This window comes from Pseudoalteromonas sp. D15MCD-2 (assembly GCF_038562745.1).
In the GTDB taxonomy this organism is placed as follows: Bacteria; Pseudomonadota; Gammaproteobacteria; order Enterobacterales; family Alteromonadaceae; genus Pseudoalteromonas.
The window spans coordinates 498,582-556,252 of the sequence record NZ_JBCFQE010000001.1; the positions used below are offsets into that span (position 1 = coordinate 498,582).

At 42.5% G+C, this 57,671-nt stretch carries 53 protein-coding genes and 1 other RNA gene (1 of these 54 only partly in view); 36 read left to right on the forward strand and 18 right to left on the reverse strand.

Annotated elements, in window-relative coordinates; translation table 11 throughout:
* From rsmI to AADY36_RS02300, 3 genes are all read left to right on the forward strand, one after another.
* Positions 1 to 642, forward strand: the 3' portion of a protein-coding gene (rsmI, locus tag AADY36_RS02290; protein ID WP_269407340.1) for a 16S rRNA (cytidine(1402)-2'-O)-methyltransferase. The gene continues 216 nt to the left of window position 1, outside the view; the window shows 642 of its 858 coding nt (coding positions 217–858); the start codon falls outside the window, past its left edge; the stop codon is at positions 640 to 642.
* 42 nt (positions 643 to 684) lie between these two features.
* Positions 685 to 1,036, forward strand: an RNA gene (gene rnpB, locus AADY36_RS02295) — RNase P RNA component class A.
* A gap of 356 nt (positions 1,037 to 1,392) precedes the next feature.
* Positions 1,393 to 1,914 carry a hypothetical protein gene (locus AADY36_RS02300; protein WP_054561081.1) on the forward strand — a complete coding sequence of 174 codons (522 nt, stop codon included), beginning with the start codon at positions 1,393 to 1,395 and terminating at the stop codon, positions 1,912 to 1,914.
* A 10-nt stretch (positions 1,915 to 1,924) separates the two neighbouring features.
* On the opposite strand, the gene AADY36_RS02305 is transcribed toward AADY36_RS02300, so the two are convergent.
* Entirely contained in the window at positions 1,925 to 3,490 is a 1,566-nt protein-coding gene (locus tag AADY36_RS02305) for an MASE1 domain-containing protein (protein WP_054561080.1), read from the reverse strand.
* Positions 3,477 to 4,106 (reverse strand): response regulator transcription factor, encoded by a 630-nt coding sequence (locus tag AADY36_RS02310; RefSeq protein WP_054561079.1) that lies wholly within the window; start codon positions 4,104 to 4,106, stop codon positions 3,477 to 3,479. The genes AADY36_RS02305 and AADY36_RS02310 overlap by 14 nt, the downstream gene beginning before the upstream one ends.
* 250 nt (positions 4,107 to 4,356) lie before the next feature.
* Here AADY36_RS02310 and AADY36_RS02315 point away from each other — a divergent pair, with 250 nt between their 5' ends.
* The 3 genes from AADY36_RS02315 (at position 4,357) to AADY36_RS02325 (ending at position 9,836) form a co-directional block, all read left to right on the forward strand.
* Complete coding sequence (locus AADY36_RS02315) at positions 4,357 to 4,599, forward strand: YdcH family protein (protein WP_054561078.1); 243 nt, start codon at positions 4,357 to 4,359, stop codon at positions 4,597 to 4,599.
* 172 nt (positions 4,600 to 4,771) lie between these two features.
* Entirely contained in the window at positions 4,772 to 7,018 is a 2,247-nt protein-coding gene (locus tag AADY36_RS02320; protein ID WP_342408445.1) for a S46 family peptidase, read from the forward strand.
* Between the two features lie 139 nt (positions 7,019 to 7,157).
* Complete coding sequence (locus AADY36_RS02325) at positions 7,158 to 9,836, forward strand: M14 family metallopeptidase (RefSeq protein WP_342408446.1); 2,679 nt, start codon at positions 7,158 to 7,160, stop codon at positions 9,834 to 9,836.
* 145 nt (positions 9,837 to 9,981) lie between these two features.
* Here AADY36_RS02325 and AADY36_RS02330 read toward each other — a convergent pair whose 3' ends face one another.
* Entirely contained in the window at positions 9,982 to 11,442 is a 1,461-nt protein-coding gene (locus AADY36_RS02330) for a Gfo/Idh/MocA family protein (RefSeq protein WP_054561075.1), read from the reverse strand.
* A 274-nt stretch (positions 11,443 to 11,716) separates the two neighbouring features.
* Here AADY36_RS02330 and AADY36_RS02335 point away from each other — a divergent pair, with 274 nt between their 5' ends.
* Genes AADY36_RS02335 through AADY36_RS02360 form a run of 6 tightly spaced genes read left to right on the forward strand, consistent with a single transcriptional unit; the run spans position 11,717 to position 18,419 of the window.
* On the forward strand, positions 11,717 to 12,982 hold the full coding sequence (locus AADY36_RS02335) for a D-tagatose-bisphosphate aldolase, class II, non-catalytic subunit (RefSeq protein ID WP_342408447.1): 1,266 nt from the start codon (positions 11,717 to 11,719) through the stop codon (positions 12,980 to 12,982).
* A gap of 23 nt (positions 12,983 to 13,005) precedes the next feature.
* The gene (locus AADY36_RS02340) at positions 13,006 to 14,124 is read left to right on the forward strand and encodes an SIS domain-containing protein (protein WP_055020785.1); all 1,119 of its coding nucleotides are present in this window, start codon (positions 13,006 to 13,008) and stop codon (positions 14,122 to 14,124) included.
* A 17-nt stretch (positions 14,125 to 14,141) separates the two neighbouring features.
* On the forward strand, positions 14,142 to 15,065 hold the full coding sequence (locus AADY36_RS02345; RefSeq protein WP_342408448.1) for an ROK family protein: 924 nt from the start codon (positions 14,142 to 14,144) through the stop codon (positions 15,063 to 15,065).
* A complete protein-coding gene (gene nagA, locus AADY36_RS02350; RefSeq protein WP_342408449.1) occupies positions 15,043 to 16,206 on the forward strand; it encodes an N-acetylglucosamine-6-phosphate deacetylase in 1,164 nt (387 codons plus the stop codon). Before AADY36_RS02345 ends, nagA begins: the two co-directional genes overlap by 23 nt.
* Positions 16,207 to 16,219: 13 nt before the next feature.
* Entirely contained in the window at positions 16,220 to 17,914 is a 1,695-nt protein-coding gene (locus AADY36_RS02355) for a GMC family oxidoreductase (protein ID WP_342408450.1), read from the forward strand.
* Entirely contained in the window at positions 17,907 to 18,419 is a 513-nt protein-coding gene (locus AADY36_RS02360) for a hypothetical protein (protein WP_342408451.1), read from the forward strand. Before AADY36_RS02355 ends, AADY36_RS02360 begins: the two co-directional genes overlap by 8 nt.
* Before the next feature lie 30 nt (positions 18,420 to 18,449).
* On the opposite strand, the gene AADY36_RS02365 is transcribed toward AADY36_RS02360, so the two are convergent.
* Complete coding sequence (locus AADY36_RS02365) at positions 18,450 to 19,781, reverse strand: sugar MFS transporter (protein WP_055020781.1); 1,332 nt, start codon at positions 19,779 to 19,781, stop codon at positions 18,450 to 18,452.
* Positions 19,782 to 19,941: 160 nt separating this feature from the next.
* Between AADY36_RS02365 and agaR the strand changes: the two genes are divergently transcribed.
* The 3 genes from agaR to tatA all read left to right on the forward strand — a co-directional run bounded on the left by agaR (position 19,942) and on the right by tatA (position 24,275).
* The gene (agaR, locus tag AADY36_RS02370) at positions 19,942 to 20,706 is read left to right on the forward strand and encodes a transcriptional repressor AgaR (RefSeq protein WP_054561067.1); all 765 of its coding nucleotides are present in this window, start codon (positions 19,942 to 19,944) and stop codon (positions 20,704 to 20,706) included.
* A gap of 316 nt (positions 20,707 to 21,022) precedes the next feature.
* Positions 21,023 to 23,839: a TonB-dependent receptor gene (locus tag AADY36_RS02375; protein WP_342408452.1), complete on the forward strand. Its 2,817-nt coding sequence runs from the start codon at positions 21,023 to 21,025 to the stop codon at positions 23,837 to 23,839.
* A 280-nt stretch (positions 23,840 to 24,119) separates the two neighbouring features.
* Positions 24,120 to 24,275, forward strand: a complete 156-nt coding sequence (gene tatA, locus AADY36_RS02380; RefSeq protein WP_082401550.1) for a twin-arginine translocase TatA/TatE family subunit — start codon at positions 24,120 to 24,122, stop codon at positions 24,273 to 24,275.
* A 12-nt stretch (positions 24,276 to 24,287) separates the two neighbouring features.
* Here the strand turns inward: tatA and AADY36_RS02385 are convergent, their stop codons facing one another.
* Positions 24,288 to 25,367, reverse strand: a complete 1,080-nt coding sequence (locus tag AADY36_RS02385; RefSeq protein ID WP_342408453.1) for a mechanosensitive ion channel family protein — start codon at positions 25,365 to 25,367, stop codon at positions 24,288 to 24,290.
* A 122-nt stretch (positions 25,368 to 25,489) separates the two neighbouring features.
* Between AADY36_RS02385 and AADY36_RS02390 the strand changes: the two genes are divergently transcribed.
* The 3 genes from AADY36_RS02390 to AADY36_RS02400 all read left to right on the forward strand — a co-directional run bounded on the left by AADY36_RS02390 (position 25,490) and on the right by AADY36_RS02400 (position 28,364).
* Positions 25,490 to 26,452 carry a YihY/virulence factor BrkB family protein gene (locus AADY36_RS02390; protein ID WP_054561064.1) on the forward strand — a complete coding sequence of 321 codons (963 nt, stop codon included), beginning with the start codon at positions 25,490 to 25,492 and terminating at the stop codon, positions 26,450 to 26,452.
* Between the two features lie 88 nt (positions 26,453 to 26,540).
* A complete protein-coding gene (locus AADY36_RS02395) occupies positions 26,541 to 27,383 on the forward strand; it encodes a pirin family protein (RefSeq protein ID WP_054561063.1) in 843 nt (280 codons plus the stop codon).
* 9 nt (positions 27,384 to 27,392) lie between these two features.
* On the forward strand, positions 27,393 to 28,364 hold the full coding sequence (locus AADY36_RS02400; RefSeq protein WP_055020776.1) for a glutathione S-transferase family protein: 972 nt from the start codon (positions 27,393 to 27,395) through the stop codon (positions 28,362 to 28,364).
* Between the two features lie 40 nt (positions 28,365 to 28,404).
* On the opposite strand, the gene AADY36_RS02405 is transcribed toward AADY36_RS02400, so the two are convergent.
* From AADY36_RS02405 to AADY36_RS02420, 4 genes are all read right to left on the reverse strand, one after another.
* Entirely contained in the window at positions 28,405 to 28,980 is a 576-nt protein-coding gene (locus AADY36_RS02405) for an AAA family ATPase (RefSeq protein WP_054561061.1), read from the reverse strand.
* An 89-nt stretch (positions 28,981 to 29,069) separates the two neighbouring features.
* Positions 29,070 to 29,327: a hypothetical protein gene (locus AADY36_RS02410; protein ID WP_054561060.1), complete on the reverse strand. Its 258-nt coding sequence runs from the start codon at positions 29,325 to 29,327 to the stop codon at positions 29,070 to 29,072.
* Positions 29,327 to 29,773: a hypothetical protein gene (locus AADY36_RS02415; RefSeq protein ID WP_054561059.1), complete on the reverse strand. Its 447-nt coding sequence runs from the start codon at positions 29,771 to 29,773 to the stop codon at positions 29,327 to 29,329. Before AADY36_RS02415 ends, AADY36_RS02410 begins: the two co-directional genes overlap by 1 nt.
* Before the next feature lie 5 nt (positions 29,774 to 29,778).
* The gene (locus tag AADY36_RS02420; RefSeq protein WP_054561058.1) at positions 29,779 to 30,120 is read right to left on the reverse strand and encodes a hypothetical protein; all 342 of its coding nucleotides are present in this window, start codon (positions 30,118 to 30,120) and stop codon (positions 29,779 to 29,781) included.
* Positions 30,121 to 30,580: 460 nt separating this feature from the next.
* On the opposite strand from AADY36_RS02420, the gene mraZ reads away from it, so the two are divergent.
* From mraZ to lpxC, 16 genes are all read left to right on the forward strand, one after another.
* Entirely contained in the window at positions 30,581 to 31,039 is a 459-nt protein-coding gene (gene mraZ / locus AADY36_RS02425; RefSeq protein WP_342408454.1) for a division/cell wall cluster transcriptional repressor MraZ, read from the forward strand.
* A 30-nt stretch (positions 31,040 to 31,069) separates the two neighbouring features.
* Positions 31,070 to 32,005, forward strand: coding sequence for a 16S rRNA (cytosine(1402)-N(4))-methyltransferase RsmH (gene rsmH, locus AADY36_RS02430; protein WP_239962020.1), 936 nt, complete (start codon positions 31,070 to 31,072; stop codon positions 32,003 to 32,005).
* Positions 32,005 to 32,331, forward strand: coding sequence for a cell division protein FtsL (gene ftsL, locus AADY36_RS02435; RefSeq protein WP_054561056.1), 327 nt, complete (start codon positions 32,005 to 32,007; stop codon positions 32,329 to 32,331). The genes rsmH and ftsL overlap by 1 nt, the downstream gene beginning before the upstream one ends.
* On the forward strand, positions 32,328 to 34,145 hold the full coding sequence (locus AADY36_RS02440; RefSeq protein ID WP_054561055.1) for a penicillin-binding transpeptidase domain-containing protein: 1,818 nt from the start codon (positions 32,328 to 32,330) through the stop codon (positions 34,143 to 34,145). The genes ftsL and AADY36_RS02440 overlap by 4 nt, the downstream gene beginning before the upstream one ends.
* The gene (gene murE, locus AADY36_RS02445) at positions 34,138 to 35,616 is read left to right on the forward strand and encodes a UDP-N-acetylmuramoyl-L-alanyl-D-glutamate--2,6-diaminopimelate ligase (RefSeq protein WP_054561054.1); all 1,479 of its coding nucleotides are present in this window, start codon (positions 34,138 to 34,140) and stop codon (positions 35,614 to 35,616) included. The genes AADY36_RS02440 and murE overlap by 8 nt, the downstream gene beginning before the upstream one ends.
* Positions 35,613 to 37,001, forward strand: coding sequence for a UDP-N-acetylmuramoyl-tripeptide--D-alanyl-D-alanine ligase (locus tag AADY36_RS02450; RefSeq protein ID WP_054561053.1), 1,389 nt, complete (start codon positions 35,613 to 35,615; stop codon positions 36,999 to 37,001). The genes murE and AADY36_RS02450 overlap by 4 nt, the downstream gene beginning before the upstream one ends.
* A complete protein-coding gene (mraY, locus tag AADY36_RS02455) occupies positions 36,995 to 38,077 on the forward strand; it encodes a phospho-N-acetylmuramoyl-pentapeptide-transferase (protein ID WP_054561052.1) in 1,083 nt (360 codons plus the stop codon). Before AADY36_RS02450 ends, mraY begins: the two co-directional genes overlap by 7 nt.
* Complete coding sequence (murD, locus tag AADY36_RS02460) at positions 38,078 to 39,403, forward strand: UDP-N-acetylmuramoyl-L-alanine--D-glutamate ligase (RefSeq protein ID WP_055020774.1); 1,326 nt, start codon at positions 38,078 to 38,080, stop codon at positions 39,401 to 39,403.
* The gene (gene ftsW / locus AADY36_RS02465) at positions 39,400 to 40,575 is read left to right on the forward strand and encodes a cell division protein FtsW (protein ID WP_054561050.1); all 1,176 of its coding nucleotides are present in this window, start codon (positions 39,400 to 39,402) and stop codon (positions 40,573 to 40,575) included. Before murD ends, ftsW begins: the two co-directional genes overlap by 4 nt.
* Positions 40,572 to 41,645, forward strand: a complete 1,074-nt coding sequence (gene murG / locus AADY36_RS02470; protein ID WP_054561049.1) for an undecaprenyldiphospho-muramoylpentapeptide beta-N-acetylglucosaminyltransferase — start codon at positions 40,572 to 40,574, stop codon at positions 41,643 to 41,645. Before ftsW ends, murG begins: the two co-directional genes overlap by 4 nt.
* Before the next feature lie 44 nt (positions 41,646 to 41,689).
* Complete coding sequence (gene murC / locus AADY36_RS02475) at positions 41,690 to 43,099, forward strand: UDP-N-acetylmuramate--L-alanine ligase (RefSeq protein WP_181447754.1); 1,410 nt, start codon at positions 41,690 to 41,692, stop codon at positions 43,097 to 43,099.
* Complete coding sequence (locus tag AADY36_RS02480; RefSeq protein ID WP_054561047.1) at positions 43,096 to 44,016, forward strand: D-alanine--D-alanine ligase; 921 nt, start codon at positions 43,096 to 43,098, stop codon at positions 44,014 to 44,016. The genes murC and AADY36_RS02480 overlap by 4 nt, the downstream gene beginning before the upstream one ends.
* A 1-nt stretch (position 44,017) precedes the next feature.
* The gene (locus AADY36_RS02485; RefSeq protein WP_054561046.1) at positions 44,018 to 44,797 is read left to right on the forward strand and encodes a cell division protein FtsQ/DivIB; all 780 of its coding nucleotides are present in this window, start codon (positions 44,018 to 44,020) and stop codon (positions 44,795 to 44,797) included.
* Positions 44,794 to 46,026 carry a cell division protein FtsA gene (gene ftsA / locus AADY36_RS02490; protein ID WP_054552726.1) on the forward strand — a complete coding sequence of 411 codons (1,233 nt, stop codon included), beginning with the start codon at positions 44,794 to 44,796 and terminating at the stop codon, positions 46,024 to 46,026. The genes AADY36_RS02485 and ftsA overlap by 4 nt, the downstream gene beginning before the upstream one ends.
* 21 nt (positions 46,027 to 46,047) lie before the next feature.
* Positions 46,048 to 47,295, forward strand: coding sequence for a cell division protein FtsZ (ftsZ, locus tag AADY36_RS02495; protein ID WP_054561045.1), 1,248 nt, complete (start codon positions 46,048 to 46,050; stop codon positions 47,293 to 47,295).
* Between the two features lie 104 nt (positions 47,296 to 47,399).
* Positions 47,400 to 48,311, forward strand: coding sequence for a UDP-3-O-acyl-N-acetylglucosamine deacetylase (gene lpxC / locus AADY36_RS02500; protein WP_036971181.1), 912 nt, complete (start codon positions 47,400 to 47,402; stop codon positions 48,309 to 48,311).
* A 71-nt stretch (positions 48,312 to 48,382) separates the two neighbouring features.
* On the opposite strand, the gene yjjG is transcribed toward lpxC, so the two are convergent.
* The 3 genes from yjjG to AADY36_RS02515 are packed head-to-tail and all read right to left on the reverse strand — an operon-like array spanning position 48,383 to position 50,557.
* A complete protein-coding gene (yjjG, locus tag AADY36_RS02505; RefSeq protein ID WP_054561044.1) occupies positions 48,383 to 49,057 on the reverse strand; it encodes a pyrimidine 5'-nucleotidase in 675 nt (224 codons plus the stop codon).
* Between the two features lie 11 nt (positions 49,058 to 49,068).
* Positions 49,069 to 49,608, reverse strand: a complete 540-nt coding sequence (yjjX, locus tag AADY36_RS02510) for an inosine/xanthosine triphosphatase (RefSeq protein ID WP_054561043.1) — start codon at positions 49,606 to 49,608, stop codon at positions 49,069 to 49,071.
* A gap of 49 nt (positions 49,609 to 49,657) precedes the next feature.
* Entirely contained in the window at positions 49,658 to 50,557 is a 900-nt protein-coding gene (locus AADY36_RS02515; RefSeq protein WP_054561042.1) for a phosphoribulokinase, read from the reverse strand.
* A gap of 230 nt (positions 50,558 to 50,787) precedes the next feature.
* Between AADY36_RS02515 and AADY36_RS02520 the strand changes: the two genes are divergently transcribed.
* Together AADY36_RS02520 and AADY36_RS02525 are read left to right on the forward strand one after the other, a co-directional pair.
* Positions 50,788 to 51,657: a hypothetical protein gene (locus AADY36_RS02520; protein ID WP_342408456.1), complete on the forward strand. Its 870-nt coding sequence runs from the start codon at positions 50,788 to 50,790 to the stop codon at positions 51,655 to 51,657.
* 64 nt (positions 51,658 to 51,721) lie between these two features.
* Complete coding sequence (locus AADY36_RS02525) at positions 51,722 to 52,087, forward strand: hypothetical protein (protein WP_054561040.1); 366 nt, start codon at positions 51,722 to 51,724, stop codon at positions 52,085 to 52,087.
* A 39-nt stretch (positions 52,088 to 52,126) separates the two neighbouring features.
* Here the strand turns inward: AADY36_RS02525 and AADY36_RS02530 are convergent, their stop codons facing one another.
* The 6 genes from AADY36_RS02530 to AADY36_RS02555 all read right to left on the reverse strand — a co-directional run bounded on the left by AADY36_RS02530 (position 52,127) and on the right by AADY36_RS02555 (position 57,641).
* Entirely contained in the window at positions 52,127 to 54,697 is a 2,571-nt protein-coding gene (locus tag AADY36_RS02530) for a M1 family metallopeptidase (protein ID WP_055020773.1), read from the reverse strand.
* A 112-nt stretch (positions 54,698 to 54,809) separates the two neighbouring features.
* The gene (locus AADY36_RS02535) at positions 54,810 to 55,487 is read right to left on the reverse strand and encodes a hypothetical protein (protein WP_342408457.1); all 678 of its coding nucleotides are present in this window, start codon (positions 55,485 to 55,487) and stop codon (positions 54,810 to 54,812) included.
* A gap of 217 nt (positions 55,488 to 55,704) precedes the next feature.
* Positions 55,705 to 56,055 carry a DUF2750 domain-containing protein gene (locus AADY36_RS02540; protein ID WP_054552718.1) on the reverse strand — a complete coding sequence of 117 codons (351 nt, stop codon included), beginning with the start codon at positions 56,053 to 56,055 and terminating at the stop codon, positions 55,705 to 55,707.
* Between the two features lie 17 nt (positions 56,056 to 56,072).
* Complete coding sequence (locus tag AADY36_RS02545) at positions 56,073 to 56,651, reverse strand: glutathione S-transferase family protein (RefSeq protein WP_054561037.1); 579 nt, start codon at positions 56,649 to 56,651, stop codon at positions 56,073 to 56,075.
* Positions 56,652 to 56,711: 60 nt separating this feature from the next.
* The gene (locus tag AADY36_RS02550; protein WP_054552716.1) at positions 56,712 to 56,993 is read right to left on the reverse strand and encodes a peptidylprolyl isomerase; all 282 of its coding nucleotides are present in this window, start codon (positions 56,991 to 56,993) and stop codon (positions 56,712 to 56,714) included.
* A gap of 72 nt (positions 56,994 to 57,065) precedes the next feature.
* The gene (locus tag AADY36_RS02555) at positions 57,066 to 57,641 is read right to left on the reverse strand and encodes a glutathione peroxidase (RefSeq protein ID WP_054561036.1); all 576 of its coding nucleotides are present in this window, start codon (positions 57,639 to 57,641) and stop codon (positions 57,066 to 57,068) included.
* Positions 57,642 to 57,671: the final 30 nt, after the last annotated feature.

Here is a 57,671-nt window from a genome sequence, read left to right on the forward strand (position 1 = left end):
GCGCAACAAATTGTAGATTGGTTAGAGCAAGGAATGAACATTGCGCTGGTATCTGACGCCGGCACGCCACTTATTAGCGACCCTGGTTATGCGGTGGTCAATTTATGCCGTGAACAAGGCGCGCACGTCGCGCCAGTGCCGGGAGCATGTGCTGCAATTACCGCTGTATGTTGTTCTGGTTTACCAACAGATCGTTTTCAGTTTATTGGTTTTACACCAGCAAAGAGTAAAGCAAGGCAGACCTTTTTCATTGAAGCGGTAAACTCAGGTATTACTAGCATCATGTATGAAAGTACCCACCGTATTATGGCGAGCCTTGATGATTTAGAAGCAGCACTCGGTGCAGAGCAGCCAGTAGTGTTTGCCAAAGAACTTACCAAAACTTTCGAAACCTTTTTCAATGGCACAGTTGCCGAGCTAAAACAGTTCTTAACGGATGATCCCACTAAGCAGCGTGGTGAAATCGTACTTATGCTACCGGGTAAAGCAAAGCAAAGTGACGATATTCCAGAAGATGCGCGCCGCATGCTAGGTTTACTCGAAGCCGAAATGCCACTGAAAAAAGCCTGTGGTGTTGTGGCTGAGTATTTTGGTTTGAAGAAAAACGCACTTTATAAAGCAATTATTGACGAAAAAGGCTAATTCTTTACTGCATAGACGTGCGCGCTCAGGTATACTGCGCGCCGAGTCAGCCGAGATAATCGCTGCCTGCAACGAAAATGCGCAGGGGGAGGAAAGTCCGGGCTCCACAGGGCAGGGTGCCAGCTAACGGCTGGGGGGCGCGAGCCTACGACAAGTGCAGCAGAGAGGAGACCGCCAACTTCGGTTGGTAAGGGTGAAAGGGTGCGGTAAGAGCGCACCGGGCCACTGGTAACAGTTGGTTGCAAGGTAAACTCCACCCGGAGCAAGACCAAATAGGGTTCCTTATGGCGTGGCCCACGTTGGAACCGGGTAGGTTGCTTGAGCCATAGAGCAATTTATGGCCTAGACGAATGATTATCCACGACAGAACCCGGCTTATTGGCTGACTCACTAAATTACATAAAAAGCCTCGCAGCAATGCGGGGCTTTTTGCTATCTACATGGACACAAAATTAAGAAAATCCACTCCGCGCATACAAAACAGCGGCTTATTGGCTGATTCACCAACTTATACAAGAGCCTTGGTATTTACCGAGGCTTTTTGTTTTCTAAAAGAGCCATGTTTTCGAAAGCCTCAAACCAAATCGAAATTGTTTGCTCTTTATTATCAAGAGGGCACTCTTCAGTTGTTTAACCATTCTCTGCAAACTAGGAATTTTTCTTAGCCACACTAAGAAAGTCACTCATTATCATAACGGCTTGTTCTGTATATCCTTTAAATCTAATTTACTTATGCTTAATGGATTGAAAATGAGTGTTATTGAGGGAAGTACTAAGGAGTTTGGCAATACGACTATTCTTCTTCATAGCTTAGGCTCTTCTTGTTACAGAATTGAATGGTATAGCAGGATGACGGGGGCGTCTACGAGTTTAGCTAGGCTCAAGCAAGGCAAGTACGTTGTTATTCGTAAGTGGGCACAAGTGAAAAATATGTCTGATGTTTCGAGCGAATTTAGTAGTCGAAATAGCGCTTTGATACACTTTCTAAATAACGTTGATATTGTTAAATCCCATGATGACTGGATCAGTGCCGCTAAGCAGCATTGTCTAAATTTGTTTGTTGAAAACGAGGGGCTTAAACCCGTTACTAAAGCGAGTTTTCCTAAACCGAGGTTGCAAGGTGCAATTGGTAAAGAAGTTGTTGTTAAATCGAAGTTGGGCGAAAGGGAAATAGCGCATGGCTTGTTGTTACAGCTTATAGGTAATCAAGCAGAAATACAGCTTGCGAATATTAAGAAAAAATATCTTACCAAGCAGGTTTATTTAAGGTAACTAGTTGTATTCAAATATCAAAGTATACTTCAATTTTAAATCCATCTATTTCAGTAACCGTACATGTACCGCCAAGGGCAATAACCCGCTCTTCAATAAATGATAACCCGTAGCCACCAGACTCTTGCAGTGTGGTCTTGGTTTTTCCATTATCCATAATAGTAAGGCATATATACTGTTCGTGAGCCAACAAGCTGAGCCTTAGCTCTGTGGCTGTACTGTGCTTGATGCAGTTTGTGACTGCTTCTTGGCAAATTCTGTAAATAGCTGTTTGATGTTCATCTGATATTGCTGAACTTAAGTTTATTTCAGCTACGTATTTGATTGATGCTTTACTTAGCAGAGAGTTAAAGCGTCCTTCTTTAAGAGCTTGCTCTAGCCCAAGCTCATCAAGCTCTCTAGGTCTTAAGTGATGCATAATTTGATAAACAGAGTCATACATCGCCTTTGCATTTTCTTTTAGGCCTTCAACGAGGGTATTTTCATTATTTCGTTGTGCTATCGAAAGTACCGTCAGGTCAGTTTTAAGTGCTGTTAGATTTTGGCCTAATTCGTCATGAAGTTCTTGAGACAAATACTTTCGCTCATTTTCTTGCACAGTTACCATGCGTTTAGCGAGCTGTTTATTTTTCTCAAGCAGCGCAGTGAGTTTTTCGTTACTGGCTTGTAGTTGATTATTTTTGATCTTTAACTCGTTAGTGGCGGTCCCTACCAGTAACCCTGTTACTGAATTGGCCAGGATAAATAATTGGCTAATGTAAGTATTGGTCGCATCTTGGGTGAGGCCTGCTTGTGCAACGATCAGCGTATTACTTACCAAGGCGCTTGCTATTGCTCCTTTAATACCAAATTTATAAGAGAACCAAATTACCGGTAGAAGTGAGCAAAGGCGTAGCAAAGGGTAAAGATCTGAGTGGCCTAGGTAACTAACAATGTAAATAGATGCCAGTGCTAATAAGCTTAGTAAAATAACAGCATGATGACGAGAGGGCACAAGGCTGTAGCTTTGGCTAATTAACAATAATGCTGGGGCCACTAATAATGTTCCCGTCAAGTCGCCTAATGTCATATTAAGTTGATATTGTAATACTTGCTTACCTTCTAACCAGGTTGTGAATTCAAAGGCGCTCGAAAACAAAAACCATTTAAAAGAAGCTGAAAAAACGGCTAGTAGAATTAACGACAAAGCCCCGGAATTAGAGGTGATTTTTGGTGGCCAGCGGCTTTTCTTAAAGCTGTAGACGATAGCCATATAGGTTAATTCTTGAAAGAAACCGTGAAATAAATCAAAGCTCCATTCACCATTGTAATAGACACCTAAATACGACGCATAAAGTCGAGAAGCAATCCAAAGCATTAGCCAAAATCGCACTGGAAAAATAACAAAAAATGCGAGCTTCACCCCTGCTGGCAGGTATATAGCACTACTTTGGGCAACGGTTTCTAAATGATTACTCACCCAAGAGGATAAATATAAGGCTAAAAAGTAAAGCGCAAACACCAATAACTGGTTAAATGCTTCAGTTATTAAGCTAAGTGAAGAACACTTTGTTGAAACGAGCTTATGCCAGTTCATCAAGTGTGATCATCCCGGAATCTATAGCAACTTTTAATAATTCAAATGAATTAGTGACTTCAAGTTTGTTGTATATATTCGTTTTATGTACGTGGGCTGTTTTGGGCATCATATCGAGTTGTTGCGCAACTTGTTTAGCATTTAGCCCTTTGGCAAATAAGGGAAGTGCCTCTTTCTCTCTTGGTGTTAAAAAAGAAAGTTTGCTTGCAGGGGAAGTAGTATTAAATTTCACATCTTCACTGATATAGCGCCCTCCTTTAATAACTGAATTGACTGCATCAATTAAAGCTTCTGATGCTGAGCGTTTAGAAACATAACCTTGAGCGCCGAGCTTTAAGGCGTTGCTAACGTATGGCTCGTAGTCATACATAGAAGCAACAATGGTTTTTATGTCGGGAAAGTGAGTGTTTAGATAGGTAAGAAATGCGAGTCCGTTTTCACCGTCATGCATTGATATATCAACAATAAATACATTAGGTTGCTCTAAGTTAACAGCAAGTTTTGCCTCAGTGACTGAGCAGGCTTCTATGATAACTTGCCACCCGTTTTGTAGCTCTAATAATTTTTTAAAGCTATCTCTAACCAGTTGATGATCTTCAATGATTCCAATTCGCATAATCCCTCCATAGATTTTTATTATATCCCTAATTCAATAAGTTATGTCTAGGAATTATTCTTATATTAATTAAATACGCGTTCATGTGTCCTGATTTTAATGGGACTAAAGCTTAGGAACATTTCTAGTTTAAACGCTATATTTTCTGAATCGTTGTGATAATTGATCTCGGACAAGGTTACTGCGTTGACTCTGTATGTTGCAGTGGTACAGTGAAATTGAACTTAAATTCTAGCTAAAGGAGTTGCCCATGCTAGGCGAAAAACACTCGTTATTGAATGAATTCCCTGAGTTTAATGAATTAATCCATAGCCTCGCGAAACACGATGCTCACTTCAAGAAAACCATGCAACGTTACGATGATATGGATAAAGAAATTCGCTCTCTTGAGTTGCAAGACTCTCCAATAGAAGATGCGGACATGCATGAAAAGAAGCATCAACGCGCCGTGCTAAAAGATGAACTTTATGACTTTTTAAAAGCTAATGCTTAATAAATGAATCGAATAATGCTCCTGCTAACGGTAGGAGCTTTTTCTCTCCTCTATTTTTACTCTCCAATCGTATTTAATCGCAATATCCCTTTACTCAATCAAGGTTATGGTAGTCTTAGCGCGATTTTTTAAGGCAACAATGGAATAGTGCTTTGCACTGACTGGGATTAACATGATTAAAAAAAATATTATTACTACTTCATTAGCACTCATGGGGGTTGTCGCTGTAGGTAGCGCACACGCTGATGAAGGGCAGTGGCAACCGCATCAATTAAAACAATTACAAAGCGAGTTTGACCGCGTCGGTATCGAATTACCGGCTTCACAAGTGGCAGATCTTAACCAATATCCACTCAATGCAGTGGTTGGTTTAGGCTATTGCTCTGCGTCATTTGTGTCACCAAAAGGCTTAGCTGTAACTAATCATCACTGTGCTTATGGCGCGATTCAAAATAACAGCACACCAGAAAATAACTTAATTGAAAAAGGCTTTTTAGCAGCTGACTTGTCAAAAGAATTACCAGCAGGCCCGCAAGAGCGTTTGTACGTAACTGAACAAGTGGATGATGTAACAGATCGCGTACTGGGTAACTTACCAGCAGATCTACACGGCAAAGCGCGTTTTGAGGCGATTCAAGCAAACCGCAAAGCCTTGATCAGTGAGTGTGAATCAGATCCTAACTACCGTTGTACAGTCCGTGATTTCCATCATGGCTTAGAGTACTTCATGATCAAACAACTGATGATCAAAGATGTGCGCTTAGTGTATGCTCCGGCAGAAGCGCTAGGTAACTTTGGTGGTGACATCGATAACTTTGAATACCCACGTCACACGGCGGATTTTACTTTCGTACGTGGTTATGTTGGTAAAGATGGCAAGCCTGCAGATTACAGCGAAGATAACGTACCTTATGAGCCAAAGTCGTTCTTAAAAGTGAATGCGAGCGGCGTAAGCTTAGGTGATGGTGTGCTGGTGGCAGGTTACCCTGGCCGCACTAGCCGCTATAAACTAGCAGATGAAGTAAATTATTCAGCGAGTTGGTATTATCCTACATTGCTTAATACTTACAACATGACCCTTGATGTGATTGCCAAGCAGAGCAAAGGCGATGAGCAAGCACAAGTTAAATATGCCTCTCGTGTAAAAAGCACTAACAACCGTTTAAAGAAACTGGAAGGCTTACAGGATGGTTTTAAAGTAACGGATATTCCGGGAATTAAAGCTACGCAAGAGCAAGAATACTTAGCTTGGTTTGCACAAAGTGCTGAGCGTAAAGCGTACGCAGATTCATATCACGCATTACAGTCATTATTAGTAGAAGCGCACGCACAGCAACAAAGCCATTTTTACTTTGATTACGCAAAACGCGCAGACTTATTAAGTACGGCAATTCGTTTATACCGCTTAGCTAAAGAAAGCGAAAAGCCTAATGCAGAGCGCGAAATGGGTTATCAAGAGCGCGATCTTCCTATGCTTAAAGCGCGTTTAGAGCGTTTACAAAAACAGTTTACGCCTGAAGTCGATAAAGCCTTATGGTTAAGCTACTTAGGTAACTATTTAGCGCAAGATAAAGCAGCGCAAGTTGCGGCATTAAACGACGGCTTAGGTATTACAGATACCACTACACAGGCTGAGCTTGATGCGATTATTGCTTCTTTTTATGCTAATACAGAGCTTACAGATGTAGAAGCACGTGTTAACTGGATTGGTAAATCTGTCGCAGAGTTTGAAGCATCAAACGATCCATTCATAAAGTTAGCTGTTGCTCTATACGATACCAACATGGCACAAGAAGCTGATAAAAAAGAAATGGCGGGTCGCTTAGCTGAAATTCGTCCGCAATATATGCAAGCCGTGATCGCCTTTAATACAGCCAAAGGTAAGCCAGTTTACCCAGATGCAAATGGCACATTACGCGTAAGCTATGCACAAGTTGATGGTTACCCAGCAGCAGATGCTGTGTATAAAACGCCATTTACATCACTACGTGGTTTAGTGGCTAAACACACAGGTGAAAAACCATTTGTTGTTACCGATAAAGTACTTGAAGCATACAAAAAGCAAGCATTTGGCGCGTATTACCGTGGTGACTTAGGTCTACCAGGCGTAAGTTGTAGCTTATTCAGCTTTGGTTGTGAGCCTCAGGCGGCTAAACCTCTTGAAGTTAACTCAGTACCAGTCAACTTTTTAAGTAGCGCTGATACCACAGGGGGTAACTCAGGTTCGCCAGTCATGAATGGTAAAGGTGAATTAGTGGGTCTTAATTTTGACTCGACTTATGAATCAATCACCAAAGATTGGTACTTTAACGCCAAGATCACCCGTGCTATTCACGTTGATATTCGATACATGCTTTGGTTAATGGAAGAAGTTGATAACGCAGGTTACCTACTTGATGAAATGACCCTAGTTAAATAGCTCCGCTATGTTAATAATAACCGCAGCAATCGCTGCGGTTTTTTTATGTCTTTAATTTTTGCCAATCTAACGTTTTTAATTTGTTTATTTTCAATACTTTTGTAATGTACAAATCAGATACTTTTACTTGGGAAAAATAATGAGCGCCAAACAAATAATAAAAGCCATTTCAGTGAGTGTTGTGGCAATAACGGCAAGCTTTAATGCCAGTGCAGCGAATACCGAAACAATGTGGCCGGGCACGGCTTATAATCAGCAAATACCAACATTTAAACAAGTACTTGGGTACGATGTAGGTGAGCGCATTACCAATTACAACGATATGCGTCGTTATTTAAGCGCCCTTGAACAAGCTGCGCCTGATCGTATTAAAGTGTTTAAGTACGCAAACAGCTGGGAAGGTCGTGAGCTTGTTTATGCGGTGGTTGGCACCGCGGATCATATTCGCTCATTAGAAACCCTCGCCAATAACACCCAAGCCTTGGCTGATCCGCGTATTACCTCTGAAAAAGAAGCTAAGTCGCTAATTAAAAATTTACCGACGTCTGTGTGGCTTCAGTATGCCGTGCACGGTAATGAAATTAGCTCAACCGATGCTGCACTATTCACTGCATATCACTTATTAGCAGCCCCGAATGATGCCGTTAACAGTAAAATTTTAGACAACACAGTGGTGTTTATCGACCCACTACAAAACCCTGATGGTCGTGAGCGTTTTGTTACTCGTTATTATGCGACCGTGGGTCTTGAGCACAGTGCAGATAGGTTAAGTGCGGAGCATAATGAGCCATGGCCAAGAGGCCGAACAAATCATTATTTGTTTGATATGAACCGTGATTGGTTAGCGCTTACTCAGCCTGAAAGTAAAGGTAGAGTGGCTGCAATCAATAAATATCAACCACAAGTGGTGGTTGATATTCATGAAATGGGCGGCGACCAATCTTACTACTTTGCACCGGCTGCTCAGCCATTTAACCCGCATATGACGAAAACCCAAATCGCCAACATGGATGCGATTGGGCAAAATCATGCGAAGTATTTTGATGAGTTTGGCTTTGATTACTTTACCCGTGAAATCTTTGATGCCTTTTATCCAGGTTACGGTGATAGCTGGCCAGTATTTTATGGTGCATCAGCATCAACTTACGAAGTCGGCTCTGCACGTGGCCACGTGTTTGAGAAAAATACCGGTGAACTACTCACCTATTTTAATACTGTAAAGCGTCAATTTGTGGCCTCAATTTCGACCGCCGAAGGGGCTGCCAACCAACGTGAAAAACTACTAGGTGACTTTTATCAATATCAAGTTGATGCAATTGACTCGGGTAAAGATAGCAAAGAGCGTGTTTATATTTTACCTAAGCAAAGTAACCGTGAAGGCGCTCATAGACTCGCAACCTTAATGGCTGAGCATGGTGTTGAAGTTAAACAAGCAACTGAAGACTTCAAAGCCTGTGGCGTTAAGTATAAAGCGGGTAGCTATTTTATTGATACCGCGCAGCCACGCGGGGTATTTGTGCGTACCACGTTTACAGATCAAGTAGATATGGCTGAAGCATTTGTGAAAGAGCAAGAAAGACGTCGTGCTCGTAACCTAGGTGATGAAATTTACGATGTCACAGGTTGGTCGCTGCCGATGATGTTTAATGTTGATAGCGATAGTTGTGGTCGCGCAGTTAGCGCAGATAGTAAAGCGGTTCAGGCCGACGACACATTGCTTGGTAAAGTGAATAATCCAGAAGCCTCAGTGGCTTATATTGTTGCTTGGGGTGATACGGCCGCAGCACGCTTTTTAACAGCAGCACTGCAAGCTGGCATTAAACTGAAAAGTGCTGATCAAGCATTTGTATTGGGTGATAAAACTAACTACCCAGCGGGTAGCTTAGTAATCGAAAAACGCCTAAACGATAAAGACTTACTCACCAAAATTAGCCAAATTGCTGAGCAAACTGGTGCAATAGTTGATGGTGTGGATTCAAGTTGGGTGATTGAAGGCCCAAGCTTTGGTAGTAACAAAACAGTGCCTATGGTAGCACCAAAAGTGGCGATTGCATGGGATGCAGCCACTCGTGAGCTAAGCGCCGGTAACACTCGTTTTGTTATCGAAAGACAGCTTGGCTACCCGGTGACAGCTATTCGCACACCCATGCTTGCTTGGGCTGATTTAAGTGATTACCAAGTGCTTATTTTACCAGAAGGTAATTACGAGCAAGCACTAGGTAAATCGGGTGCAGCTAATTTAAAAAGCTGGGTTAAAGCGGGTGGCGTGTTGATTGCCCTAGGTAATGCTAACCGCTTTACCACTAATGCTGATTACGGTTTGTTAGATGTTCAACGCGAGCAAGCTTACCGAGAAGATAAAGCAAGTAGCAGTGATGATAAAAGTAGTAAAGTGGCAGGGCAGTTATTTGCTTCTCGCGATGATTTAAAAGCAGCTAGCATTGAGCCACATACATCGCCAGACTATGTAGCCGGTGTACTTGCAAATGTTGAAGTAGACCAAGAGCATTGGTTAACCGCTGGGGTTGATAAAGACCTTGTTGCGGTAGCTTACGGTAATGATATTTACACGCCAATAAAACTGAACTCAGGTAAAAACTTAGCTTGGTTTACAGGTAAAGATGATGTGCTAGCAAGTGGTTATCTATGGCAGCAAAATAAAGCACAGCTTGCGTATAAGCCATTGCTTGTTCATCAACCGCAAGGCAAAGGCATGGTGATAGGCTTTACACAGTCACCAACCTACCGTGCCTACCTTGAAGGCATGAATGTACTGTTAACTAACACGATTTTCCGTGCTGCAGCACATGCTCAGTAAGGTTTTAGTCTAATCAAAAAGCCCGCCGATGTTGCGGGCTTTTTTGTGTTTAGATATCTATAAAACACAATTCCAAAAAGAGTGGGCAATAAAAAAGCCCGCAGGGCAAAGGGCGGGCTTTTTAGTATTCCAAGGAGAGAAAGTGCTAAGACACAATCCCTAGTGGCTTACCTGTTTGCCAAGCGCCACGGGTAAAGTCTGGAATCGTTTTGCTGTTACTTCTATCTGCAACTGATGCCATACTTTGCGGGAAGATTGATGACCATGCTGCGGCATCGTATACATCTTGATCGAGTGGCTCATTATTGCGTAAGCAGTAGATCATGCGCCAAAGCATAATGAAGTCCATACCGCCGTGGCCACCGTTCTTGACCGCTTCTTCACCCATGCGTTTCCATAGTGGGTGATCAAACTCAGCACGCCACTTTTCCATATCTTGATCCCAGCTATGAAAGTTTTGCATATGTGGCTTACGACCCTGCGAACCTGCTTTTTCCCAGGCAGCGAGCTCAGCTTCATATTGCTGTTGGTAAATTTTCGCGATGGCTGGTGGCACATCTTCAAGAGCAATACGGTTAGGGAATCCAGCAAATGTGCCATTAGTACCTTGAATTAAGTTATGGCGGCTGTACGGACGAGGGCTTGTGGTGTCGTGCTGAACCATAATGCTACGACCTTTCACTGTTTTAATAATGCTGGTGTTCATGTCGCCAGCAGTAAATTTCAGTGAGCGACGTTCGTGGCCCGCAGGAAATTCACGCTCTGCGTAAGCTGCGCGGCCAAGTGCAGGTGAGCTGACTGATGTAACAAAATCAAAGCGGTCACCACGGTTGATGTTCATATACTGAGAAACTGGGCCTAAACCATGGGTTGGGTATAAGTTACCGTTTACCTTGGTATGCCAGTAAGTACGCCAAGAACCTGTGCTGCGGTCAATTTCTTTCATTTGCCAACGCAGGTCATGAATATAAGCAGCTTCACCATGCAGTAACTCACCAAATACGCCTTTACGAACCATGTTTAAAACCATTAACTCGTCACGGCCGTAGTTAACGTTTTCCATCATCATGCAGTTCTTTTGCGTGCGCTCAGCAGTGTTTACTAGTTGCCAACACTCTTCCATCGTGGTTGCTGCAGGTACTTCAACAAAGGCGTGCTTACCACTTTCCATGGTCTCAACACTCATAGGTGTGTGCCATTTCCAAGGGGTTGAAATGATCACAATGTCGATGTCATCGCGAGCAAGCATGTCTAAATAGGCTTTATCAGAACCCGTATAAGCAGTTGGTTTAGGTAAGCCTTTTTCAACAACATAATTAACAGACTTATCTAGCATTAGCTGATCTGTATCGCAAATAGCTTTAATTTCAACACCTTCAATATGGCAAAGATGTTTAACATGGCCGCTACCACGTTGACCAACCCCAATAAAACCAACACGTACCACATCCATTGCTGGCACAGCTAAGCCCATTACACTTTTACCTTGAGCTGCAAGCGGTGTGCTTTGATTATCACCTTGTTGGCTTTTTGCACAGCCAGTCACGACTGTCGCGGCGGTAATGGCTGCGGCAGATTTTAAAAAACTACGTCTATCTATTGTCATAACGATACCTAAATCACTGAGATTATTTTAATAGTGGGTTTCAGTTGTTTCTGTTATATCGCAACTCAAAGTCAATTACAATTAAATGCTTTCAAATTCTTTCGTAACTTTGGATTTTATCATTTTAATCCTTATGTAATAGTGTGTTTAGCGTGTTTTAAACTTATTTTGCATCTTTCACTATCTTTCGTTTTGTTGCGCAGCGTTTCGCGCTGTGCTACTGTAATTTCAAATCACGTATCTAACCATAGGCGTAAGCTGCTTGGAGAAAACCATGAATGCATTAAAAACGATTATAAATAACAATCGAGTAGGGCAAGCGCAGGGTATTTATTCTGTGTGTTGTGCACACCCGCTCGTTATCGAAGCAGCAATGTTGCAAGCTCTCAATGATGACACCGAAATTTTAATTGAAGCTACGGCGAATCAAGTTAATCAGTTTGGTGGTTACACAGGGATGAAGCCCCATGACTTCGTTGAGTTTGTTCATACAATAGCCGAAAAAGTAGGGTTAGATACCCAGCGCGTTATTTTGGGGGGTGATCATTTAGGGCCAGTGTGTTGGGTAAATGAGCCTGCAGAGGTTGCAATGGTAAAAGCTGTTGACTTAGTAAAAGCCTATGCAAGCGCTGGTTTTAAGAAAATTCATTTAGATGCCAGTATGCCATGCGCTGACGATGGAGAACGTTTAGCTGATGCCGAAATTGCCAAGCGTGCCGCATTGATGTGCCAAGCCGCTGAGTCGGTAGCAAAAGATAACGATATTCTTTATGTGGTGGGTACTGAGGTTCCTCCTCCGGGTGGCGCTACAGAAGAACATGAAATTATTGAGGTATCTCATGTTGAGGGAGTGCAGCAAACAATCGAATTACATCAGGCTGCATTTGCGAACTTAAATATAAGCGATGTCTGGTCACGCGTTATTGCTGTTGTTGTGCAGCCAGGAGTTGAGTTTGATAACCATCAAATTTTTGATTATCAACGTAATGAAGCTCAAAAACTAAAAGAGTTTATCACCACTGTCGATAACCTTGTTTATGAGGCTCACTCTACCGACTATCAGCCAGATCATTGCTACCACGAACTGGTACAAGATCACTTTGCCATATTAAAAGTGGGTCCTCAGCTTACCTATGCACTACGCGAAGGGTTGTTTGCATTATCTTATATTGAAGATCAATTAGTCGAAGCGGCTAACCGCTCTAATTTACGTGATGTATGTGAGCGCATCATGCTTGAAAAGCCACATTACTGGAATAAGTTTTACCCAACACAAGGTGCTGAAGCTAAGCTGTTTAGAGCTTATAGTTATAGCGACCGTATTCGTTATTACTGGCCTGAAGATGAAATAAAACAAACTGTAGAAACACTGTTTGAAAACTTAGAAGGGCAAATTATCCCACAGACCTTGCTTAGTCAGTTTATGCCAGCGCAATACAAGGCATTGATCAATGGCCAAATTAACTCATCACCTCGTGAGTTAGTACTCAATAAAATAATGGAAGTAACGAATACCTATTCGCGTGCTTGTAATCAATAAGTGGTGTTGAGAGAGAATTAGTTATGACGCAGTATTTATCTTTAAACGAAGCAGAGCTTAAGCAGCAAAACGCATATTGGACAGCAAGAGAAATCTCTCAGCAGCCAGAGTCATGGTGCAATACAGCGGCTATTATTGAAACGCATCGAGCAGAAATAAGCGCATTTTTAGCGCCAATTTTGGCATTAAAAGGACTGCAAATCGTATTAACGGGGGCTGGCACATCAGCCTATGTTGGCGAAGCATTAGCACCACACTTATCAGCTAAAACGGATTTAAATGTGCGCGCAGTTAGTACTACAGACATTGTGTCTAACCCACATGGTTTTTTAAAGAAGGGCACACCCACTTTACTTATTTCTTATGCGCGTTCAGGTAATAGCCCTGAAAGTGTCGCGGCGGTTGATATCGCAGAGCAAGTTGTTGAAAAGTGCTATCACTTAGTCATTACCTGTAATGAAAATGGTGAATTAGCGAAAAGAGCGGCAGCTAAAAAAAATAGTTTTAGTGTACTTATGCCAAAAGAAACCCTAGATGAAAGCTTTGCTATGACCAGTAGTTTCACTTCGATGCTGCTTTCAACCTTATGTATTTTTACTCCTGATGTTAACCAGCTTGCACAAGTTGCCACGCAGACACAGCAGCTGCTCGACACGCAACTTGAAGAGATCAAAGGCTTTGCGCAAACAGATATTGAACGTTTGGTGTTTTTAGGAGCAGGCTCATTACTTGGCTATGCGAAAGAAGCGGCCTTAAAGTGCTTAGAGCTGACCAATGGTGATTTAATAAGCTACTTTGAAACCCCACTTGGTTTTCGTCATGGTCCTAAAACCATTATTAATGATAAAACCGCAGTGATGTTAATGGCCTCAAGTGATTTTTATAGTAGTTTGTATGATACTGATTTATATAATGAACTACTAAATGACCAACAGTGTTTTGCGGTTAAAAAGCTGGCGTTAAATACTGAACTGGTCGAGCTAGATGATGTTTGGCAAGGTCTGTATTATATTGTCTATTGTCAGATTTTTGCATTTTATAAATCAATGTCACTCGGTTTAACACCTGATAACCCTTGTCCTACGGGCGAAGTTAACCGTGTTGTAAAAGGGGTAACTATTTACCCATTAACTTCTCGCTAAGTAGTGTTGGGTAAAGTATGGCTGTTTACGGACTCGATATTGGTGGTACAAAAATAGAGACCGCCATTTTTAATGATAATTTAGAGCAACAGCAAAGTTGGCGTATTACTACGCCAACTGATGACTATCAGCAATTTTTGCACGCAATTTATCAGCAGGTAATTAAAGCCGATGAACTGACAGGTTGCCAAGGTGCGGTGGGCATCGGTATGCCAGGTATCGTTAATGATGAAGGTAAAGTGCTGTCGGCTAATGTGCCGTGTGCTACAGGCAAAGTGATTGCCAACGATCTTCAAGCATTATTAAAACGCCCTGTTGCGATATTAAATGACACCCGATGTTTCGCTTTATCAGAAGCAAATGGCGGAGCTGGTGAAGGTTATAGCCGAGTATTCGGTGCCATTGTTGGCACTGGTGCGGCGGGCGGTATGTGTATTGATGGAACCTTGTTTAACCAAGGTTTGGGCATGTCAGGGGAGTACGGCCATTTACCACTTTCAGCATATTTGCAGCAAAAATACCAGCTGCCAGTTTTAAAGTGCGGTTGTGGTTTAAATGGCTGTGTCGAAAGTTATATTGCAGGGCCCGGTGTACAAACCTTGTACCAGCATATTACGCAATCTCCTAAATCTGCGATTGAATGGGCAAACGATATCAAACGTGGTGATGAGAAAGCCTTAAAGGTGCTAGCTTGTTACTTAGATATTCTTGGCGAAACCTTTGCTGCTATTAGTAAAAGTTTGCACCCAGAAGTTATCGTGCTTGGGGGCGGGTTGTCGCTCATTGATGCAATAGTAGAAAAACTCCCTGACGCGATTCAAACTCATTTATTTTCAGGTTTTGCCGTGCCAGAAGTGAAGCTTGCAAAATTTGGTGATTCTAGCGGCGTAAGAGGCGCTGCAATAATAGGAAGTGTTCATGCTAATTCCAACGCATCTTAATCGTTATTACTTAAAAGCCGCAAAAGTGGTGACTGCTGATGCGGTTTTACTCGATCATGTGGTCTTGGTCGAGCAAGGTAAAATTACTGCCATTACCACGCAAATAGCGCCCGAGATCGAGGTAATAGATTTAGGTGAGCACAGTTTATTTCCGGGCTTTATCGATTTACATATTCATGGCCGTGAAGGCTGCGATATTATGGACGGCACCCCAGAATCACTAGAGACTATTTCTCGTTCTTTAGTAAAGCACGGCGTAACGGGTTTTGTTGGCACAACGGTGACCGCAGACTGGGACGTCTCAATTCAAGCTTATAAAAATATGGCGAGTGCGTATCAAAAAGGCTTGGCTGGAGCGCAGTTGCTAGGGGCTTATAACGAAGGTTTATTCTTTGCCGAAGCACATAAGGGCGCGCATAACGAGTCATTTTTTTTAGAGCTTACTAAACAGCGATTTGATGAAATTTATGCCGCATGTGAAGGTTGCTTAAGCTCATTTGCGTTAGCGCCAGAACTACTTAAATCCCCCGATATGATCCGCTATATCACCGATAAAGGTGTGCGTGTGATGCTCGGCCATACAGATGCTAATTTTGAGCAAACAACACAAGCTCTTGCTCATGGTGCCTGCGGTGGTGTGCATATTTTTAATGGTATGCGCGGTATTCATCATCGTGATCCCGGCTGTACTGGCGCACTGTTGATGGACAACGATGCCATGGTTGAGCTTATTCCTGATGGTATTCATTTGCACCCTAGCATCATGAACATGGTTTACCGTTTAAAAGGGGCAGATAAAATTGCTCTGATCACAGATTGCGTTAGCGCCGGAGGCTTACAAGATGGTCGCTACCGCTTAGGTGAGCTTCCTATTGTGGTTGAGCAAGGTGTTGCACGCACTGAGAGCGGCTCTTTAGCGGGCAGTACATTAACCATGGAAGTTGGCGTTGAGCGTTTTTATAACCTAACCGACGCAAGCCTAGTTGAAGCAACTAAAATGGCCAGTTTAGTACCCGCTGAGTTTTTAAATAAAGCGGAGCAAATAGGCAGTATTGCGGTAGGTAAACAGGCTAATTTTGCCCTGCTCGATAAAGACTTCTCTGTGCAAGCAACGATCTGTGCGGGTAAGCAAATCTATTAAAAGTTAAGTGAGAATGCAGGCAAAAGTATTCGATGCCATTGTTATTGGCAGTGGCATTACTGGCGGCTGGGCTGCTAAAGAACTAACCGAAAAAGGGCTCAATGTACTGTTACTGGAACGTGGCAGGCAGGTTGTGCACGGTACAGACTATATAACTGCCTTTAAAGATGATTGGCAACTGCCATTTCGCGACAGGCCCAGCCTACTAGAAAAACAGAATCAAGCTAAACAAGCACGCACTGGCTATGCCACTAAGCAATCAATAAAACACTGGTTTGTGAATGATTTGCAGCACCCTTATCAAGAATCTCAGCGTTTTGATTGGATCAGAGGGTATCATCTTGGTGGGCGCTCATTAACTTGGGGGCGGCAATGCTTGCGCCTCAGTGATATAGATTTTGCAGCCAACAAACAAGATGGTCACGGCGTTGATTGGCCTGTGCGCTATCAAGATATTGCGCCTTGGTACGATAAAGTCGAAGCCTACATCGGGGTTATTGGCGAAGCGCTGAACTTACCTCAGCTACCAGATGGACCTTACTTACCTCCTTTTGCGCTTAATGCCGTAGAGCAGCAGCTTAAACAAAGTTTATTAACTCACTACACTAATCGTCACCTCACCATCGGTCGAGTAGCCCATTTAACCAAGGCAAAGCCTGAGCAAGGTCGTGCACCATGCAGCAAGCGCAACCGCTGTATGCGAGGTTGTCCAACTGGTAGTTATTTTAGTAGTTTAGCCTCTACCTTACCTGCAGCGATGCGTACTGGGCGACTCACTATTCAGACTCACTCCATTGCCAAAGAGATTATTTACAATCCAGATAGCGGGCAAGCCACAGGTGTGAAAGTAATTGATGCTGAATCTAAAAAAGAGCGTATCGAGCGAGCGAACATCATTTTTTGCTGTGCATCAACGGTAGCCACAACAGCCTTGTTATTAAATTCAACCTCTGCACGTTTTCCTAATGGCTTAGGGAACGATAGTGGAGAGCTTGGTCATAACCTTATGGATCACCATTTTAGGGTTGGCGCAACTGGCGAGCCTAGGGGCTTTGCTGATGACTTTAATGATGGCGACAGACCCGTTGGCTTTCATATCCCGCGTTTTCGAAACCTTGATGATAACGAGCAGCATAGCTTTATTCGAGGCTATGGCTATCAAGGATACGCAACACGCAAAGATTGGCGACGGGGCTTTAAAGAACTTAGCTTTGGTAAGGCTTTTCGAGAAGAGCTTGCCAAGCCTGGGCCTTGGCAAGTTGCATTGATAGGTTTTGGTGAATGCCTGCCTTATCATCGTAATAAAATGAGCTTAGATCCGGTATTAAAAGATCAATGGGGATTACCTTTAGTTAATTTCGATTGTCAATTTGCAGAAAACGAGCAGCGCATGCGCGAGGATATGAAAGCACAAGCCGTCGAGATGCTAAGCAAAGCTGGTTATCAAAATGTGCAAGCGTACGATAAAGGCTCAGCCCCGGGGCAGGCCATCCACGAAATGGGAACTGCGCGCATGGGGCATGATGCTACAACCTCTGTGCTTAATTGTTACAACCAAATTCACAATGTGCGTAATGTTTATGTCACTGACGGCTCATTTATGTGCTCGTCGGGTTATCAGAACCCTTCGTTAACCTATATGGCATTTACTGCAAGAGCCGCCGATCATGCTGCACGACATTATCAAAATGGGGTGTTCAATGGCTGATCTACAAAGGCGAAATGCGATTAAATGTTTAGCTGCATTATTCGGTGCGGCTATTACGCCAGTGGCTGCGACTCAGCTATTTGATAAAGTGGATGACAATCATTTTGAGATGCTTAAAACAGCGGCTCATCGGGATGTGGTCACGCAAATGCAGGCGGTTATTTTAGAGCTAGAGCCAAATGAGCAACTGTATTTTAATTTAGTTGCTTTCACAGATTTAATGCTAGCAAATACACTAACTGTGACTGAACGTACGGCATGCTTAAAAGGCGCTGAGCTGATTGCAGAAGGTGCTCTTTCATCGTCGCAATTAGCAGATAAACTCACAGGTTTATTTTCTATCTCTTTGCAGCAGCAACAGCGCATAATAGCGCAGCAAGCCTTACCTATTTCAGAAGTGAGCCCTGATAAGCGTGACGAGTACTTAATATATAAGTGTATTTTTACCGTGCGTGAACTTTTGCTACTGGGCTATTTCACATCAGAAAAATTGCAGGCTAGTTAAATAGTAAAACAACTAAGCCTGCTCATGTCGTTACTTACGCCAACTTGTTAGTTTGTGACCAATCAGTGCGTAATAAAGAATAAACGCATAGCAAGGGATCAACAGATAGTAAGCTTGTTGTGCATTGCCCGTATATTCTGCAAATACACCGTATACCAAAGGCAATAGCGCGCCACCAGAAATCCCCATAATCAGTAATGCCGCGCCGGTTTGGGTTTTATCGCCAAGATTTGCAAGGGCCATTGGCCAAATGGTCGGCCATACCAGCGCATTCGATAAGCCAAGTAATGCAACAAATAACACGGTATCTGGAAAACTGTTATCAGCAAGCCAAAAGAGCACTACGTTTGCAATCGCAGTTTGTTGCGGTTCAATCAAAATGATACCAAGTGAAAACACACAACCACTTAACGCAGAAAATATCAGCGCCTGTTGCTGACTAAAAAAGCGAGGAATTAACACGATACCTAAAATATAACCTAGCACCATAAAGCCCATGGTGTAAGAGGTGAGCTCTGCGAACTGCAATACCCCTTGTTCTTTGCCGTAAAGGCCGATAGTGTCGCCGGCAATAACTTCTGCACCTATGTAAAAGAATAGGGCTATCACGCCTAAAACTAAGTGTGGAAATTGCAGGACTGATTTACTCTCGCTGTTGTTGCTGGTTTTTGGTTGTTCAATATCAGGTAGCGGAGCCAGCATGATTAACGCGGCTAATATCACTAATGCGATTGCCATTACAAAGTAAGGAGTAATTAAACGATTAGCCAGTTCTTGTAACTGTAATTGCTTTTGAATGCTGTTTAATTGGGCCAAAGCCTCTGGACTAAAGCTGGCAATGTCGCTAAATACAATCGCTGAGAAGAGCAATGGAGCAACCACACCAGCACTCTTATTGAGAATACCCATAATGCTAATGCGCACGGCTGCCGTGTCTTTAGAGCCTATTAGCACGATGTAAGGATTCGCAGCGGTTTGTAATAAGGTGAGGCCGCTACCTAACGTAAATAAGGCAACCAAAAATAACCAATACGCTTGAATTTGTGCCGCAGGAATAAACAACAGTGCACCCAATGCCATGGTGCCTAAACCAAACGACATTCCATGTTTATAACTGAATATTTGCAAAATCTTAGCGCTTGGCAGTGCCATCACAGTATAGGCGATATAAAACACCAGTGTCACCATGTAAGCTTCAATATGGTTGAGATCGCAGACCATTTGTAAAAATGGGATTAAAGAGCCATTAAGCCAGGTTATAAAACCAAATAAGAAAAACAAGCCACCTATGATCATCATAGGCAGTAATTGCGTGCGATTGGTGTGTTCTGTTTGCTCTAACAGTGAGCTTTGTGTTGTCATTTTTGTCACCAAAGAAGTTTGTTGTGAAATAATCATAAACCAAAATTCGTAAGTTTTGAAAGTTTTATTTTATTTCGAAACTAAATTTGGCTTTGAAACTGTAAATTGTGTAATATTGAACTACAAATTTGAAAGCAGCTATTAAAACAACAGGCCAGCTATGCTAACCACAATAGAAAGAAGACAAAAAATCGTCCTGATGACTGAGGAAAATGGCAAAGTAAATGTTAAAGATCTTGCAAAGACCTTTGATATTTCGGAGGTTAGCATTCGCCATGATCTTAACGAGCTCGGTAAGCGTGGCTTAGTTGTCCGTTCACGTGGTGGGGCAATTGCCTGCGATAAATTGGCTAAAGAGCTTTCGGTAAAAGATAAGCATAACGAAAACTATGCTGTGAAAGTGTTATTAGCGAAAGCTGTGGCAAGTTTGGTTGATGATGGCGATTCATTGATTATTGATTCTGGCACCACCACAGAAGAAGTTGCCAAAGCATTAACCAATAAGCAGGGCCTTACTGTGATGACAAACGGCCTTAATATTGCCCATGTACTGGCTGATATTGAAGATGCAAATGTGTTTATGCTGGGTGGGCAATTACGAAAGAAATCAATGTCTTTTTACTCAAATGAAGTCGAGCAAGCACTTAGTAAATATAACTTTAAAAAGGTTATTTTAGGGGTTGATGGTATCGATTCAGAAGCAGGGATCACCACCCATTATGAGCCCGAGGCAATGCTGAATCGCACCATGTGCACCCGCGCAGATAAAGTCATTGCAGTCACAGATTCAAGTAAATTTGGTAAGCGTGCTTTGTATAATGTATTGCCGCTTAAATCAATCGATGTGCTGGTCACCGACAAAAATATGCCAGCAGAGTTTGTTGAATCATTAACGAGCTTAGGTATTGAGGTGATTACTGTTTAACTCTCTAGTTAAATAGGATTAATGAAAGGTGGCTTTTGCCGCCTTTTTTATTATCCAAAATAAATCGTACCAGCCCGCCGAAAGAAAATCTTTTAAAAAAAATCATTATCGTAACTTTCGAAATTAAAGTCCCATATTTAAAGGCATTCGAAGCCATTTTTTTCATATGTAAAACAAATTTCGTAACTATCGAAAGTTTCACAAGGTAATTTATTGTTGCTAGATTGTTTCATTTTGTTATAGATTAAATATAAGGCCTTACTCATTACCATTTTTATGGTGAAAAAATCTGAACATTTAAAAACAGGAAATCATCATGGCAACAACAACTAGAAAAACATATTTGAGCGTGCTGATAAGCTCGATTCTGGCCTCATCAGTCAGTTTCGCTGCAACGGCCCAACAACAAGAAAACGACAGTAAGGCCGAAGAGGATGTTGAGGTTATTGAAGTTACAGGGATCCGTAGCAGTATTAAAGAATCAAACTTTCGAAAGAAAGAAGCAACGACGGTTGTTGATGTCGTTGTCGCTGATGACATCGGTAAGTTCCCCGATGAAAACTTAGCGGAAGCATTGCAGCGTATTCCGGGCATCACCATTACTCGTAATGGCGGTGAGGGGCAAAATATTTTAGTCCGTGGTTTAGGTGGCGGCTACAACATTACCACGTTGAATGGTCGTAAACTGGCTTCTGAAAACTCAGGCCGCGACTTTAACTTTGACACCATTGCTTCAGAGTTAGTGGGTGCGCTTCAGGTGTATAAGTCGCCAGAAGCACGCTTAATTGAAGGGGGCATTGGTGCAGTTGTTGATATCGAAACGCGTAAACCACTAGACCAAGATGGCTTTACCTTGAGCGCTTCAGCAAAAGGGATTTATGAATCTCGAACAGGCGATGTACACCCGCATGCTTCATTCATCATCGGTGACAACTTTAATGATGATACTTTTGGTGTGCTTTTCTCGGGTGCGTATTCTAAGAAAACCTTACGTGCAGACACATACTCGGCAAGCGGCTTTTTTGACGAAGAAGAAGGTTGGGGGGCAGACAGCGCTGGTGTGCCAGTCGACATGAACGGCAACGGAGAAATTGATGGGCAAAGTGAAATATTTGCCTCAAAAATCCCGAGTTACATGTATTTTGCCAACGCGCAGGATGTGCGTGAACGCGTCGGTGCGACGTTAGCAATGCAATGGCGCCCAACAGATACCCTAGACATTAACTTTGATGCTCTTTATTCACGTTACAACACCGATGGTCATCGCTATCAAATTGGTTTTGTTAACTATGATGAAAGCTGGACGCCAGGCACGCCAGTGTTTACTGATGCAGAATTTGATGACACAGGTCGTGTAGTGTCTATGACGCAAACTGGTAACACCATGGTGGAGCTACTCAACTTAACCAACCCACGTAAAACCGATACTTATCAGTTTGCTCTTAATGCTAAATGGTATCCAATGGATGGCCTAACACTGGCTGTGGATGTTGCCCATTCAAAAGCGAAAAACGAAAACGGCGGTGATAACCGCTTTATTGTTGCGCGTGGTTTTATTGACTCGATTGGGATTGATTACACCACAGGTAATATGTTGCCAGATGTGACCTTATCGCCGGGCTTAACTGCGGATCAATCTTACGGTGCACACTATAGCCGTAATACAGGTACTGGGGTTGAAGACACTGTTAATGACTTTAAGTTTACCGGTAAGTTTGTGCCTGAAAGTGATTTAGTGACCCGTGTTGATTTTGGTTTAACCTACCTTGAACAAACTAAAAGTCAGCTTGAATATGCATCAAAAAATGCCAGCCAATTCAGTAATGGTGGTCAGTATTTAGAGCGCGATGGCTATGAATTTGATGACAGCACCGTGGTCAATGTTGGTGATTTTAACCTCTTTGAAATCCCAAGTGATGTGTTTGTTGAGGCAAATTTCGATAACTTTTTAGAGGGCGAAAGTAGCATTACACCAGAGCCATGGCCAAGTTTTGATTACGATAAGTTACTTGCTTATTATCGCTCAATTAATGCTGAAGCAACCGATAAGAGCATTGTTGCATCGCTTAATTCCTCGGGCACTTATGAGGTAACCGAAGAAGTTCTAACTGCGTATGCGCAAGTGACGCTCGAGAGCACTCTTGCAAATATGCCGTATATGTTAAACGTTGGTATTCGCGGCTCGCAAACTGAAGTGAGCTCTAAAGGGTCGGTTTATGATCTATCGTTAATTGACTTACAAGAGGATGGTAAACCACTTGAAAATGGTTGGCGCGAAACAGTTGAGCAATCATTTAAAGGGGATTACAGCAACATTTTACCAAGCATGAACTTTAAGCTTAGTATTACCGATGATTTAATTTACCGCTTCTCTGCGGCACAAGTGATTAGCCGCCCATCTTTAAGCTACTTACGTCCGTGGCTTGCGCCAAACTTTGATACATATCGTGAAGGCTTACCGCAACTTTCTATGGGTGATTCGTCGTTAACACCTGAAGAAGCTAATCAAGCAGATATGACTTTAGAGTGGTACTTTGAAGACAGTAGCTCGTTAAGTGGCGGGGTGTTTGTAAAAGACCTGAAATCATTTATCGATTACGTCGAAAGCCCAGTTGAAATCGAAGGTGTGCGTTACTTTGCATCTTACCCAGGTAAGAGTGAATATGGTGCAACTATTAAAGGGGCTGAGTTTGCTTATCAGCAGTCGCTAGAAAACTTACTCCCCGAACCGTTCAATGGCTTAGGCTTTCAGCTTAACTACACCTATGTTGACAGTAGTTACGATGAGCCAGAGCTAAAAGAATCAGGTTTGCCATTTAGAGGCATGTCGAAGAACTCATATAACGCCGTGGTTTACTATGAGCAATATGGTTTCCAAGCACGTTTAGCGTATAACTGGCGTAGCAAGTTCTTGTCGGATCCTGACGCATGGGGTGGTCCATATTGGATCTCTGATTATGGTCAGTTAGATGCCAGCATGAGCTATAACATCAGTGACCAATTCACAGTGTTTGCCGAAGCAACGAACTTAACTAATGAACGTTATTGGGGTTACACCAAGCGTACTGACCAAGTGAGTTACCTTGAGCGCTTTGGTACTCAAGTTGCCTTGGGTGTTCGCGCTAGTTTTTAATACCAATTCGCTTAATTAAGTGGTCTATTTTGAGGCAAGAAAACCTCGTTGATAACAAGGCAAAAATTTCGTTATTTAGTTGTGCTCGGCAATTGCTCCTGCATTGCTCTACCTTCTGCATCCATGCAGTCGTAAATCAGAAATTTTTAACGCGGGTAGCGACAGGTTTAATCCCTCAAAATGACTAAGTATTATTGCGGATTGGTATAATTTTAGTATTCCTAGTGTTAGTGTTGAACAAGCGCCTGTAAGGGCGCTTTTATTTTAAAATGAGGTTGTTATGGCAGGAATTAGTGTTTGGCAATTAGCCATTATTGCTGCAATTGTGGTGCTGTTATTTGGCACAAAAAAGTTATCCCGAATAGGTGGAGATTTAGGGACGTCAGTCAAAGGGTTTAAACGCGCTATGCAAGATAAACCTAATGATGAAGCCTAGCCCATAAGTATTTTAAATTATATTGCTACCTTGTTCTGGATCGCGAGATTGATCCGCTTGTTCGCGAATATCATCGGCATCACTGCTAACGTCATCAAGGCTGTGGTCGTCGAGTGATTTTGCCGTTTTAGGCTCTGCGTTTACATTATTGTTTGGCTGCTCATTATCGTTTTCGCTATTTAAAATAATTCGCTCGCGAGCATCATCAGGCATGCTTATTTGCTCTGCTAAATAGGTATTGACCAGCTCTCGCATTAATTGTGATGCCACTTTGATAGTACTGTGTTCGTTACTATTGACCCAAAAATAAATGGTTAGATTAAGAGTCGCTGAGCCTAATGAATCAATTAACACTTGGCTTGGCGGATCATTAATAACAGCAGGGTGTTGATTAACCACCTTCATTGCTAATTGTTGGGCATAGCGAATGTCATTATCGTAGCCAATGCCAACATTAAAGTGACCCCGCATTTTTGGGTTCGCAGTGAGGTTTTTAATGACGTTTTTATATACGGTCGCATTAGGGATTTGAATGTGATTGCCATCAAAATCAACCAAGGTGGTGGCGCGAGCCGTAACTTTTTTAACTACCCCTAAACGACCATCAACTTCGATAACATCGTCAATACGAAAAGGGCGCTGCACACTAAGCAGCATACTTGAAATAAAGTTTTCGGCGATATCGCGAAAAGCAAAACCTAAAATAAGCCCAACTAAACCAGTCCCACTCATAATCGCCACAGCAAAACTGGTGAGCCCTGCAAGACGCAAAAATAAGTACACGCCAAACAAGATGATAATGATGCTAAAAAAGCGCCTAGTCACCACATGCAAAAGTTTACTTTCACTGACAAAACCAAGCGGTTTGATTAATAAATACGACAAAGGGCGGGCTAATAAGTAGCAAACAATGATGGCTACAATACCGAGTGTCAGTGCAGGTAACATTTGCCATGTAGTATGTAAAAACTGCGTAATTTGAGAGTTTAAGTCTTGCCAAGATAAGCTATCAGGGATTGCTTGCGATGTTACCCAAATGGTGGGGCTGAACAAACTAGCCAATTGATTTTTAATAAGTAAATAATAATTCATCGCACCGCTCCATGGACCTTTATACTGTTTTTATAAGCTTAGCTTAATGCAATTCAGACGCCATTATTACTGGCAAGTTGTTTGCAGTTTGAGAGTGTTAAAGGCAATTTTTTAGGTCGTTTATGAGTAAGGATAATCGAGGTTACCAAGCTCGCTCACCGATGGAGATCCCAATGCGAGGCTGGTGGGATATCTGCAAGCGGGTTTATCACAACCTATCACAAGACAATTTATCTTTTGTGGCGGCGGGTGTGGCATTTTATGCCTTGTTGGCTATTTTCCCTGCGCTGGCGGCTATTGTCTCTGTGTATGCATATTTTGCCTCGCCAACAGATATTTATGATCAGCTTGATAAAGTGATTGCCATTTTACCTGAAAGTAGCCGTGACATCATTTTGCTACAGGTTAGTGGTATCACTCAGCAATCGCAAAAGGTATTGAGTGCAAGTGCCATAGGTACTTTATTATTGACTGTTTGGAGTAGCAGCAAAGGCTGCCAAGCTCTCATCACTGCCTGTAATATTACCTACCACCAGCGTAACAAGCGCCAGTTTTTTATGGCATTAGTGGTGCGCTTTTTATTTTCGCTAGGTGCTATTGTGGTTGCGCTGGTGGCGTTATTGATCATTGGTATTTTACCGATAGTGCTTAACTTAGTTGGCTTAACTGAGCTTATCGATTTAATGATTCAGCTTATTACTTGGCCGCTATTAGCCATTATTTTTAATTGCGCATTAGCATTTTTATATCGCTATGCACCGCATAGAACGCCTGCAAAATGGCGTTGGATCACACCAGGTTCAATACTTGCCACGTTGCTGTGGATTATCGCATCAATCGGTTTTTCATATTATGTATCGCAATTTGCGAGTTATAACGAAACTTATGGTTCGTTAGGGGGGGTAGTGATCATGTTGATGTGGCTTTATATCAGCGCATACATCATCATTTTTGGTGCGGCCATTAATGCAAGTGCTGAACAACAAACCTTAGTAGATAGCACCATAGGGCCAGAGAAAGAAGTTGGAGAGCGGGGTGCTACAGTGGCTGATAGATTAACCAGACAACAAAATGAGCATTCTTAAAAATAGAATGATTAGCGCTAATTTTACTCATGGTTGTTAGTTAAATTAGCGCCTACAATCATTTCATACAATTTACGGGAGTAAAGTTATGAAAGTGATTCAACAATTAAATAGTCATGCCACACAAGATGGTGACGGCGTAAACATCAGTCGTATTCCTGGCTTTGATGGCAAGTATTTAGACCCTTTTTTAATGATCGATGAGCTTAAGTCAGATGATCACAGTGATTTTATGGGCGGCTTTCCTGCGCATCCTCACCGTGGTATTGAAACCTTTACTTATATTATTAAAGGTGGCTTTGAGCACCAAGATCAAATGGGTAACAAAAAAGCGATTCGTGCTGGTGATGTGCAGTGGATGAGTACCGGTTTTGGTGTGATCCACAGTGAAATGCCTTTAGCAGATGCTAAAGAAGGCATGCACGGTTTTCAGATTTGGCTCAATATGCCAAGTGCCGAGAAACTAAGAGCACCACGTTATCAAGATACCACTGAAGCGCCAGCACCAACGACTCAAAATGAGCAAGGTGTTGAGCTTAAAGCGTTGGCAGGAAGCTGGCAGTTTGCCGGTGAAGAGCAGGTATCAAGCCTACAAGACCTCGCAGCTGATGGCATGCTTGCCGATGTAACTTTACCGGCTGGTACGCAGTTTTACCATGCACCATTAGCGCAAACTAAGGTGATGATTTATATCCATACTGGAGAAATTCATACTGAACAGGGCGGCCCAGTTAAAGCAGGCAGCTTATTGATTTTAGAGCCTGGCAGCAACATTGAGTTTAACTCGCAAACTGGTGCTGGGGCGTTAATTCTAGCCGGTGAGCCGCTTAAGCAACCAATCGCTCATATGGGCCCGTTTGTAATGACAACCCAAGCTGAGTTACAGCAAGCAGTACGTGACTATCAGCTAGGTAAATTTGGCACACTATAGGAGGTTATTGTGGGATTACTAGTAAATGGCCAATGGCATGATAAATGGTACGACACCGATAACAATCAAGGTGAGTTCAAACGTGAGGCAGCCCAGTTACGTAACTGGGTTACCGAAGATGGCAGTGCAGGGCAAAGTGGTGATGCGGGCTTTAAAGCTGAGAAAGATCGTTACCATCTTTATGTCTCTTTAGCTTGCCCTTGGGCTCATCGCACTTTGATTTTTCGCCATTTAAAAGGCCTTGAAGATTATATCAGTGTGTCGGTTGTAAGTCCTGACATGCTAGAGCATGGCTGGACCTTTGATAAAGACAATCACAGCACCGGTGATGCACTTTTCGATAGCGAATTTATGCATCAAATTTATACGCGTAACAAAGCCGATTATTCAGGTCGTGTTACGGTTCCCGTGCTTTGGGATAAAAAAACGCAGCGTATTGTTAGCAACGAATCTGCTGAAATTATCAGAATGTTTAATAGCGCGTTTAATGCCCTAACAGGTAATGAACGCGACTTTTATCCGCAATCGTTACGTTCTGAAATTGATGAAGTTAATGAGTTTGTTTATCACAACATTAATAATGGGGTGTATCGTGCAGGCTTTGCGACAACGCAAGAAGCTTACACGGAAGCCTTTGATGATCTCTTTGCTGCTCTAGATAAGATTGAGCAACGCTTAACAGCTAATCGTTATTTAGTGGGTGATACATTGACTGAGGCCGACTGGCGGTTATTTACCACTTTAATTCGCTTCGACAGTGTTTATGTGGGCCACTTTAAATGTAATTTGCGTACTATTGAGAGCTATCCGGCGATCAGCAACTATTTACGCGAGTTATATCAAATTGAAGGTGTAAGTAAGACCGTTGATTTTTATCATATAAAACGTCATTACTATTTTAGCCACACCATGATCAACCCAACTCAAGTTGTGCCAAAAGGGCCTGATATAGACTACGCTCGACCACATAATCGTGGTTAATAGACTCTGATAACTAACAGTTTAATGACTGATTAAGCTGTTAGTTATAACTATCCATGACCTTGCGGATAGTGTCGATGCCAAACATCACCTTTTGAATAAATGACTCTGAACTTTTCACTAAATTAAAGTTAGGGTGCTGTGACCAAACAGCTTGCAGTTTGTCATCAAGCATTATGGCTTGCTGATCAGATTCGTTTCTAACAGGGTTATTAGAATGAATACTTTGCCCAGACTTAGCAGCTGTTTCAAAAAAGATCACTGCATCATACTGGTTAAGTTCGATTTCTAGGCTGGTGTTTAAACACTGAAAAAACTCATCTTGCTCACCGGGCCAATAGGCAAGCCCATCTAAACTACCACGATCGCAAAGCATTAAACGATCTGGGTGCATGGTTCGCTGAATATGTTCAAGGTGTTTTTGTAAGCTGAAGATAGCTTGTTGGTGAGCTTTAATGAGGTGAGTTGCATCACCACGTTCTACACCACCGCTGAATAGCATGGTCGCAGACTCTGGTACAACAACAATTTGATTAGAAAATTCACGTCTTAATAGATCGATGGCTGTTGTTTTACCACCGCCAGGGCCGCCTGTTAATACAATCCTTTTTTTCACCTTACATTCTCACAAATTGCTCGTTTGTGTTTAAGGTAATGAAAATAGGTGGCAAAGAGAAGTAAAAAGCAAACATTACATGATAAAGATCACAACAAACGCAGTAACCAGCTGAAGCGGCTGACTTGTTTCAATTTACCGTCTTTGTGGTCTGAGTTATTAAGTGCTTCGTAGCCCATTCCCGCAGTGAAGGCACTGGCAATTCCTACTTTACTTACTGCAAAGCGTTTTAAACGGTATTTGAATGCTTGATGGTGTTGACGTTTAAGCTCATCTTGTAGATCCATTTGTTGGCTTAGTTCAGTCACTCTGTGCTGTGGTTTATTAATAAAATAATCAATTAACATCATTCATCCTTATTAATATTAAATAATTGGCGAACGCTTTTTAGCGTGTGATCAAAGCCTATCTTACTACTTACATAACCAATATTTTTCCAAAGCCATGCAAGGCATAGCAGTTGTAATGCAATCAGTGAAATAGCGGCTAACCACAATGATTGGCTAAAGCTAAATATTGCGATACCTACAGTAGCAAGTAGACCAGCCCAAAGTAGCACCAAGCCGCCTGCAAAACAGACGAGTAGGATAATAGTTAAGGCGAGTGAGCGTGTTGATAAGCGCCACTCGGCAGCTGCAAGCTTTTTACAAGTTCCAGTTTGTTCACGGTAGTCAATGTATAGCTGTTTGCCATAATCAGATAATTTAGCAAGATGATCTTGCCACTGATCAGCGTTTAACGGCTGTTCAGTGGCATCTTGCGTTTTCTCATCTGTAGATTGAGAAGACTGCATAACAATTACTTACGACGAATAAGAGCAGTTACTAACATGCCTGCAGCAAAGGCAATACCTGCTGTTGCAAGTGGGTTTTCTGATGCAAGCTTACGAGTTTTACCACTGTACTCATTAATTTTAGCGCGTGCTACAGCTTGCTTTTCAGAAAGCGTTTGAGCAGAGCTCGATGCGCCTTGGCGAACACTATGTTCAGCACTTGCTGCACGAGTTGAAAGTGCATCAACAGCGTGATGTGCTGCTTCAGTTGCTTTTTCTGTGAATGGCGCCTCTACTTGAGCCGCGTTCGAGTTTGCACTGCTATTAGTTTCTGTGCTTGAGTTCGATTTAGAAGTTGCGGTAGTCATAATCATTCCTTAAAAATTGCCATTTAATTGGTAGCTAACCTATCGCAACCTTCATACCAAATAATAAAAACTAACTTTTTCAATGCATTATAATTTTTAATCAGCCATTGGAGGGAGAACATTCGTAACTCTTGCAGGGTGATTAAGTAAAAATTACAACATTCGATAATTTTGTAATTATTCATTGGTTATTCATTAACCATTTTTCCCTAATACATCGCCAAGAAAATTGAAAAAATATTTTTTTTCGATGTTTTCCACTTTTTCCCACGTAATTCATAGGCTTTGCTTGAGGCCTTATTTTTTCTGGCTTCACAAGGCGCTTATGATGATCTGCTTACTTGACAAAATGGCTTGTCAAGCCCTAAACTGGAGCACTGTGGTAAAAAGTGGTTTTTAGTGGATCAAACTGGATCGGAAATAATCATTAACGATTAACAACCTATTTTTAAGGCAAGTTATGTTTCGGGGTGCGAGCTCTCTGAGTTTGGATGATAAAGGACGCTTTGCGGTACCAACTAAGTACCGAGATGCGATCTTGTCTGAAGATCAGGGAACGGTTATCTGCACTGTGGCCTTAAATGAACCTTGTTTGTGGTTATACCCGCTAGCAGAATGGCTCGAAATTGAAGAACGATTATTAAAGATTTCGAACATGAATCCACGTGCTCGCCGTATGCAACGTATGCTGCTCGGTAACGCTACAGAGTATCAACTAGATAAAAACGGCCGAATTTTGCTGGCGCCGTCGTTACGCGCACATGCAGAACTTGGAAAAAAAATCATGTTGGTTGGCTTGATGAACAAGTTTGAAATTTGGGATGAAGATCGTTGGCATGAACAAATGCGCCAAGATACTGAAATTGAACGCCTAGGCGATTTTGAGGTGAATCCTGAGTTCGATAATTTCTCACTCTAACCACAATAATAAAAAGGCAAAAACTAGCTAATGACAGCGCAATTTGAACATGTCTCTGTACTGATGGACGAAACCATAGATGCTTTGGATATTAAACCCGAAGGCATTTACATGGATGGCACATTTGGTCGCGGTGGGCACTCTGGACAAATTCTTGCGCGTTTAAGTGAGCAAGGTCGCTTACAAGCAATTGACCAAGATCCACAAGCTATTAAAGCCGCCGAAAAGTTTGCTGATGATGCACGTTTTTCGATTGCCCACACTCGTTTTTCAAACCTTAAAACAGTTGCCGAAGATAACGATTTAATCGGTAAAGTAGACGGTATTTTGTTAGATATCGGTGTTTCTTCGCCACAGCTTGATGATGCTGAACGCGGTTTTAGCTTTATGAAAGATGGCCCGCTTGATATGCGCATGGACCCAACCAGTGGTCGCAGTGCTGCACAATGGCTAGCTGAAGCTGAACTTGAAGATATTACCCATGTGATTAAAACCTACGGCGAAGAAAAGTTTGGTCGCCGTATCGCTCATAAAATAATTGAAACACGTGAGCACACTGCTATCACAAGCACAAAGCAGCTTGCTGAGTTAGTCGATGAAGCGGTGCCAGTGAAAGATAAACACAAACACCCAGCTACACGTACATTCCAAGCGATCCGTATTTATATCAACAGTGAACTTGAAGAAATTCAAACTGCACTGCAAGCCGCTGTTGACGTTTTAAAACCAGGTGGGCGTCTAGTCGTTATTTCGTTCCACTCGTTAGAAGATCGCATTGTTAAGCAGTTTATAAAAAAACAGAGTAAGGGAGAGGCGATACCCAGAGGTCTGCCTTTGACGGACGCACAAATAAACAAAAATCTGACGTTAAAGGCAGTGGGTAAAGCCATTAAGCCGAGTAAGGCGGAAATAGAAGTTAACCCGCGTTCACGTAGTTCTGTGCTAAGGGTTGCTCAGAGGTTGTAATGAAAGCTAAAGCGACACATCGCCAACCCAATTTATTTGTAGAGATTTTTAAAGGCCTAGGAGCTAATAAGCTGACCTTGGCCTTGTTGGTTGTGATCCTTGCTTCGAGCTTGAGTGTGGTTCAAGTGACGCATCTAGCGCGTCAACAATTGATTGAACAAGATAAATTACTGCAAGAGCGCGATGAACTTGATCTTGAGTGGCGTTACTTGCTTGTAGAAGAAGAATTTTATTCGCAGCATGCGCGTATTGAAGAAGTCGCAACCATGCAATTAGAAATGAAACGGCCAACTAGCCAAGACGAACAGGTGGTGGTACTGCAATGAGAAGCAGAGGGAAAAAGCCAACGAATACCTTGATAACATGGCGCTTTTTGCTCGTGTGCTCAGTGGTGTTGCTAGTCTTTATGACGCTGGTTGCGCGTGCCGCTTTTTTACAGGTCATTGAGCCAGATAAAGCGCGTTCAGAAAGTGATAAACGTACTGTGCGAGTTGAAAAACAACATGTGCAGCGAGGCATGATCTTCGATCGTAATGGTAAAGAGTTGGCAGTCAGCGTGCCTGTGGTAAGTGTGTATGCCGATCCTAAAGCACTACATAAATCACTGATCAGTAAGGTACTGCGTCAAGCACGTAAAAATGGTGAAGATCAACAAGCGCTTGCTGAAAACACTGTTGAGTTAGATAAACGTATTGCCGCTTATTACAATAATGATATTCGCTGGCGTGAACTTGCGGATGTATTACGTATTGACCCAAGTAAAGTTAACTCTCGCCTTCGTGATAATCCAAAGCGTCGTTTTGTCTACTTAAAACGTCAGGTTACCCCTGCTGTAGCTAACTATATTGGTGATCTTCGTTTACCAGGTATCCACTTACTTGATGAGTCAAAACGTTATTACCCTGCCGGTGAAGTGACAGCTCATGTTATTGGTTTTACTAACATTGATGGTCATGGTATTGAGGGGATCGAAAAGCTTTATGAAAAAGCGTTAACCGGTGTTGAAGGTCAGCGTACTATTCGTAAAGATGCGCAAGGCCGTGAAGTAGAAGTTCTTGATGAGCGCGAGCGTGTAGAGCCAGAGAGTATTCATTTAAGTATCGACCAACGTATTCAAGCAATTGCTTATAAAGCAGTGAAATCAGCGGTGTTATCGTACAAAGCGACCTCAGGTTCAGCCATGGTTGTGGATGTTAAAACCGGTGAAGTGTTGGCTATGGTAAATAGCCCATCGTTTAACCCAAATAACTTATCAGATGCTGCGCCGCATAAGCGTCGTAACCGTGCTATCACCGATTTATTTGAGCCAGGCTCAACTGTTAAGCCGCTAGCCATTTTAGCTGGTTTAGACTACGGCGTAATTCAACCGGATTCAATAGTTGATACTTACCCTGGCTGGATGCGAGTAGGTGGAAGCCTTGTGCAAGATACTCGTAATCATGGTGAGATGACTTTAAGAGAGATCTTAAAATATTCAAGCAATATGGGTGTGACTAAGGTCAGCCAAGAGTTACCAAAAGATTACTTTGTTGGTCTTTATCAAAAAGTCGGTTTTGGCAGCGACAGTGGTACGGGCATGGTTGGTGAAAGCAGTGGCTTATTTTATCCAAATCGCCGCTGGTCTGATCATGAAATTGCCGCACTATCATTTGGTTACAACTTAGCAGTAAGTACCGCACAAATGGCGCGTTTTTATGCCATGTTAGGTTCAGGCGGCGTTATGCGCCCATTGACTGTACTTAAACAAGAGTCGGTACCAGAAGGTGAACGCGTTTTTCAACAAAAAGATGTTGAAGCTGTTGTTCACATGATGGAAAGCGTGTTTGAGAAAGGTGGAACTGCACAAAAAGTTCACGTTGATGGTTATCGTGCTGCAGGTAAAACAGGTACCTCTAAAAAAGCCGCTGTTGGTGGTTACGGTGACGAATACGTTGGTTATTTTGCTGGTATCGCACCTGCAAGCAACCCGCGTTTAGCGGTAGTAGTATTGATTAATGAGCCGGGTGGAGATGTTTATTACGGCGGTGCGACGGCAGGTCCTGCATTTGCAGAGATTGTCTCCAATGCCTTAAGAATTCTAAACGTTGCACCGGACAAAGATGCGGTTGCGTACGTAGAAGGCAAAGATAACGATGCGTGATTTAAAACCGATTCTTAATCATATTGATGTTGAGGCCAATAGTTTAGTGGTCAATCAACTACGTCTTGATAGCCGAGATGTAAAAGCTGGCGATGTGTTTGTTGCCATAAAAGGCCATCAACTCGATGGCGGACAGTTTATTGAAAAAGCCATTGAAAATGGTGCGGTGGCAGTTATTGCTGACCGTTTATGTGAGTTCGAAAGTGAGTTTGAACCACTTTATTTAGTTACCGATTTAGCGAAAAAGCTGCCTGCACTTGCAGCTGCTTTTTACCAGCAACCATCAAAGCAGTTGGATTTAGTGGGTGTGACAGGCACCAATGGCAAGTCAACGACCACAGCGATGATCGCGCATTTAGCACAGCACTGTCATAAACGTGCGGCTGTGATTGGTACGCTCGGTTATGGGCACCCTGATAACCTGACTGAGCTTGCAAACACCACACCATCGAGCGTTGATTTACAGCGTATTTTATCTGAACTTGTAACAGAACAGCATGATGTTGTGGCTATGGAAGTCTCATCTCATGGCTTAGTTCAGCAACGTGTTGATCAGTGTAAATTTAAAGCCGCTGTGTTTACTAACCTTTCGCGTGACCACTTAGATTATCATGGCACGATGGATGCCTACGGTGATGCGAAGTTGATGTTAATGCGTGACCATATGCCTGAGCTTGTGGTGCTTAATCAAGATGATGCGCAAGTTGAAGCATGGTTAGAAAAATACGACTTCAATAACCTAATTTGTTACGGCCATAAAAACCTAACGCCTAAAAATGCGCGTTTTGTTTATTTCAGCGATGTAACATACGATAATGCCGGTATATCGGCGAAGTTCGATACCAGTTGGGGGCAGGCTGAAGTTAATTGCACCCTGTTTGGCGAGTTCAACTTATATAATTTAGCCGCTGCAATGGCTACTTTATTAGGTATGGGTTACCCACTTGATTTACTTGTTGAAGGGTGTAAATCATTGCAGCCTGTTGCTGGGCGCATGCAGGCATTTAGTGCGCCAGGTCAACCGACTTGTGTTGTTGACTATGCCCATACTCCTGATGCGTTAGCACTAGCATTACAAGCATTGCAAAAGCATGTTCCAGGTGGCGTCAGCTGTGTGTTTGGCTGTGGTGGTGACCGTGATAAAGGCAAACGCCCGATGATGGCAAAAGCTGCTGAAGCTAATGCAGACCGTATTATTGTCACTAGTGATAACCCAAGAAGTGAAGACCCTGACGCAATTATTGCTGATGTGATTGCGGGGCTTGAGCGGCCTGAACGCGCACATTGTGAAGCAGACCGCGCGCAGGCTATTAGTTATGCCATTGCGCAAGCAGGTGCTGATGATGTCATTCTAATTGCGGGCAAAGGCCACGAAGACTATCAAATTATTGGCGACCAACGAATCGACTTCTGCGATCGTCAGTATGTACAACAACAATTAAAAGAAAAATCGCAAGGGGCGCAGTTATGATCCCTATGGATTTTGATTGGCTAGCTAAAGTTCTAGCAACCGATTACCAAGGTGGTAATCAAACGGTAAAAAATATCAATACTGATACTCGTACTTTGTGCGATGATGAAGTGTTTTTAGCGCTACAAGGGCCTAATTTTGATGGTCATAAATTTGTTGCGCAAGCAAAAGAAAAAGGCGCGATAGCTGCCATCGTAGCGCGTCCTGTTAATGTCGATATTGTGCAGTTTGTGGTCAGTGATACACGAATTGCGCTTGGCCAAATTGGCGCAGCTGTGATGGCACAGGTTGCACCAAAAACAATTGCTATCACAGGTAGCGTGGGTAAAACGACCGTTAAAGAAATGTGTGCGGCGATTTTATCTGGCCATGGTGAAGTACTGGCAACAAAAGGCAACTTTAATAATGACATTGGTGTACCACTCACGTTATTACGCCTTGAACCACAACACCAATATGCGGTTATTGAATTAGGTGCAAATCACATTGGTGAAATTGCATACACAGTAGCAATGACGAAACCTGATGTTGCTGTGGTATGTAATGTTGCAGCTTCTCACTTAGAAGGCTTTGGCTCACTACAAGGTGTAGCAACGGCCAAAGGCGAAATCTATGACGGCTTAAAGCCTGATGGTGTTGCCGTAGTTAATTGCGACAGTGACTATGCCGATTTTTGGCTTGATAAATTAACTGATCGCAACGTAAAACTTTTTTCTACTAGCCAACAATTAGATTATTGGGCAGAAGATGTGGTGCTTGATGAGCAAGCCCGTGCTTCTTTTGTGCTTTGTAATAAAGATAAAAAAGTACCTGTCACTCTGGCACTACCGGGCAAACATAATATTGCAAATGCATTAATAGCCACCGCGTTAACCACTGAGCTGGGTGTAAGCCTCGAAAGTGTTGCATCAGCGCTGGCAACCATGGGTGAAGTTAAAGGTCGTGTAAACGTCCTTAAAGTGTCAGACACATTGACGGTTATTGATGATACCTACAACGCGAATGTGCAATCGGTTAAAGCGGCAATTGATTTATTAAGTGATATGCCGGGGCGTCGTATTTTTGCGTTAGGTGATATGGGCGAGCTTGGTGAAGAAGCGCGTTTTTATCATCAGCAAGTCGGTGAATATGCACAGCAAAAAGGCATTGATGAACTTTATAGCCTAGGTGTACTAAGTAAATCAGCCAGTGATGTATTTGAAAAGCCAAACCGCCACTTCTCAAGCCGTGAACAATTATTACAACAATTACAAAGTGAACTTGCTCAATCGACGCAAAAAACCACAGTTGTTGTAAAAGGTTCGCGCAGTTCTCGTATGGAGCTTGTGGTCACAGATTTAGTAAATAGCCAGCAAAATGGCAACAATGGAGTATCGTCATGTTAGTTTGGCTGGCCGAGTATTTAACACAGTATTACAGTGGTTTTAATGTTTTTTCTTACCTAACGCTGCGCGCAATTTTAGGTATTTTAACAGCACTGCTTATCTCACTTTATTTTGGCCCTAAGCTAATTCGTGCATTACAAAAAATGCAGATTGGTCAGGTGGTTCGTCACGATGGTCCAGAGTCACACCTATCTAAAAAAGGCACGCCAACTATGGGCGGTATTTTGATTTTAGGGGCGATTTTTACCAGCACATTACTGTGGGCTGACCTTTCAAATAAATATGTTTGGGCAACCTTATTTGTCGTGGGCTCGTTAGGTGTGGTTGGCTTTGTTGATGACTACCGTAAAGTGATCCGCAAAGACCCTAAAGGCTTAATTGCTAAGTGGAAATACTTTTGGCAATCAGTGATTGCGTTAGTGGTTGCCAGTGCGCTTTATTTTACCTCGCAGCAAGGCAGCGAAACCTCATTAGTTGTGCCGTTTTTCAAAGACGTGTTACCACAGCTAGGGTTGTTTTATATCGTGATGACTTACTTTGTAATTGTCGGTACGTCGAACGCGGTAAACCTAACAGATGGCCTTGATGGTTTAGCGATTGTACCAACCATTTTAGTGGCGGCAGCACTTGCCATTATTGCTTATTTAACAGGTAACGTTAATTTCTCAAGCTATCTACATATTCCGCATTTGCCACTCGCCAGTGAGCTTGTGGTTGTGTGTACAGCAATTGTGGGAGCTGGACTTGGTTTCTTATGGTTTAACACCTACCCAGCACAGGTATTTATGGGTGATGTAGGCTCATTAGCACTCGGTGGTGCTTTGGGTATTATTGCGGTGCTGGTTCGCCAAGAACTAGTACTTATCATCATGGGTGGTGTGTTCGTAATGGAAGCATTGTCGGTGATTTTACAAGTGGGCTCTTACAAATTACGTGGCCAACGTATTTTTAGAATGGCGCCTATTCACCACCATTATGAATTAAAGGGTTGGCCTGAGCCGCGCGTAATTGTGCGCTTTTGGATTATTTCAATCGTGCTAGTACTTGCTGGCCTTGCGACATTAAAGATCAGGTAAATGACAGTTATTAACGAGATTAAAAACAAACAAATTTCAGTGCTCGGACTCGGTGTAACCGGTCTGGGCATTGTGCGTTTTTTATTATCTCAGAATATTAAGCCAATTGTTGTTGATAGCCGCACAGCGCCGCCGGGTGCTGATTGGCTAAATGAGCATGCCAGTGAGTTAACGACTCACTTTGGTGATTTAGAACAGGCAGACTTAGCCAGCAATGACATTATTATCATCAGCCCAGGTCTAAGCCTCGCGACACCTGCAGTAGCAAAAGCGATTGATGCTGGTGTTGAAGTGATTGGTGACGTTGAGCTTTTTGCTCGTTTAACTGATAAACCAATTGTTGCGGTGACAGGTTCAAATGGTAAGTCGACTGTAGTTACATTGGCGTTTGAAGTGCTTAAAGCGGCCGGTTATAAAGTTGGCCTTGGTGGCAACATTGGTACTGCGGTACTTGATTTACTATCGCAAGACTATGATGTGTATGTACTTGAACTGTCGAGCTTTCAGCTTGATACCACACACAGCTTAAAAGCAAAAAGTGCCTGTGTATTGAATGTGAGTGAAGATCACCTCGATCGTTATCCAAGCTACCAAGCATACATTGACTCTAAGCAAAGTATTTATAACGGCTCTGAGCTCGCGGTAGTTAATGCCATTGATGTGGCAACTCATACTGCAAAGCAGCCCCAAGTGAGCTTTGCGCTCGCTAATGCAGATTTTGCCTTGGTTGAACATCAAGGTGAGCAATACTTTGCAGCACACGGTAAGCCAGTATTACCAGCAAGCTGCTTAAATGTTGTTGGCTCTCACAATCAACAAAACGCCTTAGCGGTCATGGCATTACTGAACCCGTTTGATATTGCTAAAGAGCATTACCAGCAAGCGTTTAGTGCTTTTACTGGGCTTGCACACCGTTGTCAGTTTGTTGCTGAAATTAATGAAGTAAAATACTTTAACGATTCTAAAGCGACCAATGTAGGTGCAACTATCGCTGCGATTGAAAGCTTAGCAGATCAAGCAAAGCAATTAGTTGTTATTGCCGGTGGTGATGCAAAAGGGGCTGATTTAGATGCCTTAAAGCCATACTTAAACAACAAAGTAAAAGCGCTTGTTTGTTTTGGTAAAGATGCTAAAGCGTTAGTGGCTCTAACTGAAAAAGGCCACCTAACCACCAACATGCATGAAGCGGTGCAACTAGCAAAACAGTTAAGCAGCAGTGGCGATATTGTTTTATTAGCACCTGCATGTGCCAGCATTGATATGTATAACAATTATATGCAACGTGGTGATGACTTTGCGCAGTGCGTATTGGCGGAGGCAGTATGATTGCATTTGCTGACATCCGTGAAGCATTAACACCAAAACAATCGCCGCAACTTTATGATGTGCCGTTATTGTATTGCATGTTGATGTTGATTGGCGTTGGCTTTGTGATGGTAACCAGTGCCTCTATGCCAACAGCAGAGCGATTATTTGATAATCCGTATCACATTATCATTCGCCATGGCATGTTCTTAATTATGGGCTTTTTCTTGTTTTGGATTGCCACTAACGTGCCTATGGATTGGTGGAAGCGCAGTAACGCCTATTTATTGTTGCTGGGTTTAGGTTTGCTCGTTTTGGTGCTGATTGTTGGCCGTGAAGTGAACGGTGCAAAGCGTTGGATACCTATTGGCCCGGTGGGCTTTCAGGTCGCTGAAGCCGCCAAGCTGTATTTCTTTAGCTACATTGCTGGTTACTTAGTGCGTAAACGTGAAGAAGTACAAGAGAACTTAAAAGGTTTCTTTAAGCCATTAGCTGTATTTGGTGTGTATGCGTTTTTGATTTTGATGCAACCAGACTTAGGAACTGTAGTTGTACTGTTTGTGACGACAGTTGGTTTGTTGTTTTTAGCGGGTGCTAAGTTATGGCAGTTTTTTGGCCTTATCTTAACGGGTATTGCTGCAGTGGTGGTGCTAATTATCGCTGAGCCATATCGTATGGCTCGTGTCACAGGCTTTTTAGAACCGTGGGAAGATCCATTCGGTAAAGGTTATCAGTTAGTACAATCGCTAATGGCGTACAGCCAAGGTGGTTGGTTTGGTCAAGGCTTAGGCAATAGCGTACAAAAACTGCAATACCTGCCAGAGGCACATAATGACTTTATCTTTGCTGTGATTGGTGAAGAACTCGGCTTTTTTGGCGTATTTAGTATTTTGATTGTACTTGCTGTATTTGTATTCAGAGCCTTGTTAATTGGCCAAAAAGCGCTGCAATGTGGCAAAGAGTACGAAGGCTATTTTGCCTTTGCTATTGGTATCTGGTTTGCGTTTCAAACCATGGTAAATGTGGGGGCAAGTGCCGGTATTTTGCCAACCAAAGGCCTAACACTACCGTTTATTTCGTACGGTGGCTCTAGCTTATTAATTATGACCATAGCAACAGGTGTACTTTTGCGAATAGATTTTGAAACAAAGATGGCGACTAAGCAGGCAACCTCACGTGGAGGTAAGCGATGAGTAAAAAATTACTTGTTGTTGCAGGCGGTACCGGTGGCCATATTTTCCCAGGCATTGCAGTTGCTGACTTTTTAAAACAGCAAGGCTGGCAAGTTAGCTGGATTGGCACGCCTGACAGAATGGAAGCAACGGTAGTACCTAAGCACAACATTGAGATTGATTTTATCAATGTGAAAGGTGTGCGCGGAAATGGAATTAAACGCCTGATTAAGGCACCTTTTATGGTGATGAATGCGGTTTTTCAAGCACGTAAAATTTTAAAAGCTCAAAAGCCAGATGTTGTTCTTGCTATGGGGGGCTATGTGACCGGACCTACTGGCATTGCAGCAAAGAGCTTAGGAATTCCTTTGGTTATTCATGAGCAAAATGCTGTTGCAGGCATGAGTAACCGCTGGCTAGCGAAGTTTGCCAACAAAGTGTTAGCCGCTTTTCCATCAGCTTTTGCAAAAGAACAATGTGAAGTAGTCGGTAACCCAGTCAGAGAAAGTGTCGCTAATGTCACTGCTAAGCAAACAACGACACCAATTAATGTGCTGGTTGTAGGCGGTTCACTTGGTGCACAGGTACTAAATGAGACTTTACCTGCTGTATTCAGTGAACTTTCAGCGCTAACAACGCTTAATATATGGCACCAAACGGGTAAAAATAATGAACCGAATGTGACTGCCAGCTATCAACAGTTAGGATTAACTGAAAATAGTAAAGTTGCTGAATTTATTGATGATATGGATAGTGCATATCAATGGGCCGATTTGGTAATTTGCCGTGCTGGTGCGTTAACGGTGAGTGAGATTGCGGCAGCAGGAAGAATGGCCTTATTTGTGCCTTTTCCGCATGCTGTAGATGACCATCAAACTGCCAATGCAAAGTATTTAGTGACTGAGCAAGCAGCGTTGATTATGCAGCAAAGTGAGTTTAACCAAGCGGCGGTTGTTGAGTTATTAGCGCCTTACGTAAATGCACCAGAAAAAATTTCAACAATGGCAAGTAAAGCAAAACAGCTTGCTATTTTAGATGCCACAGCCAATGTTGCAAAACGCTGTGAGCAACTAGCAGATAGAAGAGATTAGTAGTGAAAGAAAGCACGATAAAAGAAAACAACACTCGTCCTGCGATGCGTCGTATCGACACTATCCACTTTGTGGGTATTGGTGGCGCAGGCATGGGTGGTATTGCCGAAGTACTTGCTTTTGAAGGCTACCGCATCACAGGTTCAGACATTGCGCACAGTGCGATGACTGAGCGCTTAATTAAAGTGGGTGCAGAAGTATTTATTGGTCATGATGAAAACAATGTAAAAGATGCCAGCGTGGTGGTGGTATCAAGTGCGATTAACGAGCAAAATCCTGAGATTAAAGCAGCAAAAGCGGCGCGTATTCCTATTGTTCGCCGCGCAGAAATGTTGGCTGAATTAATGCGTTTTCGCCACGGTATTGCAGTGGCAGGCACTCATGGTAAAACAACAACCACGAGTTTAATCGCGAGCATTTATGCACAAGCAGGCCTTGATCCAACCTTTATTATTGGTGGCTTGCTAAACAGTGCTGGGAGTAATGCCAAGGTTGGTAAAAGTGACTTTTTAATTGCAGAAGCTGATGAGAGCGATGCGTCATTCTTACATTTACAGCCTATGGTATCTGTGATCACAAATATTGAAGAAGATCACATGGATACGTACGGCGGTAGCTTAGAAAAAATGAAAGACACGTATGTTGATTTCATTCATAACTTACCGTTTTATGGTTTAGCTGTGGTGTGTATTGACTCTGAGGTTGCGGCAGAGCTGATCCCTCGCTTTGGGCGTCCTGTTATTACCTATGGTGAGTCGGCAGAAGCTGATTACCGAATGGTTGATTTTAGCCAAACAGCGAATACTTGTTCATTTAATGTTGTAAATAAGCAAGGTGAAAGCCTAGCTGTTACGCTTAATATGCCGGGTAAGCACAATGCGCTTAACGCGACTGCAGCGATTGCGGTCGCTAAAGATCAAAACATCGCTAATCATGCAATTTTAGAAGCGTTAACAAAATTTGAAGGGGTGGGCCGTCGTTTTCAGCATTACGGAAGCTTTGAAAATGAGCGCGGCAATGTCATGTTAGTTGATGATTATGGCCATCACCCATCAGAAGTTGCGGCGACGATTGCGGCGGTTCGTGAAGGGTGGCCAGATAAACGTTTAGTGATGATTTATCAGCCGCACCGTTATAGTCGAACCCGTGATTTATACGAAGACTTTGTCAAAGTACTGGCTGATGTCGATCAGTTATTACTGCTAGATGTGTATTCAGCGGGTGAAGAGCCAATCGTGGGAGCCGACAGCAAGAGTTTATGTCGTAGTTTACGCCAGCGTGGTAAAGAGCCATTACATGTTGCTAGTAACTCTGAGCTTGCCGGTGTCCTAGCAAATACACTGCAAGATAATGATTTAGTTTTAACACAAGGCGCTGGTAACATAGGCCAGTTAGTGAAAAAGTTAGCAGCAACCGAGTTGTCCATTGAACAACTAAAGCAGGTAAACGTATGAGCCAGTTAAGTGACAAATTTGGCAAAGTAGCGGTACTTTTTGGCGGCACATCTGCCGAAAGAGAAGTATCTCTTAAATCAGGCCAAGCTGTATTGAATGCTTTGCAAAGTGCTGGCGTTGATGCCATTGCTTTTGATCCGAAAGATCAGCCGTTATGGCAATTAAAAGAATTAAACATTGAACGTGTATTCATTGCCCTTCATGGTCGTGGTGGTGAAGATGGTACCATTCAAGGTGCACTTGAGTTTATGGGGATTCCATATACAGGCAGTGATGTTTTAGGTTCTGCGCTTGCGATGGATAAAGTACGTTGTAAGCATTTATTTAAGGCAATGGGGCTGAGCACAGCACCTTATGCTGTTGTTGATAGCCGCCATGAGTTTGATAGCCAAGCGATTATTAATGAATTTGGTAAAGTGATGGTGAAACCGTCACATGAAGGCTCAAGTATTGGTATGGCAGAAGCAAACAGCGCAGAGCAACTTGATGCTGCGCTTAACGCTGCATTTAAGTTTGATAGCCAAGTGCTTGTTGAGCAATGGATCACTGGCCGTGAATTTACTGTTGCTGTACTAGGGCAAGATGTTCAGCCTGTCATTGAGATGACGACGCCAAATGGTTTTTATGACTATCAAGCTAAGTATCAATCGAATACAACTCAGTATCATTGCCCTGCAGATATATCTGTGCAAGAAACTGAATTGTTGCAAGATATGGCATTAAAAGCGTTTGATTTAGTGGGTGCAAGTGGTTGGGGCCGTGTTGATGCGATGCGTGATCAGCAAGGTAACTTTTACTTATTAGAAGTAAATACAGTACCAGGCATGACAGAAAAGTCTTTAGTACCAATGGCAGCAAAAGCTAATGGTGCAAGCTTTGAACAATTAGTTGTTCGCATTTTGGAGCAAACCCTTTAATATGCATCCTTTTTTAGAAAAAGCGCAACAATTAAAACAGCAGCTAAATTGGTCGTTGATTTTTGGTGTGAGCTTTTTTCTAGTAGTGATTTTTGCATTAGTAAAAATCACTACAGGCGTCTCAGATTGGTTGGTAGAGAACAAAGACGCACAAATAAAGCACTTATCAGTACTTGGGCAACCCCAATATACTGATGAGAAAGCAATTATTGGTGCAATAAAAAAGGCCGACTTATCGAGTTTTTTTGAATTAGACGTAAAACATGTGCAACGCTTAGTACAAGGCTTGCCTTGGGTGGCAACGGCATCGGTCAGAAAGCAATGGCCAGATACCTTGCAAGTATACGTTGTTGAGCATCAAGCTGTAGCGCATTGGAACAGTGACTTACTGTTAAACCAAGCTGGCGAAGTGTTCCAAGCAAGTAGTGATAAATTGCCTACAAGCTTGCCACAGCTATATGGCCCAGAAGGCAGTGAAATCGAGGCGTGGACTGCTTTTAGTCAATTTCAAGAAATGCTCAAAGTGAATAACTTAGAGCTGACCAGTTTAGCGCTTTCTGAGCGCTTTTCGTGGCAGTTATGGCTTGATAACGGCATTCGCCTGAACTTAGGCCGCAAAGAAAAAGCAAAGCGTGTACAGCGTTTTATTGACGTGTATCCGCGCATGGAACAACGTGCAGATGCACAAATCGATGTTGTTGATTTACGGTATGATACCGGTCTTGCAGTGAGCTGGAAGCCAGTGCAAGAAGAACAATTAGAAAATAAGAGTAAGGCATGACCAAGTCAGCAGAAAGAAACCTAGTGATTGGATTAGACGTTGGCACATCGAAAGTTGTGGCCACCGTTGGTGAAATCACCGCAGATAACAAACTAAGCATTGTGGGTGTTGGCAGCCAAGTATCGCATGGTATGGATAAAGGCGGCGTTAACGACCTTAACCTTGTTTCTGAATCGATTCGTCGAGCTATAGATGAAGCTGAGTTGATGGCTGATTGTCGTATTAGCTCTGTTTATTTAGGTATTTCTGGAAAACATATCCAGTGCCAAAATGAAAGCGGTGTCGTGGCAATTAATAACACGGAAGTGACTGACGAAGATATTGAAAATGTCATTCACATTGCTCGTTCAGTGCCTATTTCGGCAGAACGAAAAATGCTACATGCATTGCCACAAGAATACAGCATCGATATGCAAGAGGGGATTAAAAACCCACTTGGCATGAGCGGTGTGCGTATGGAAGCTCGCGCGCACATCATTACTTGCTCAAACGATATGGCAAAGAATATCGAGAAATGTGTTGAGCGTTGTGGCCTTGAAGTGGATCAGTTGATCTTCACTGCACTGGCATCATGTTATTCAGTACTCACAGATGACGAAAAAGAGCTCGGTGTAGCCGTGTTAGATATCGGTGGTGGCACCATGGATATCACCATTTATATTAATGGTGCGCTTCGTCATTCAGCGGTTATTCCTGTGGCGGGTAACCAAGTGACTGGTGATATTGCAAAAATATTTAGAACACCTATATCACATGCTGAGTCACTCAAAGTACAATATGCGTGTGCGAGTAGCCAAATGGCAAGCAACGAAGACACAATTGAAGTACCGAGTGTTGGTGGCCGACCTGCGCGTATTATGTCGCGCCATACTTTAGCTGAGGTTGTTGAGCCACGTTTTAGAGAATTATTCGAGTTGGCGATGGAAGAAATACGCCGCTCAGGTTTTGAAGACCAAATTGCTGCAGGTCTCGTCATTACTGGCGGAACAGCAAAAATGACAGGTGCAATGGAAGTGGCAGAAGACATTTTCCAAATGCCAGTCAGAATTGGCAAACCAATCGGGATTGTTGGTTTGACAGATTATGTAGATGATCCTTCGTACGCGACCGCGGTTGGTTTGTTACAATACGGCCGTACAATGCAATCGATGAATGCACAAAAGTCGAAAGCTGAAGGTGATAATAATTGGTGGAACCGTATTACTAAGTGGTTCCAAGGTGAGTTTTAAGACTCAAGTCGGAGAGTAAACATGTTTGATATGATGGAACAGCACAGCGAAGAAGCTGTCATTAAAGTAATTGGCGTGGGCGGTGGCGGCGGTAACGCTGTTGAGCACATGGTAAAACAACAAATTGAAGGCGTACGTTTCATTGCTGCGAATACGGATGCACAAGCATTACGTAATTCATCAGCAGATGTAACTGTACAGCTAGGTACACAAATCACCTCTGGTCTAGGTGCGGGTGCTAACCCTGAAGTGGGTCGTAACTCTGCTGAAGAAGACGCTGAGACTATCCGTGCCAGCCTTGAAGGCGCTGACATGGTGTTCATCGCAGCTGGTATGGGCGGTGGTACTGGTACAGGTGCTGCGCCAGTGGTTGCTAAAATTGCTAAAGAGTTAGGCATTTTAACGGTTGCTGTTGTAACGCGCCCGTTTGACTTTGAAGGTAAAAAGCGTGCTGCAGCTGCTGAACAAGGCATTAATGAATTGTCAGAAACTGTAGACTCACTTATTACAATTCCGAACAATAAATTGCTTAAAGTTTTAGGCAAAGGCACTACACTATTAGATGCCTTCGCAAAAGCGAATGACGTGTTATTCGGTGCGGTACAAGGTATTGCAGAGCTAATCACACGTTCTGGTCTAATCAACGTGGATTTCGCCGACGTACGTACTGTAATGTCAGCGATGGGTACTGCGATGATGGGCACAGCATCTGCGTCTGGTCCTGACCGTGCGCAAGAAGCAGCAGAAGCGGCTATCTCAAGCCCACTACTTGAAGATGTCGATTTAACAGGTGCTAAAGGTATCCTAGTTAATATCACTGCAGGTATGGATATTGCGATTGAAGAATTTGAAATTGTTGGTAACCACGTTAAAGCACTTGCGTCAGAAAACGCAACAGTTGTTGTGGGTGCGGTAATTGACCCTGAAATGAGCGACGAGTTACGTGTAACGGTTGTTGCAACAGGTTTAGGCGGCGATCGTCGTCCACAGTTTGGTATTGTTGATAATGGCTTTAAGAAAGCATCAGGTTCTGATGTACAAAGCTCAATGAACCAAACAACTAGCAGCATGTATGTACCAAGCTTTGCAAGTCAAGGTAGCAGCGATGATGTAAGCATGTCATCTGCGTCTGAAAAGCAAGAGCCAGTACAACAAAGTACAACGAGCAGCTCAGTATCTAGCAGCACTGAGAGCAGCAAAAAATCTGATAAGTCAGAAGGGGGAGATTATTTCGATATCCCTGCTTTTCTTAGAAAGCAAGCTGACTAAATAGACTTTTACTGGTTATTTTGTTCGATAAATAAACAAATTGGCAGCTGGATGTATTTATGATACAATTCGCCGTCTAACTGTAACTATAAGTGAGCGAACCTATGATTAAACAGCGTACGATTGCAGAAGTAGTCAAAGCCATAGGAATTGGACTTCATAAAGGTGAGAAGGTCACTATTACTCTCCGACCTGCGAGCGCAAATACTGGGATAGTATTTCGTCGCGTAGACCTTGATCCGGTTGTTGATTTTGAAACAACACCAGAAGCCGTTGGTGATACGCAACTGTGTACCTGTTTAACAAACAAAGATGGCGTTCGCTTATCAACGACTGAGCACCTTATTGCGGCGGTAGCGGCAATGGGTATTGATAATCTAATTGTTGAATTAGACAGCTCAGAAGTACCAATTATGGATGGTAGTGCATTACCATTCATCTATTTGTTACAAAAAGGCGGCATTAAAGAAGTAAATGCAGCTAAGCGCTTTATTCGTATTAAAGAAAAAGTACGTATTGAAGAAGGCGATAAATGGGCTGAGATCGAACCATACGATGGTTTCCACATCGATTTTGAAATTGCGTTTGATCATCCAGCAATCAATGAAAGCCGCCAACGTATCGGTTTAGATATCACGGCACAAAGCTTCACTGAAGAAATCAGCCGCGCACGTACTTTCGGCTTTATGAAAGATATCGAGTATATGCACGCTAACAACCTAGCATTAGGTGGTAGCATGGATAACGCAGTTGTATTGGATGAGTTTAAAGTACTTAATCCAAACGGATTACGTTACAGCGATGAGTTTGTTAAACACAAGATCTTAGACTGTGTGGGCGATATGTTTATGACTGGCCACAACATTCTAGGTAAAATCACGGCTTATAAATCAGGCCATGATTTAAACAATAAACTACTTCGTAAAATTATGGCGACTGAGTCAGCATGGGAATGGGCAACATTCGATACCCCAGTGACTATGCCAGCACCAGGCCTAGAAGTAGCGACAGCTTAATCGCAAGCATATTACAGTTATAAAAAATGACGCTTTAAGCGTCATTTTTTTTGCCAAACTATTATCAAGATTTATAACCCTAGAATAGCTTCAAGCTCAACCAACTGATTGATCTGATAAGTTGGTTTAATGTCCTCTGGTAACTCAACCCCAGGGTGTTGTAACCAACACGTGTCGATACCTACATTGTGACCACCTAAAATATCACTGGCAGCTGTATCGCCTACCATTAAAATCTGCTCTTTTGGCGGATTCCCCATTAATTGAAATGTATGTTGAAAAATCTCTGGGGCAGGTTTTGCTTTACCGACTAACTCTGAAATAACCAGCCAATCGAACATATCCTGTAAACCGGTGTGCTCTAGGCGTTTTTGTTGTAACTTAGCAAACCCATTGGTAATAATGCCTAGCTTGGCGTGTGGTTTTAACTTTGTAAGCAAGTCAACTGCACCAGGTAATGGCACACAAATAGAGGCCATAGCATCCAAGAAGCCATCGTTAAGTTCTTTTGCTGGCACATCGAGTCTATTAGCCCATTCTGTAAAGCGAGTTATCTGTAGCTCGCTGGCGGTAATTTCATGCTTTTGATAAGCAACCCAAAGCGGCTTATTGGTTGCTTGGTAATGATGATAATCTGACTCAGTAAATTCTACGCCGTAATGTGCAAACATCACTTTTAAACCTTCGAATGCATTAAAACTAAATAGTGTTTCATCTGCATCGAATAATACGTGGCTATACTTCATGGTTATCCTAATTACTGATTAAATAGGGTAGGGTGTGAAAATGGCGCCATGGCCAATGTCAGCGCTTGTACATAAGTACTTTCGCGCGTGGCAAGATGATTGGTTAATAAGCCAATAGCACCACCTTGTTGTTTGATATTAACAGTATTGAATGCCTCATCCATGACATCACCTAGTTCTTTACCAGCTAGCAAGGCATCGTAAAAAGGTTGCGGTAACGGTAGGTTGCTACTGCGACCAACGCTAAATTGCTGCTTGTTTGCAATCACTACAAAGGCAAAGGTTGCAGCGCCATAACTAAATTGTTCTGCGCCGCCTTCCATTGCTGCATAAAAGTCGGCGTCAAAGTGATCTTGACAATACTTAACACGATTTTCAGCGCCGATACGGGTTTCATCTTCGCCTAGCGGCTGATCAGGCACACCAGAAGGTGCATCTTCACCTTTGCATTCAATGGTATGATTTGGGAAATAAAGACTAAAGACATGTTTAGCCGCGTTAATTTTAACGGGGTTCTTTGAACCAACAATAACACGTAAAGTTTGTTTCAAGCCGACGACTCCATTGTTTTCACCAGAGTCAGCAGTGTACCCGAGTGAGTTAAATCGGCAAGTCAACCGGGGCTAAATTTTCAAGGGCGCGTTTTTTCAAAATAATATCTTTGATCAACGGCGTTAGCACAAGCTCCATTGCTAAGCCCATTTTGCCTCCAGGCACCACAAGCGTATTGATACGAGACATAAAGCTGCCTTCAATCATGCTTAAATAGTACGGAAAATCTACGTCATCTATGCCACGAAAGCGAATAACAACAAAGCTTTCGTCTAAAGAAGGAATATCTTTTGCGCTGAATGGGTTTGAGGTATCAACCGTTGGCACTCGCTGGAAGTTAATATGAGTACGCGAAAATTGCGGAGTAATATGATTTATGTAATCGTCCATCGAGCGCACAATAGAGCCCATTACCGCTTCACGAGAGTGGCCTCGTTCAGAGGTGTCGCGAATAAGCTTTTGGATCCACTCAAGGTTAATAATAGGCACCATGCCAATCAATAAATCGACATGCTTAGCAACATCATGATTCTCATCGACAGCACCACCATGTAGACCTTCATAGAATAAGATATCTGTATTTGATTCTAAGTCTTGCCAAGGGGTAAATGTTCCCGGTAATTGGTTATAAGGAACCGCTTCGTCGAAAGTATGTAAGTAGCGTCTGATTTTACCTTGCCCGGTTTCGCCATATTGATAAAAAAGCTCCTCAAGGGCGCCAAAATCATTAGCTTCTCGGCCAAAGTAGCTAATATGCTTGCCTTCTTGCTGTGCTTCACGGACTTTTTTATCCATTTCTGGACGTGTATAACGATGAAAGCTATCGCCTTCGATGAAGGCTGCATCAATGCTTAAGCTTCTAAAAATGTGCTTAATTGCATTGGTGGTTGTGGTAGTCCCCGCCCCAGATGAACCGGTAATAGCGATGATAGGGTGTTTAGCTGACATAATTATTCTCGTTATTGTTGATACCAGTCGGCTTAAATTGTTAACCATTCTAGCGTGTTAAATGGTCAGTTACTTAGCTCGATTGGTATTATCGTGCATAAAATCAATCAGTAGAAACTGATAAAAAACGAACACGTCCTAGTTATAAAGGTCGAGCATGGTAAGGTCAAGTGACTGGCGGATTAATTAACGCTATCATGGGCTGATAAAAATTAAAACGAGAGAACAACATGAAATCGATTTCGTCTTTACTTTTCGTCGCAGCAGGGACATTTTTTACCAGTCACTTACATGCAGCGATGCCTAAAAGCGAAATATTACTTGCCGAGTTAGACACCCCATATGGTATGCAGGTGTCGCGAGTAACAGATGATAAAGCTTATAATAATCAACCATTTTTAGTTGATGCAGGGCTTTACTATACCCATGAGGTTGTTGACGAAAATGGCCAGTCACAAACCGATATTGCGTTTTATGACTTTACATCTAAGAGCAGCGTGAATATCACCAACACGCCTGTCAGTGAATACTCGCCTACGCTGATGCCAAATCAGCAAGCCTTGTCGGCAATCGTGGTCGAAGCAGATGGCAAGCAAAAGTTATGGCAGTATCCATTAGCAGAAGAATCTGTTGCTAGCCGAATTTTTGAATGGATTGAGCCGGTTGGCTACCACGCTTGGGGCGCTGATGAAGACCTGATCATGTTTATCTTAGGTGAGCCGCATACGTTGCAATACACTCGTGTTGCAGCTGCTAAACCGCGTGTCATTGCCGTTGATATTGGCCGAACTTTAATTTTTGATAAACACACAAACAGTTACTTGTTTAGTTATAACAAAAACAACCAACATTGGGTTGCACGCTTTGCGCCGAAAACTGAGGAAGTTAGTGATTTATTTAGATTACCGGAGTCGGTGCAAGACTTTGCTTTAATTGACAAAGACACTGTAGCCTATGCGGTTAATAACCGAGTTCATAAGCGCAGTTTGACAGAGCCTGAAGTGGTATCACAGTGGCTTGATTTAAGACGCTTTTGTGAAGGCTCAATCTCGCGTTTAAATTACAAACAGAGCAAACTGGCATTTGTATGTAATAAATGAGTAACGGTTTTTGCTTGATTGCTGTACTGTGGCTAAACTATCCCGTTATATGTAAGGAACGCCTTTGTCTTTTTCTGCCGAGCAAGTGAGTGTACAGCTGGTTAAAGCGGGCTGCCGCAGTAATTTTAAGATTAAAAATATTAACGAATTTATGCCAGCTAGCTCAAAAGAGGCATTTTATGTTCATGAGCAAAGTGGCCAAGCAAAAATTGTTATTAGACCTATATTTGAAGTATTCAGTGCTGATTTCGAGTCAATAGAGGGCATTACGCGTATCAAAGACTACTTTCACAGTAGTGAAATGACCCGCTTTCCAACTCGCATTCATAAAAGTGCACAGCCCATTCATTATGGTATTGCATTTAAAGTCACCTCACCTGACGCTGCTGAGCAATTTATAACTAAGTTAACTGCTATTTTAGCGCAATAAAAAAGGGCCACATTGTGGCCCTTTTTGCATTTGCTTTAATTAGCGCTTAAGGAAGCTATTCACCGAGTTTAACTCACGGTTTTTCAGTGCAATACAATCATTAATGCTTTCTTCAAGCTTACTAAGAGAGCGTGCATAACCTGGTACTTCAGTGATTTTATCGTTGAAGAAGGTTTTGGTTTTCTCTAAGCTTTTCGCATCACAGCTTGCCGTCGTGAAGAACGGTAAATTTGGTACAAAGAACGGTGGTAAGTTCTTAGTGATGGCATCGTAATTGTTGTAAATCCACTCAATAAACAGTGCTTCACGCTCTTTACCATAGCCTAACCCACCTAATAACGTACGCATATCAGAGGCTGTTACGTTATCTGTTAAGCTGTATTCTAGAACCGCTTTTTGTAACTCAGGTTTACCAAAGTAACCCATCGCTGCCAGCATCTTAGTACGCACTTGTGGATCTTTGGTGGTTTTAAAGGTGTGTTTGTACTTTTCAAGTAACTTTGCATCGCCATGGTAAGCCGCAAGGTTTAAGTAAGTTGAGGCTAAATATGGGTCAACATTTTCAGGGTTGTTTAAGTACAGTGCCGCTTGTGCTTTTGCAGTATCAATGACTTTTTGATCTTGACCATCAAAACCTAAACGGGCAATAACTTGCGCACGCAATTGCGATACCGCTGCATCTTCACCTGCTTTTGCTGTTAAACCATATTGTTTAGCAGCTGGTGCAATGCTGTTACGGATAAACTTAGGCCATAATTCACGGTTGCTGTCGTCTTCGAATACGCGTTTTTGAGCAGCAAGGTAACCTAATGCTGTGTTTGCTACTAATGGGTGAGCATCACTCACAAAGGCTTCTAAAGTTTGCATTAAGTGAGCCGCAGATATAACGCCTGCATCAAGTAATGAATCAACCGCAGAAAGTAGCGCTAAGCGTTCACGCACCGTTAGCTTGTCAGCTGCGTTCTCTAGTAGGGCATTAAACTGAGCATCATCTAATACCCAGCGGTAATAACCCATGGCACCTTGATCTGGGTAGATCCACTCAGGTTCAAAGTCGAGAGTTAGTTGCTGTGTTTCTTTATTCAGCAGTACATTTGCGGTTTTAACTTTGTCGCCCGCACCATACTTGATTGCAACCGGAACATTCCACAGTTGTGCAGGCGCATCAACGCCAGCATTTACAAAGCGGCTTTGGCTGATATTAATTTTCTTACCGTCTTGCGTTACTTTGATAAGTGGGAAAGATGACTGTTCGATAAACGATTTAAGAACACTTGCTACATCTTTATTAGACGCTTCGCCTAGTGCTTGCCATAGATCAGCAGCTTCTGCATTTTTATACGAGAATTTCTTCAAGTAAGCACGAATACCTTGCTGGAATGCCTCTTCGCCAATCCAGTTTTCAACCATAGATAAAACCGCACTCCCTTTACTGTAGGCAAGGCCAAGGCCATCCATGATGTCAGCTTCAGTTTTGATTGGCTTACGAATAGGTTTAGTACTTAGACGCGCATCCAGTGCCATCACATGGTTTTGTGGTAAGTCTAAGTGCGACTCAAATTCTGGGTTGATTTGTGCAGTGATTTTCGCTGCCATCCAACTTGCGAATGCTTCGTTTAACCATAAATCATTCCACCACTTCATAGTCACTAGGTTACCGTACCACTGGTGAGCTAACTCATGGGCAATGATTGATACATTACGCTCTTTTTTGCTGCGCGTTGCTGTTGCTAGGTCTACTAGTAAAATGTCTTCACGGTAAGTCACTAGGCCTGCGTTTTCCATTGCGCCAAATGGGAACTCTGGTACTGCCACTGAGTCTAGCTTTTTGTATACGTAAGGAATGCCAAAATAATCTTCTAGCGCTTTTAACACACGCGGCATATTTTCTTTTGCGTAATCAGCAAGGTGAATTTTACCTTGCGGAGTCAGTACACGGCCAGGGATTGGCATGCCTTTAATTTCAAGCTCTTCAAACGGACCCACAGCCATAGCGACTAAGTACGAAGGAATAGGTGGCGTTTTGTCGAAAAAGTGCGTTGTCATATCGCCGTCTACTTTGGTTTTTAAAACCGGTGTATTGGCATACACTTTTTGTGATGTTGGCGCTGTGATAGTTAGCTGAAAAGGTATTTTATAACTTGGCTCGTCAAAAACCGGGAATGCACGACGCGCATCGCTCATTTCAAATTGCGTGAAAAGATAAGGTGTACCTTGATCTAAAGTTTTATATAAACCAACACTTTGGCGGTTATAAGGTGCGGTAAAATCAACTTTTAAAGTGTATTTACCAGGCTGAATTTTTTCTTCACAAGCGAATTTAACTTTGCCTGTTTTTAGCATTTCAGCACTTAGGTCACAGTTTTCTGCACCTAAAATTTTCGCCATGCTAACTGCATAATCAATACCGTTTAATTCGATATAATTCGTTGCTTTTAGAACCTCTAAAGCAATTTCGGTATGACCAGAAAAATTGTCTTTGGCAGGATCAAGCGTAAGTTCTACTTGTTGTGAGCTAGGCTTGGCAAGCTTTTCGATAACATATTCATTGGCATGGGCAGAGCTAACAGCAAGTGCAACACTCACCGTTAATAGGCTTTTTAAGAACATAAGTATCCCTGATTTTTTGTTGTTAGAAAGGCACCTGCTATGAGGGGCGAATCACCATGCTATCAGGTTTTAATTTGAACAGTAATAAATAGTTAGTAACAAAGTTTGTCAGTTAATTATGGCGGTCAATGAAACGCTGCCAATGCAGTTGCGGGTTTATTTGTCGTATGTTTTGCAGCACGGTATTTAATAACTGCATATCAGTAAAGCGCTGCTCGTTGAAATCTTTAAAACCAAGCAAGTAGTTAAAGGCGTCTTTGCAGTTGGCTTGCAGTGCATGAATTCGCACTTGTTGTTCAAAGTTGAGCCGTAAACTGCTTATCGCGGTTTTCATACCTTGCTGATCAACTGTAGGAATAGCGCACTTTTGTAAATAACCAGCGCGTTCACCTTCACCCGAAAACCAAATACGTACTTTTTCGCTATAGCGACCTGATTTAGCGGGTAAATCAAACATCAGTCGTTGCTGATTTTGCTCATTTAAATAGCCTAAGTATTGGTCAAGTCCTGCATCGAGTAATGCATTGTGGATAGGTACATAGCGGGGTTTTATCTTGCCATGTGTATGAAAATCAAAGCAGCGAATTCCATCAAGGGTGACAATATTATCAAGGGTTAAATGGCCAATTTCATCGCTGTAGGCACCGGTGTAATAGGCAAATAAAGGCAGCCAAAAGTGCCAATGCTTGGCTTGTTCACGTGCTAAACGCTGATCACCATAAATGTAACCATTATACAGGGTATGTAATTCCATGGCCGAAAAGGGCCTACGACCAAGATGGGACTTCAACCTAATACCTTGATAATAAAGATGTGTCGAAGAGTATAACTGATATACCCAAACCACCTCAAGATGCGAGCTTCAGTTGGAATTAAAAGCGATTTAGGCAAGGCATTGATTGCAAGTAATAGTGGTTCTATTGTTAAAATCAATATAAGTATCAAGTTTCCAGCTAAACGACACTGCCATAAATACGGCCGTGTCGTTATAAGCTTAAGGATTGCGATTAATCGCAAAGAGCTTTAGCTAAACCAACCGGTTCGATTTCAACGCATACTTGATCATCGTTCCAGTTTAAACCAACAAGCGCATCATCTTCGTTAAGGTCTTCAACCCACTCATCAAGAAATTCGTCTAGGCCAATTTCAACAGGGGTATAGTCTTGCCACTCATCTTTACATTGCGCTTTTGCAGCGTCTTCAGTACCCCAAAGTAATAACACATCAGTGTCGCTAAATTGGTTTGATTCACAGACAACAAAACCACCATCTTCGGCACCCAGTGCCCACATAGATTCGTTCAAACGAACTTTTTCTACAAAGCTAACTAATTCTGATTCAATTTCGATATCGCTCATTTGCGTAACCCTTATCTTTATATTCGTGGATCTGTTTGTTGTACCGCCGCTTTATCGGCGAATTTATGATAAAAATCAACTAAGTTTTCTAGTTGGCTAAAATCAGTTAATTCGCGGAAGCGGATCCAATCTAGCAAGCAGTATAAACTGATGTTGAGGTATTCACAGCTTTTAAATACTGGCTCCGATAAATGAGTATTTAAATAGGCTAATGTTTCAACAATTCGCTCATTCTGTAAATTAAAAAATAGTTTGTCGCTGTTGGTATCAAACCCTGAACGCTGACTAAGTAAAATTTCTACCAGTGAATCATTGCAGGCATTGATAATGGTTAAGTAGTTCTCTTGCTGCCAGCTAAGTAACGGCTGATCAGCTTTCTCGAGCAAGTAGCGGATAATTGAGTTGGAATCACATAAGGTAAAATCATGGTCGATTAATACAGGAATTTTTCTGGCAGGGTTATGAGCAATCATGGTTTGTCTGTCTTGCTCAGAGAAAATATCCAAATTAACAAAATCAATAGGTAGGTTATTAAGTGTCGCCCAAATCCGAATACGGCGCACAAAAGGTGAGGTAGTAGAGCCTAGTAATTGCATGATGGTGTCCTTTGCAAAAAAAAGCCGCTGTGAAGCGGCTTTTTGAAATCAATTTGTTAATTAGTCAGTACGGCTTGTTACTTCTAGAAGATGATAACCAAACTGGGTTTGCACTGGGCCTTGAACTTGGTTAATTGGTGCAGAGAATACGACTTTGTCGAACTCTGGAACCATCATGCCAGGGCCAAACTCACCTAATGCGCCGCCATCTTGACCAGATGGGCAATTAGAGTGAGCACGAGCAAGCTCTGCAAAGTCAGCTCCTTGCTCAATTTGCTGTTTTAAATCTAAACAGTGAGCTTCACTGTCTACGAGAATGTGTCTTGCACTGGCTACTGCCATAACATCTCCTAATGTGTGTTTTAGTATTAAATTACTAGTTTAGTTCAATATTTACCGAACGAAAAATTAAATTTATTTTGCAGTCAGCTCAGCTTCAATTGCATCACGTAAAGTTTGCGATTGTGGCTTAGTTTTACTATTAAAGCGCTGCACTGTCTTACGGTCAGCAGACACTAAATATTTGTAAAAGTTCCAGTTAGGTGAGCTGGTTGCTTCGTTTAGGTGTTTGAATATCGGGTTTGCATCGCTACCGCGAACGGCACTGGTAGCAAGCATATTAAAGGTTACGCCATAATTAATGAAACATACTTTTGCAGTGTCTTTTTCATCGTCTTCTTCTTGGAAAAAGTCATCTGATGGAAATCCTAGTACTACTAAGCCTTGGTCTTTATATTCTTTATGAATAGCCTCTAAGCCTTCAAACTGGCCGGTAAAACCACAATTACTAGCGGTATTGACTATTAGGAGTGGTTTGTCTTTGAATTCGCAGAAGTTAATTGACTCTTTTGAGCGTAACTTTCTCATTGTAACATTGGTAAAGTCATCACATTGGCTGCTTGCTTTAGCAGTTGGCGTAGCCTCAGTAGTTTGTGCTGCAAGGTTGGTTGTTATTAGACCTGCTGCAAGTAACAAAGCATATTTATACATAGTTATTTCCCGCTAGTTATTTGTGATGAA

Excerpts from the sequence above, each read along its gene's own strand:
- rsmH (WP_239962020.1), top strand. The coding sequence starts at position 31,070 with ATGACAGCGCAATTTGAACATGTCTCTGTACTGATGGACGAAACCATA.
- AADY36_RS02395 (WP_054561063.1), top strand. The coding sequence starts at position 26,541 with ATGAAAGTGATTCAACAATTAAATAGTCATGCCACACAAGATGGTGAC.
- murG (WP_054561049.1), top strand. The coding sequence starts at position 40,572 with ATGAGTAAAAAATTACTTGTTGTTGCAGGCGGTACCGGTGGCCATATT.
- nagA (WP_342408449.1), top strand. The coding sequence starts at position 15,043 with ATGCTAATTCCAACGCATCTTAATCGTTATTACTTAAAAGCCGCAAAA.
- AADY36_RS02540 (WP_054552718.1), bottom strand. The coding sequence starts at position 56,055 with ATGAGCGATATCGAAATTGAATCAGAATTAGTTAGCTTTGTAGAAAAA.
- AADY36_RS02550 (WP_054552716.1), bottom strand. The coding sequence starts at position 56,993 with ATGGCAGTAGCCAGTGCAAGACACATTCTCGTAGACAGTGAAGCTCAC.
- AADY36_RS02410 (WP_054561060.1), bottom strand. The coding sequence starts at position 29,327 with ATGTTAATTGATTATTTTATTAATAAACCACAGCACAGAGTGACTGAA.
- AADY36_RS02335 (WP_342408447.1), top strand. The coding sequence starts at position 11,717 with ATGAATGCATTAAAAACGATTATAAATAACAATCGAGTAGGGCAAGCG.
- AADY36_RS02365 (WP_055020781.1), bottom strand. The coding sequence starts at position 19,781 with ATGACAACACAAAGCTCACTGTTAGAGCAAACAGAACACACCAATCGC.
- AADY36_RS02545 (WP_054561037.1), bottom strand. The coding sequence starts at position 56,651 with ATGCAATTACTAGGCTCTACTACCTCACCTTTTGTGCGCCGTATTCGG.
- AADY36_RS02485 (WP_054561046.1), top strand. The coding sequence starts at position 44,018 with ATGCATCCTTTTTTAGAAAAAGCGCAACAATTAAAACAGCAGCTAAAT.
- AADY36_RS02420 (WP_054561058.1), bottom strand. The coding sequence starts at position 30,120 with ATGACTACCGCAACTTCTAAATCGAACTCAAGCACAGAAACTAATAGC.
- ftsW (WP_054561050.1), top strand. The coding sequence starts at position 39,400 with ATGATTGCATTTGCTGACATCCGTGAAGCATTAACACCAAAACAATCG.
- AADY36_RS02390 (WP_054561064.1), top strand. The coding sequence starts at position 25,490 with ATGAGTAAGGATAATCGAGGTTACCAAGCTCGCTCACCGATGGAGATC.
- AADY36_RS02300 (WP_054561081.1), top strand. The coding sequence starts at position 1,393 with ATGAGTGTTATTGAGGGAAGTACTAAGGAGTTTGGCAATACGACTATT.
- yjjG (WP_054561044.1), bottom strand. The coding sequence starts at position 49,057 with ATGAAGTATAGCCACGTATTATTCGATGCAGATGAAACACTATTTAGT.
- AADY36_RS02415 (WP_054561059.1), bottom strand. The coding sequence starts at position 29,773 with ATGCAGTCTTCTCAATCTACAGATGAGAAAACGCAAGATGCCACTGAA.
- tatA (WP_082401550.1), top strand. The coding sequence starts at position 24,120 with ATGGCAGGAATTAGTGTTTGGCAATTAGCCATTATTGCTGCAATTGTG.
- AADY36_RS02515 (WP_054561042.1), bottom strand. The coding sequence starts at position 50,557 with ATGTCAGCTAAACACCCTATCATCGCTATTACCGGTTCATCTGGGGCG.
- AADY36_RS02385 (WP_342408453.1), bottom strand. The coding sequence starts at position 25,367 with ATGAATTATTATTTACTTATTAAAAATCAATTGGCTAGTTTGTTCAGC.
- AADY36_RS02310 (WP_054561079.1), bottom strand. The coding sequence starts at position 4,106 with ATGCGAATTGGAATCATTGAAGATCATCAACTGGTTAGAGATAGCTTT.
- AADY36_RS02450 (WP_054561053.1), top strand. The coding sequence starts at position 35,613 with ATGATCCCTATGGATTTTGATTGGCTAGCTAAAGTTCTAGCAACCGAT.
- AADY36_RS02375 (WP_342408452.1), top strand. The coding sequence starts at position 21,023 with ATGGCAACAACAACTAGAAAAACATATTTGAGCGTGCTGATAAGCTCG.
- AADY36_RS02355 (WP_342408450.1), top strand. The coding sequence starts at position 16,220 with ATGCAGGCAAAAGTATTCGATGCCATTGTTATTGGCAGTGGCATTACT.
- AADY36_RS02520 (WP_342408456.1), top strand. The coding sequence starts at position 50,788 with ATGAAATCGATTTCGTCTTTACTTTTCGTCGCAGCAGGGACATTTTTT.
- AADY36_RS02305 (WP_054561080.1), bottom strand. The coding sequence starts at position 3,490 with ATGAACTGGCATAAGCTCGTTTCAACAAAGTGTTCTTCACTTAGCTTA.
- AADY36_RS02530 (WP_055020773.1), bottom strand. The coding sequence starts at position 54,697 with ATGTTCTTAAAAAGCCTATTAACGGTGAGTGTTGCACTTGCTGTTAGC.
- AADY36_RS02340 (WP_055020785.1), top strand. The coding sequence starts at position 13,006 with ATGACGCAGTATTTATCTTTAAACGAAGCAGAGCTTAAGCAGCAAAAC.
- murE (WP_054561054.1), top strand. The coding sequence starts at position 34,138 with ATGCGTGATTTAAAACCGATTCTTAATCATATTGATGTTGAGGCCAAT.
- agaR (WP_054561067.1), top strand. The coding sequence starts at position 19,942 with ATGCTAACCACAATAGAAAGAAGACAAAAAATCGTCCTGATGACTGAG.
- AADY36_RS02345 (WP_342408448.1), top strand. The coding sequence starts at position 14,142 with ATGGCTGTTTACGGACTCGATATTGGTGGTACAAAAATAGAGACCGCC.
- AADY36_RS02555 (WP_054561036.1), bottom strand. The coding sequence starts at position 57,641 with ATGTATAAATATGCTTTGTTACTTGCAGCAGGTCTAATAACAACCAAC.
- AADY36_RS02360 (WP_342408451.1), top strand. The coding sequence starts at position 17,907 with ATGGCTGATCTACAAAGGCGAAATGCGATTAAATGTTTAGCTGCATTA.
- AADY36_RS02440 (WP_054561055.1), top strand. The coding sequence starts at position 32,328 with ATGAGAAGCAGAGGGAAAAAGCCAACGAATACCTTGATAACATGGCGC.
- mraZ (WP_342408454.1), top strand. The coding sequence starts at position 30,581 with ATGTTTCGGGGTGCGAGCTCTCTGAGTTTGGATGATAAAGGACGCTTT.
- AADY36_RS02320 (WP_342408445.1), top strand. The coding sequence starts at position 4,772 with ATGATTAAAAAAAATATTATTACTACTTCATTAGCACTCATGGGGGTT.
- AADY36_RS02480 (WP_054561047.1), top strand. The coding sequence starts at position 43,096 with ATGAGCCAGTTAAGTGACAAATTTGGCAAAGTAGCGGTACTTTTTGGC.
- AADY36_RS02325 (WP_342408446.1), top strand. The coding sequence starts at position 7,158 with ATGAGCGCCAAACAAATAATAAAAGCCATTTCAGTGAGTGTTGTGGCA.
- mraY (WP_054561052.1), top strand. The coding sequence starts at position 36,995 with ATGTTAGTTTGGCTGGCCGAGTATTTAACACAGTATTACAGTGGTTTT.
- ftsA (WP_054552726.1), top strand. The coding sequence starts at position 44,794 with ATGACCAAGTCAGCAGAAAGAAACCTAGTGATTGGATTAGACGTTGGC.
- AADY36_RS02330 (WP_054561075.1), bottom strand. The coding sequence starts at position 11,442 with ATGACAATAGATAGACGTAGTTTTTTAAAATCTGCCGCAGCCATTACC.
- lpxC (WP_036971181.1), top strand. The coding sequence starts at position 47,400 with ATGATTAAACAGCGTACGATTGCAGAAGTAGTCAAAGCCATAGGAATT.
- AADY36_RS02315 (WP_054561078.1), top strand. The coding sequence starts at position 4,357 with ATGCTAGGCGAAAAACACTCGTTATTGAATGAATTCCCTGAGTTTAAT.
- murC (WP_181447754.1), top strand. The coding sequence starts at position 41,690 with ATGCGTCGTATCGACACTATCCACTTTGTGGGTATTGGTGGCGCAGGC.
- ftsL (WP_054561056.1), top strand. The coding sequence starts at position 32,005 with ATGAAAGCTAAAGCGACACATCGCCAACCCAATTTATTTGTAGAGATT.
- murD (WP_055020774.1), top strand. The coding sequence starts at position 38,078 with ATGACAGTTATTAACGAGATTAAAAACAAACAAATTTCAGTGCTCGGA.
- ftsZ (WP_054561045.1), top strand. The coding sequence starts at position 46,048 with ATGTTTGATATGATGGAACAGCACAGCGAAGAAGCTGTCATTAAAGTA.